The 56785-nt window shown below is 72.9% G+C and carries 40 protein-coding genes (1 of these 40 only partly in view); 20 read left to right on the forward strand and 20 right to left on the reverse strand.

Annotated features, from left to right (window positions below; translation table 11 throughout):
* From Mco01_RS23055 to Mco01_RS23075, 5 genes are all read left to right on the forward strand, one after another.
* Positions 1-1273, forward strand: partial view of an ABC transporter substrate-binding protein gene (locus Mco01_RS23055; RefSeq protein WP_204058977.1) — the 3' portion only. Its footprint begins 80 nt before the window's first position; only the last 1273 of its 1353 coding nucleotides appear in the window; its start codon lies beyond the left edge, outside the window; it ends in the stop codon at positions 1271-1273.
* Positions 1274-1360: 87 nt separating this feature from the next.
* Positions 1361-2335, forward strand: coding sequence for a carbohydrate ABC transporter permease (locus tag Mco01_RS23060; RefSeq protein ID WP_204058978.1), 975 nt, complete (start codon positions 1361-1363; stop codon positions 2333-2335).
* Entirely contained in the window at positions 2332-3225 is an 894-nt protein-coding gene (locus Mco01_RS23065; RefSeq protein ID WP_239103848.1) for a carbohydrate ABC transporter permease, read from the forward strand. Before Mco01_RS23060 ends, Mco01_RS23065 begins: the two co-directional genes overlap by 4 nt.
* 41 nt (positions 3226-3266) lie before the next feature.
* Entirely contained in the window at positions 3267-4658 is a 1392-nt protein-coding gene (locus Mco01_RS23070) for a GH1 family beta-glucosidase (RefSeq protein WP_204059023.1), read from the forward strand.
* A gap of 28 nt (positions 4659-4686) precedes the next feature.
* On the forward strand, positions 4687-5706 hold the full coding sequence (locus Mco01_RS23075; RefSeq protein WP_204058979.1) for a LacI family DNA-binding transcriptional regulator: 1020 nt from the start codon (positions 4687-4689) through the stop codon (positions 5704-5706).
* A 68-nt stretch (positions 5707-5774) separates the two neighbouring features.
* Here Mco01_RS23075 and Mco01_RS23080 read toward each other — a convergent pair whose 3' ends face one another.
* The 6 genes from Mco01_RS23080 to Mco01_RS23110 are packed head-to-tail and all read right to left on the reverse strand — an operon-like array spanning position 5775 to position 19686.
* Positions 5775-7076: a condensation domain-containing protein gene (locus Mco01_RS23080; protein ID WP_204058980.1), complete on the reverse strand. Its 1302-nt coding sequence runs from the start codon at positions 7074-7076 to the stop codon at positions 5775-5777.
* Positions 7073-7330, reverse strand: coding sequence for an acyl carrier protein (locus Mco01_RS23085; RefSeq protein ID WP_204058981.1), 258 nt, complete (start codon positions 7328-7330; stop codon positions 7073-7075). Before Mco01_RS23085 ends, Mco01_RS23080 begins: the two co-directional genes overlap by 4 nt.
* The gene (locus Mco01_RS23090) at positions 7330-7482 is read right to left on the reverse strand and encodes a hypothetical protein (RefSeq protein ID WP_204058982.1); all 153 of its coding nucleotides are present in this window, start codon (positions 7480-7482) and stop codon (positions 7330-7332) included. The genes Mco01_RS23085 and Mco01_RS23090 overlap by 1 nt, the downstream gene beginning before the upstream one ends.
* Positions 7479-7658 (reverse strand): MbtH family protein, encoded by a 180-nt coding sequence (locus Mco01_RS23095; RefSeq protein ID WP_036320099.1) that lies wholly within the window; start codon positions 7656-7658, stop codon positions 7479-7481. Before Mco01_RS23095 ends, Mco01_RS23090 begins: the two co-directional genes overlap by 4 nt.
* Positions 7655-13471 carry a non-ribosomal peptide synthetase/MFS transporter gene (locus Mco01_RS23105; RefSeq protein WP_239103849.1) on the reverse strand — a complete coding sequence of 1939 codons (5817 nt, stop codon included), beginning with the start codon at positions 13469-13471 and terminating at the stop codon, positions 7655-7657. Before Mco01_RS23105 ends, Mco01_RS23095 begins: the two co-directional genes overlap by 4 nt.
* Entirely contained in the window at positions 13468-19686 is a 6219-nt protein-coding gene (locus Mco01_RS23110; RefSeq protein ID WP_275410547.1) for a non-ribosomal peptide synthetase, read from the reverse strand. The genes Mco01_RS23105 and Mco01_RS23110 overlap by 4 nt, the downstream gene beginning before the upstream one ends.
* A gap of 351 nt (positions 19687-20037) precedes the next feature.
* Here Mco01_RS23110 and Mco01_RS23115 point away from each other — a divergent pair, with 351 nt between their 5' ends.
* The 4 genes from Mco01_RS23115 to Mco01_RS23130 all read left to right on the forward strand — a co-directional run bounded on the left by Mco01_RS23115 (position 20038) and on the right by Mco01_RS23130 (position 24505).
* Positions 20038-20451 carry a hypothetical protein gene (locus Mco01_RS23115; protein ID WP_204058984.1) on the forward strand — a complete coding sequence of 138 codons (414 nt, stop codon included), beginning with the start codon at positions 20038-20040 and terminating at the stop codon, positions 20449-20451.
* Positions 20448-21767: a GH1 family beta-glucosidase gene (locus Mco01_RS23120; protein WP_204058985.1), complete on the forward strand. Its 1320-nt coding sequence runs from the start codon at positions 20448-20450 to the stop codon at positions 21765-21767. Before Mco01_RS23115 ends, Mco01_RS23120 begins: the two co-directional genes overlap by 4 nt.
* 806 nt (positions 21768-22573) lie before the next feature.
* The gene (locus Mco01_RS23125; RefSeq protein WP_204058986.1) at positions 22574-23491 is read left to right on the forward strand and encodes an aldose 1-epimerase family protein; all 918 of its coding nucleotides are present in this window, start codon (positions 22574-22576) and stop codon (positions 23489-23491) included.
* Positions 23492-24505: a phosphotransferase family protein gene (locus Mco01_RS23130; protein WP_204058987.1), complete on the forward strand. Its 1014-nt coding sequence runs from the start codon at positions 23492-23494 to the stop codon at positions 24503-24505.
* A gap of 184 nt (positions 24506-24689) precedes the next feature.
* Here Mco01_RS23130 and Mco01_RS39860 read toward each other — a convergent pair whose 3' ends face one another.
* A complete protein-coding gene (locus Mco01_RS39860) occupies positions 24690-24824 on the reverse strand; it encodes a hypothetical protein (protein ID WP_269750536.1) in 135 nt (44 codons plus the stop codon).
* A 232-nt stretch (positions 24825-25056) separates the two neighbouring features.
* Between Mco01_RS39860 and Mco01_RS23135 the strand changes: the two genes are divergently transcribed.
* Entirely contained in the window at positions 25057-26283 is a 1227-nt protein-coding gene (locus Mco01_RS23135; RefSeq protein ID WP_239103850.1) for an FAD-dependent oxidoreductase, read from the forward strand.
* Positions 26284-26322: 39 nt separating this feature from the next.
* Entirely contained in the window at positions 26323-27657 is a 1335-nt protein-coding gene (locus Mco01_RS23140; protein ID WP_204058988.1) for a class II 3-deoxy-7-phosphoheptulonate synthase, read from the forward strand.
* Between the two features lie 120 nt (positions 27658-27777).
* Here Mco01_RS23140 and trxA read toward each other — a convergent pair whose 3' ends face one another.
* On the reverse strand, positions 27778-28143 hold the full coding sequence (trxA, locus tag Mco01_RS23145) for a thioredoxin (protein ID WP_204058989.1): 366 nt from the start codon (positions 28141-28143) through the stop codon (positions 27778-27780).
* Positions 28144-28262: 119 nt separating this feature from the next.
* On the opposite strand from trxA, the gene ctaD reads away from it, so the two are divergent.
* Positions 28263-29948 (forward strand): aa3-type cytochrome oxidase subunit I, encoded by a 1686-nt coding sequence (gene ctaD, locus Mco01_RS23150; RefSeq protein WP_204058990.1) that lies wholly within the window; start codon positions 28263-28265, stop codon positions 29946-29948.
* A 10-nt stretch (positions 29949-29958) separates the two neighbouring features.
* On the opposite strand, the gene Mco01_RS23155 is transcribed toward ctaD, so the two are convergent.
* On the reverse strand, positions 29959-30816 hold the full coding sequence (locus Mco01_RS23155) for a universal stress protein (RefSeq protein WP_204058991.1): 858 nt from the start codon (positions 30814-30816) through the stop codon (positions 29959-29961).
* Between the two features lie 107 nt (positions 30817-30923).
* Positions 30924-31397 (reverse strand): universal stress protein, encoded by a 474-nt coding sequence (locus Mco01_RS23160; RefSeq protein WP_051457694.1) that lies wholly within the window; start codon positions 31395-31397, stop codon positions 30924-30926.
* Positions 31398-31835: 438 nt separating this feature from the next.
* On the opposite strand from Mco01_RS23160, the gene Mco01_RS23165 reads away from it, so the two are divergent.
* Complete coding sequence (locus Mco01_RS23165) at positions 31836-32540, forward strand: permease prefix domain 1-containing protein (RefSeq protein WP_204058992.1); 705 nt, start codon at positions 31836-31838, stop codon at positions 32538-32540.
* Here the strand turns inward: Mco01_RS23165 and Mco01_RS23170 are convergent.
* On the reverse strand, positions 32500-32823 hold the full coding sequence (locus tag Mco01_RS23170) for a PadR family transcriptional regulator (RefSeq protein WP_204058993.1): 324 nt from the start codon (positions 32821-32823) through the stop codon (positions 32500-32502). The genes Mco01_RS23165 and Mco01_RS23170 overlap by 41 nt on opposite strands.
* 79 nt (positions 32824-32902) lie before the next feature.
* Between Mco01_RS23170 and Mco01_RS23175 the strand changes: the two genes are divergently transcribed.
* The 4 genes from Mco01_RS23175 to cydC are packed head-to-tail and all read left to right on the forward strand — an operon-like array spanning position 32903 to position 38260.
* The gene (locus Mco01_RS23175; RefSeq protein WP_204058994.1) at positions 32903-34084 is read left to right on the forward strand and encodes a cytochrome ubiquinol oxidase subunit I; all 1182 of its coding nucleotides are present in this window, start codon (positions 32903-32905) and stop codon (positions 34082-34084) included.
* 10 nt (positions 34085-34094) lie between these two features.
* Complete coding sequence (locus Mco01_RS23180) at positions 34095-34856, forward strand: cytochrome d ubiquinol oxidase subunit II (protein ID WP_204058995.1); 762 nt, start codon at positions 34095-34097, stop codon at positions 34854-34856.
* 12 nt (positions 34857-34868) lie between these two features.
* Positions 34869-36560, forward strand: coding sequence for a thiol reductant ABC exporter subunit CydD (cydD, locus tag Mco01_RS23185; protein ID WP_204058996.1), 1692 nt, complete (start codon positions 34869-34871; stop codon positions 36558-36560).
* Positions 36557-38260: a thiol reductant ABC exporter subunit CydC gene (gene cydC, locus Mco01_RS23190; protein WP_204058997.1), complete on the forward strand. Its 1704-nt coding sequence runs from the start codon at positions 36557-36559 to the stop codon at positions 38258-38260. The genes cydD and cydC overlap by 4 nt, the downstream gene beginning before the upstream one ends.
* A gap of 91 nt (positions 38261-38351) precedes the next feature.
* On the opposite strand, the gene Mco01_RS23195 is transcribed toward cydC, so the two are convergent.
* The 3 genes from Mco01_RS23195 to lon all read right to left on the reverse strand — a co-directional run bounded on the left by Mco01_RS23195 (position 38352) and on the right by lon (position 43852).
* The gene (locus tag Mco01_RS23195; RefSeq protein ID WP_204058998.1) at positions 38352-39671 is read right to left on the reverse strand and encodes a S1C family serine protease; all 1320 of its coding nucleotides are present in this window, start codon (positions 39669-39671) and stop codon (positions 38352-38354) included.
* 132 nt (positions 39672-39803) lie between these two features.
* A complete protein-coding gene (locus tag Mco01_RS23200; RefSeq protein WP_204058999.1) occupies positions 39804-41339 on the reverse strand; it encodes an AMP-binding protein in 1536 nt (511 codons plus the stop codon).
* 152 nt (positions 41340-41491) lie between these two features.
* The gene (gene lon, locus Mco01_RS23205) at positions 41492-43852 is read right to left on the reverse strand and encodes an endopeptidase La (protein WP_204059000.1); all 2361 of its coding nucleotides are present in this window, start codon (positions 43850-43852) and stop codon (positions 41492-41494) included.
* Positions 43853-44005: 153 nt separating this feature from the next.
* On the opposite strand from lon, the gene Mco01_RS23210 reads away from it, so the two are divergent.
* Positions 44006-45472 (forward strand): MFS transporter, encoded by a 1467-nt coding sequence (locus tag Mco01_RS23210; RefSeq protein WP_239103851.1) that lies wholly within the window; start codon positions 44006-44008, stop codon positions 45470-45472.
* 69 nt (positions 45473-45541) lie between these two features.
* Here Mco01_RS23210 and Mco01_RS23215 read toward each other — a convergent pair whose 3' ends face one another.
* Positions 45542-46927 carry a pectate lyase family protein gene (locus tag Mco01_RS23215; protein WP_204059002.1) on the reverse strand — a complete coding sequence of 462 codons (1386 nt, stop codon included), beginning with the start codon at positions 46925-46927 and terminating at the stop codon, positions 45542-45544.
* Positions 46928-47033: 106 nt separating this feature from the next.
* Complete coding sequence (locus tag Mco01_RS23220) at positions 47034-48500, reverse strand: pectinesterase family protein (protein WP_204059003.1); 1467 nt, start codon at positions 48498-48500, stop codon at positions 47034-47036.
* A gap of 276 nt (positions 48501-48776) precedes the next feature.
* Between Mco01_RS23220 and Mco01_RS23225 the strand changes: the two genes are divergently transcribed.
* Entirely contained in the window at positions 48777-50180 is a 1404-nt protein-coding gene (locus tag Mco01_RS23225; protein WP_204059004.1) for an FG-GAP-like repeat-containing protein, read from the forward strand.
* 84 nt (positions 50181-50264) lie between these two features.
* Here the strand turns inward: Mco01_RS23225 and Mco01_RS23230 are convergent, their stop codons facing one another.
* From Mco01_RS23230 to Mco01_RS23240, 3 genes are all read right to left on the reverse strand, one after another.
* Positions 50265-51827 carry an alkaline phosphatase D family protein gene (locus tag Mco01_RS23230; RefSeq protein ID WP_204059005.1) on the reverse strand — a complete coding sequence of 521 codons (1563 nt, stop codon included), beginning with the start codon at positions 51825-51827 and terminating at the stop codon, positions 50265-50267.
* Positions 51828-51986: 159 nt separating this feature from the next.
* A complete protein-coding gene (locus Mco01_RS23235) occupies positions 51987-52586 on the reverse strand; it encodes an HAD family hydrolase (RefSeq protein WP_204059006.1) in 600 nt (199 codons plus the stop codon).
* 29 nt (positions 52587-52615) lie between these two features.
* Positions 52616-53452, reverse strand: a complete 837-nt coding sequence (locus Mco01_RS23240; RefSeq protein WP_204059007.1) for a hypothetical protein — start codon at positions 53450-53452, stop codon at positions 52616-52618.
* A gap of 177 nt (positions 53453-53629) precedes the next feature.
* Between Mco01_RS23240 and arfB the strand changes: the two genes are divergently transcribed.
* A complete protein-coding gene (arfB, locus tag Mco01_RS23245; RefSeq protein WP_084369412.1) occupies positions 53630-54052 on the forward strand; it encodes an alternative ribosome rescue aminoacyl-tRNA hydrolase ArfB in 423 nt (140 codons plus the stop codon).
* Positions 54053-54113: 61 nt separating this feature from the next.
* On the opposite strand, the gene Mco01_RS23250 is transcribed toward arfB, so the two are convergent.
* Positions 54114-56785: glycoside hydrolase family 3 C-terminal domain-containing protein (locus Mco01_RS23250; protein ID WP_204059008.1), on the reverse strand; the 2672-nt coding region annotated here is incomplete at its 5' end.

A 56785-nucleotide genomic window follows, 5' to 3' on the forward strand; every position in this document is an offset into this window, starting at 1 on the left:
TAGCGGTTCGGGCGACAACGGCGGGACCTCTGCTTCGGGCGGGTCCTCGGCCGGCGCCGCCCCGATCACCATCACGGTGCAGACGTTCGGCGGCGGCAAGAACTTCGGCTACAAGGAGGCGGTCGACAAGTGGAACGCCTCCCACAACGACATCAAGATCAAGAATGACAACCTGACCGACCAGTTCGAGCAGGTCTACTGGCCGCAGATGATCCAGTGGCTGCAGTCCGGCGCGGGCGCCGGCGACGTCGTCGGCATCGACGAGGGCGGCATGGGCCTCGCCAAGGCACACCCCGAGTGGTGGGCCGACCTGAAGGAGTACGGCCTGGACAGCCGCAAGTCCACCTACGCGGACTGGAAGTGGCAGAACGGCATCACCGCCGACGGCAAGCTGTTCGGCCTGGGCACCGACATCGGCGGCATGAGCCTGTGCTACCGCCGCGACCTGTTCGAGAAGGCCGGGCTGCCCGGCGACCGCGACGAGGTCAGCAAGCTCTGGCCGACGTGGGACGACTTCATCAAGGTCGGCGAGAAGTTCCAGGCGAAGGTCAAGGACACCAAGTTCGTCGACGGCACCAACACGCTCTACAACGTGGTCCTGGTGCAGGAGGCCGCCAAGAACGGCAACGTCTCCTACTTCGACACGAACAACAACCTGATCGTCGACAAGAACCCCGCGGTCAAGTCGGCCTACGACTTCGCGGTGAAGATCAGCCAGGACGGCCTCACGGCCAAGCTGCGCAACTTCACCGACGAGTGGAAGACCGGCATGAAGAAGTCGCAGTTCGCGACCCTCGGCTGCCCGTCCTGGATGCTCGGCGTGGTGAGCGGTGACGACGCCGCCGGTCCCGAGCTCAAGGGCAAGTGGGACGTCGCGGCGGTTCCGGGCGGCGGCGGCAACTGGGGCGGCTCCTGGCTCGCCGTTCCCAAGCAGTCGAAGCACCCCAAGGAGGCCGCGCAGGTCCTCGACTACCTGACCGGCAAGGACGCGCAGGTCAGCGTCTTCAACTACAGCGGCAACATGCCGAGCAACACCGAGGCTCAGCAGGACCCGGCGGTCCAGGGCGCGAAGAACGAGTACTTCAACAACGCCCCGGTCGGCGACATCTTCGCCAAGTCGGCCTCCGCGCTCCAGCCGGTCTTCCTCGGCGTCAAGCACGCCCAGGTGAAGAACGCGGTCGAGTCGGTCATCTCGGCCCTCGACGACGGCTCGGTCCCCTACGCGCAGGCCTGGCAGAAGCTGGTCGACGACGCCGTGAAGGCTGCGGGCTGATCTCCACGCCCGACAGGTGAGCACCGGCCCGCCGCGGCGGCATCCCCGCCGGCGGGCCGGTCGCCTGCTTCCGCTGAAAGGTAACGCATGAGCCTGCACGTCGACGCGGGGCCGGCCGCCCGGACCCCCGCCCCTCCCCCGAGGAGGCACGGCCGCACGCGCCCGACCCGGTCCTTCCTGTCGTGGATCGACCTCAAGGCGGCGCCGTACCTCCTCATCTCGCCGTACTACCTGCTCTTCCTGCTGTTCGGCATCTTCCCCCTGGGCTTCACGCTCTACTACTCGCTCTACAAGTACGACCTCACGGGCACGACCAAGTGGACGGGGCTCGGCAACTACGCGGCCCTGCTGACCGACAGCGCGTTCTGGAACGCGGTCGTCAACACGCTCGGGATGTTCGTCATCGCCACCGTGCCGCAGATGCTGCTGGCGCTGCTGCTGGCGAACGCGCTGAACAAGCGCATCAGGGGCCGCTTGTTCGTCCGCCTGGGGGTGCTGCTCCCCCTCGTCACCTCGGTCGTCGCGGTCGCCGTGGTCTTCACCCAGCTGTACGGCCGCGACTGGGGCGTGATCAACTGGGTCCTCAGCTGGTTCGGGGTCGACCCGGTCAGCTGGAAGACCGAGCGCCTCCCCTCCTGGCTGGCGATCTCCACGATGATCGACTGGCGGTGGACGGGCTACAACGCGATCATCTTCCTCGCCGGCATGCAGACCATCCCCCGGGACCTGTACGAGGCGGCGTCCATCGACGGCGCGTCCCGCCGCCGGCAGTTCTGGCAGATCACGGTGCCGATGCTGCGGCCCACCATGATCTTCGTGATCCTGAACTCCACCATCGGCGGCCTCACGCTCTTCTCGGAGCCCACCACGTTCTACGGCGGCAACGTCCACGGCGGCACGAACAGCCAGTTCCAGACCGTGTCGATGTTCATCGTCGAGCAGGGCTTCCGGGAGTTCGACTACGGCTACGCGTCCGCGGCCGCGTGGCTGCTGTTCCTGATGATCCTCATCGGATCGTTCATCAACTTCATGCTCATCCGCCGGATCGGGGGCAACAAGTGACCACGCTCTCCGCGCCCGCAGACACCAGAAGGCGCCGCGCGAAGCCCTCGGGCGGGGTGACCAACCTCTGGACGGCGACGCCGCTGACCAAGATCGTGATCGCCGTCACGCTCATCGTGTCGGCGTTCCCGCTCTACTGGATGCTCGTCATCGCCTCCCGCACCAACCGCGAGGCCACCGACATCCCGCCGCCGTTCCTGCCGGGCGGCAACCTCGGGGCGAACATCCAGCGGGTGCTGTCCAACCCCGACGCGCACTACATGGCCGGCCTGACCAACTCGGTGCTCATCGCGTGCACGGTCACGCTCTCCGTCGTGCTGATCTCGACCTTCGCCGGGTTCGCGTTCGCGCGGCTGCGCTTCCGTGGCGGCCGGGTGCTCCTCCTGCTGGTCCTGGTCACCATGATGGTCCCGCTCCAGCAGATGGGCATCGTGCCGCTGTACCGCCTGATGGTCAGCCTGGAGTGGGTCGGCACGCTCAAGGCCGTCATCCTGCCGTACCTGCTGAACGGCTTCGGCGTCTTCCTCATGACGCAGTACACCGAGCAGGCCGTGCCGAACGAGCTCGTCGAGGCCGCGCGGGTCGACGGCGCCTCCACCCTGCGCATCTGGTGGAACGTCATCCTCCCGGCCGTCCGGCCGGGCATGGCGGTGCTGGGCATCAACACGTTCATGCTGACCTGGAACGACTTCCTGTGGCCGCTGATCGTGCTGACTCCGGACAACCCGACCGTCCAGGTCGCCATCAACTCTCTGAACGCCAAGTACGGCACGGACTACGTGCTGATCTTCAGCGGTACGGCGATGTCGATTCTCCCGCTCATCGTCGTTTTCGTCGTGTTCGGCCGACAGATCATCGGCGGACTCATGGAAGGTGCAGTCAAAGCGTGACAACGCACGGCACACGACCCGAGACAGAGATCCCGAGCCTGATGTTCCCCACGGGGTTCGTCTGGGGGGCCGCCACCTCCGCCTACCAGATCGAGGGCTCGATCACGGCGGACGGTCGGGGCACCTCCATCTGGGACTCCTTCTGCAGTCAGGCCGGCCGGATCGTCGAGGCGCACAACGCGGAGATCGCGATCGACCACTACAACCGGTACCGGGACGACGTGCGGCTGATGGCCGACCTCGGCCTGTCCGCCTACCGGTTCTCGGTCTCCTGGCCGCGGATCCAGCCGGACGGCTCGGGGTCGTACAACGCGAAGGGCCTCGACTTCTACAAGAGGCTCGTCGACGAGCTGCTCAGCTACGGCATCGACCCCTGGCTGACGCTGTACCACTGGGACCTGCCGCAGTCTCTGGAGGACGCGGGCGGGTGGCCCGCACGCGACACGTCGAAGCGCTTCGCCGACTTCGCCGCGACCGTTCACGCCGAGCTGGCCGACCGGGTCAGGAACTGGAGCACGGTCAACGAGCCGTGGTGCGCGGCGTTCCTCGGGTACGCGTCGGGTGAGCACGCCCCCGGGCGGCGCGAGCCGGAGGCGGCCCTGCGGGCGGCCCACCACCTGAACCTCGCGCACGGCCTCGCCGTCCAGGCGATGCGGGCGCAGAGCGCGGACTCGCAGATCGGCGGGTGCGTGAACCTCTACGCGATCTCCCCCGCCACCGGCAGCGAGGCCGACAGGGACGCGGCCCGGCGGATCGACGGCCTGCAGAACCGGTTCTTCCTCGACGCCCTGCTCAAGGGCGCCTACCCGGAGGACGTGCTGGAGGACCTGGGCCACATCTCGGACCTCGCGTTCATCCAGGACGGCGACCTGGCCACGATCGCCTCGCCGATCGACATGCTGCTCGTCAACTACTACAGCCGCTTCACGGTGTCCGGCGCGCCGGGGGGAGCGGCGTCGGCGGCGGCGGCGCCGACCGACTCGGGCTCGCCCTGGGTCGGCAGCGAGCACGTCGGCTTCGTCAACGGCGGCCGCCCGGTCACCGCGATGGGCTGGGAGATCGACGACGCCGGCCTGTTCGAGGTGCTGACGCGGCTGGTCGACGAGTACCCCCGGATCCCGCTCTACATCTCCGAGAACGGCGCGGCCTTCGACGACGCGCTCGGGGATGACGGCACGATCCACGACCCCCAGCGCCGGGACTACATCGAGGCGCACCTGCGCATCTGCCACGCGGCCATCGAGGCGGGCGTCCCGCTTCAGGGGTACTTCGCCTGGTCCCTGATGGACAACTTCGAATGGGCCTGGGGGTACGGCAAGCGGTTCGGCCTGGTCTACGTCGACTACGAGAGCCAGGTACGGACGCTGAAGTCGAGCGCTCTATGGTACGCCGACACCATCAGACACGGCGGGCTGCTGGGTCGGGCACAATAAGCGCAGACGCGATAAGGGGGCAGTATAGATGAACGGGGACCGCCGCTCCGGGGGACGACCGACCTTGGAGGCGGTCGCCGCCCGAGCCGGCGTCGGCCGCGGCACCGTCTCACGCGTGATCAACGGGTCGCCGAAGGTCAGCGACCGGGCCCGCGACGCGGTGCTGCTGGCCATCCAGGAACTGGGCTACGTGCCCAACCGGGCGGCTCGGACCCTCGTGACGAACCGGACCGACACCATCGCCCTGGTGGTCTCGGAGTCCGAGCAGCGCGTGTTCGACGAGCCGTACTTCGCGGGGCTGATCCGCGGCATCGGCTCCGCGCTGTCCGAGACCGGCCTCCAGCTCATCCTGACGATGGCGCAGAACCGGCTCGAGCACGAGCGCCTGGAGGAGTACCTGACCGGGCAGCACGTGGACGGGGTCCTGCTGACCTCGGTCCACGGCGCCGATCCCCTGCCCGGGCAGCTGGAGGAGATGGGCGTGCCGACCGTCCTCGGTGGCCGGCCCGTCGGGCTCAACCCGTACAGCTACGTCGACATGGACAACCGGGCCGGCGCCCGGCAGGCGGTCAAGTACCTGGTCTCCAAGGGCAGGACGCAGATCGCCACCATCGCCGGTCCGCAGGACATGGGCGTGGGTGTCGACCGTCTGGCGGGGTACCGCGACGCGCTGCTCGCCACCGGCATGACCGAGCTGGTCGCCTACGGGGACTTCTCCGAGGAGAGCGGCTCGGCGGCCATGCGCGAGCTGCTGCAGCGCCACCCCGGCCTGGACGCGGTGTTCACGGCCTCCGACCCGATGGCGGTCGGGGCGCTGCGCGTGCTCAAGGAGAGGGGCAAGGTCGTCCCCGACGACGTGGCCATCATCGGGTTCGAGGACTCGAAGGTGGCCCTGCACACCGACCCGCCGCTCACCAGCGTTCACCAGCCCACCGAGGCCATGGGCCGGCAGATGGTGCAGCTGCTGATCGCCCGCATCAACGGCGAGCCGCTGGAGCAGCCGGTCGTCATCCTCGACACGCACCTGGTGATCCGCGCCTCGGCCTGAGGCCCGCAGGTCCCGGAGGGCTCCCGCGCGTTCCCGCGCGGGAGCCCTCGCCGTCTCCCCAGGACGTGTCAGGCGAGCGCCCGCTCCACCACGGTCCGCTCCAGGGCGGGGAGGAACGCGTCGAGGTCGGCGGGGGCCACGTACCGGGTGTCCGCGGTGACCATCACCCGGAGCCGGTCCGGCTCGCCCGTCACGTGCACGCAGAAGCGGCAGTTGAGGTCGTCGAGCCCGTCCTCCGGCGCCTCCTCCGTCAGCGGCAGGGCCGCGCGGATCTCGCCGGCGTCCGGCGGCGGGCCGGCGGGCGTCACGCCCTCGGCGGGCCGCTGGTCGTTGAAGCAGCACAGCGGGTCGGCCCCGGCGAGCGTGCGGTTCAGCTCGGCCTGGTCGTAGTAGGCGTGGCGGTAGGCGCGCAGGGCCGCCGAGCGGGCCGCGTCCATCGGGTCGCCGTCGCCGGGCTCGTCGAGGACGAACAGGCCGAGCTGCGCGAGCGAGGTCACCAGGTCCCGGTCCTCGGCCCGGAACCGGTTGTTGACCAGCGGCGTCATCGCGGCGACCGGCCTGCCGGCGATCCGGCCCGCCCCGGCGCAGGCGGCGGCCAGCAGCACGGTCGAGGTGCTCACGCCGTACCGGCCGGCGAGCAGGCGGCTCGCCCGGTCGAGGGCCGGCGAGACGAGGACGGCCCGCCGGTAGCGCGGCGACCCGGCCTCCGCTCCCGTCCCCTCGCGAGGCCTGTCGAAGATCGGGCCGCCGAGCGCGTCGAGACGCTCCCGCCAGAACTCCAGGGCCCGGTCGCCGCGGGCCTTGTCGGCCGTGCCCTGCCGCGCCACCAGGTCCCGCAGCTGTCCCGGCGCACCGGACAGCGCGCCGCGCAGCAGCGCGAGCCGCAGGTCCCGCGCGACGACGTCGCCAGCGTACCCGTCGGCCGCGACATGGCAGAAGACCAGCACGACGTGCCGGACGGCGCCGTCGCGGACGGTCATGCCCGCGCGCAGCGGCCAGTCCGCGGCCGGGTCGAACCGGTCCGCGGCCAGCCGCTCGGCCAGTTCGGCCGGGGTCTCCACGGACTCGTCCGCCACCTCGACCGGTATGCCGCCGGTCCCGCCGATCACCTGGTTCGGCTCGCCGCCGCCGTCGGCCCGCACCCGCGTGCGCAGCGAGTCGTGCCGCTCGACCACCATGGCGACGGCCCGGGCCACCGTCTCGGGGGGCGGGGACCCCGCGCCCCTCGGCACCGGGACGACGCGGGTGAAGTTGAAGTAGTGGTCCCCGGCCGCCCCGACCAGGCGCATCGCGCCCCAGATCGACCGCTGCCCCCACGCGAGCGGCCCCGTCCACTCGGGGACGTCGGCGCGGAAGGGCACCGGGGTCACCGGTGGATCCGTTCGCCGACGTAGCGCGCCAGATCGTCCAGCCCCGCGAGGTGGTCGACGTACCCGGCGAGGTCGATCTCCACGCCGAACTCGTCCTCGATCGCGTCGATCAGCCGGAGCTGGGCCAGCGAGGTGACGCCGAGGGCGGCCAGCGAGCAGTCGGCCGCGGAGATCTCCGCCGCCGTGATCTCGCCGTCGCACGCCTCGGAGATCATGACCGCCAGCCGCGCGGAGAGATCGGCCTGTGTCGTCATCACGCCTCCTGGGGTTCGCCGGTCGTCCGGGCCACGCCGGCGACCGTCGGGGTGGTGGAGAACACGCCGATCGGCCGATCGACGCCGAAGTTCCTGCGGGTCCCGGCGGCCCGCGCCGCCGGGACGAACGGGTGCCGGCCCGGCGCGGTCATCCGCCCTGCCTGAGGCTGCGGGGGCGCATGTCCGTCCACACCTCCTCGATGTGGCCAAGGCACTGCTCCCGGGTGCCGTCGAACCCCTCCGGACGCCAGCCGTCGGGCACGGGCCGGTCGGCGGGCCAGAGGGAGTACTGGTCCTCGTCGTTCACCACGACGCGGTAGGTGCTCATGCTGTCTCCTTCTCGGGGGCGGGGACGGCGGCCGCCGCGACGGGGGTGCGGGCGCGGAGCGTCTCCACCCCCACGAGGTCGTCGGGCAGCGCGTCGGGCATCTCGTCGTCGAAGCGGGCGAGCACCGGGACGCGCATCGCGACCAGCGCGGTCGCGGCCATCCCGAGGGCGAGGCACACGTACAGGAAGCCGATCCCGCGGCCGGGGCCGGTGCCGATGACCAGGCCGACCGTGCCCGCCAGCGGACCGCCGCGCGCGAGCAGCGGCTCCAGCACCGCGGCGCCGTACGGCGCGACCAGGCCGAAGCCGATCGGCAGCGTCGACCAGGCGATCAGCGTGTTGAGCGCGATCACCCGGCCGTGGAACCGCTGGGGCACCTTGACCTGGATGATCGTCGCGTAGACGCCGTTCAGCAACGTCAGCCCCAGCGACATGCCGAACGAGCCGAACGCGACCAGCGCGAGGTTCGCCCGCAGGCCGGTGACGAGGCAGAACAGCGCCAGGACCAGCGTGCTCACCAGCACGCCGCGCAGACGGCGGCGCCGCGGGCCGCCCCACACCGTCATCGCGAGCCCGCCGAGGAAGACGCCGGCGCCGCCCGCGAAGGCGACCCGCCCGACGTCCGCCAGCGTCGCCTGGGCCAGGACGAGCGGGGACAGCATGAGGAAAAGCGGCGACAGGAAGACGTTCAGCACCGCGAAGTAGACGAGCATGCCGCGGAACGGCCGCCGGCCCCAGACGAGCCGGAACCCGCCCTTGATCTCGTCGAGGACCGTCTCCCTGCGCCGCCAGGCCATCGCCGCGGGGAAGCGGACCAGCAGCACGCTCAGGAACGCGACGGTGTAGCTGGCCACGTCGAAGGCGAGGATGCCCTGCAGCCCGATCGCCGCCATCAGCCCGACCGCGACGAGCGGCACCGCGAGCTGGGCGACGCCGAACGCCATCTGCACGACGCCGTTCGCGTGGCCGAGGTAGCGCTTGGGGACGAGCTGCGGGACGGCCGAGCCGTACGCGAGCCGCTGGAACGTGAGCGCGACCGACAGACAGGCGAGCAGCGGGTAGATGTGCCAGACCTGGAGGTTTCCGGTCCACAACAGCACGCCGAGCGCGAGCTGGGTGAGCCCGGCCGCGCCGTCGCCCGCGAGCATCACGCGCCGCCGGTCGTACCGGTCGACGATCGCCCCGGCCAGCGGGGACACCAGCATGCCGGGGACGAGGCCGATCACGGCGAACAGCGCGAAGTTCGCCAGCGAGCCGGTGGTGAGGTAGATCCAGACGGGCACGGCGAACTCGGTGAGCGCCGACCCGGTGATGGAGACGAGCTGGCCGGCCGCGACCAGGAGGAAGCGCCGCATGCTCGGCCGCGGCCCGCCCAGTCCCGCGCCGTCCAGGCCGCCCGGGACGGCGTGGTCCCTTTCGCCCGGCGCGGTGCGATCTCGCCCGGCCGACGTGGCGGGGTCCAGGCTGCCGAGCGCGTCGCGGGCACGTTCGCCCGATGCGGTGTGGTCCCCGTCGCCCGGCTCGGGGCGGTCCGGGCCCGGCGGTGTGTCCGGGGCTGATCCGGACCCGCTCTCCGGCACCCTGTCAGGCCCCGCCTGCGGCACCGCCTCCGGCCCGGCCGCGCCGCTCTCGGACGCGCCGTCCGGCTCCGGCCGGGAGACCGCCTGCGACGCCGGCCCCTCGGCGAGACCGAGGCGGGAGACGCCCTGGAGCCACCAGGTCGCGTCCTCGCGCCGTTCGAAACGCCCCGTGTCCCCCGACCGGATCGCGGGGTGGAGTTCGGTGACGATCCGGGCCAGCTCCTCCGCCCGATATTTCATGAAGAAGTGGCCAGCCTCGTCGAGCACGGCGGCGGCGGCCACGTCGGTGATGCGGTGCCACTCGCGGTAGCGCTCCTGGTAGAACTCCGTCGCCGGGTCGCGCTCGCCGGCGACCGCGATGACCGGGGCATTCAGCCGCTCGGCCCGCTCCTCGTACAGGCGCGTGAAGTACCGCTCGGCCTGCTTGGTGCCCTCCCGCCGGTTGCGGACGATCAGCTTCAGCTGCTCGGGGTCGAACTCGTCGGCGTCGAGCCCGGCGGCGGTGAGCGCGTTGACCATCGCCTGGTCGCCGCGGAGCCGGTCCATCCAGTCGGCCAGCCGGGCCATCCCTCCCCGGGGACGGGCGAAGGGGAAGATGCCGCCGAGGTACACGGCGTCCACCTCACGCCCGGCCGCCTCCAGCCGGCGGGCGATCTCGGCGGAGATCATCACGCCCAGCCCGCAGTGGCCGTACAGGACGAGCGGGCCGCGGACGTTCTCCAGGATCTCCCCGACGCAGCGCTCGGCCAGCTCCTCCAGCGGGATGGCCTCCTCCCCCAGCTCGTGACCGGGGACGGCGATCGAGTACAGCGCCCAGTCGTCCGGCAGCACGTCGGCCAGCGGCTTGTAGATGAGGGCGTTGCCCCCGCCGTACGGCGCGCAGACGACGGTGCCACTCGTGACGGCGCGGGCGGGGGTGAGGCGGTGCAGGAGGAAGGCGCCGCCCACGGGCTCCCCGGCCTCGAGGAGCTGGGCCAGCTCGCGGACGGTCCGGTGGCGGAACAGGTCCATGACCGTCACCGGCCGATCGGGCACCAGCTTCCGCAGCCGGGCGACGACGCGCATGGCGAGCAGGGAGTGCCCGCCGGAGTCGAAGAAGTCGTCGAGCGCCCCGACGCGCTCCACGTCCAGCACCTCGGCCCAGATCTCGGCGACCGCCCGTTCCAGGTCCGTCCCCGGCTCGGCGTAGTCCTCGGCGAAGGGGGCGGCGGCGCCGGGGTCGGGGAGCGCCGCCCGGTCGACCTTGCCGTGGGACTTCAGCGGCAGCCGGTCGAGCCGGACGAACCGGGCGGGGATCATGTACTCGGGCAGCCGTTCCCGCAGCAGGGAGCGGAGCTCCGCGTCGGCGGGCACGTCCCCGGTCAGGTACGCGACCAGCCGGTCTCCCCGCAGGACGGCCGCGGCCTGGGCGACCCCGGGCAGGTCGGCCAGGACGGCCTCGACCTCCCCGAGCTCCACCCGGTAGCCCCGGATCTTCACCTGCAGGTCCCGGCGGCCGAGGAACTGCAGCTCGCCGGACGGCAGCCATCGGGCGAGGTCGCCCGTGCGGTACATGCGGCCGCCCGGCTCGCCGTACGGGTCGGGGAGGAACCGGTCGGCCGTCAGCCCGGGGCGGCCGAGGTAGCCGCGGGCCAGCCGGTCCCCGCCCAGGTGGATCTCGCCGGGGACGCCGGGGGGCACCGGCCGCAGCGCCTCGTCCAGGACGTACACCCGGGCGCCGGGGAGCGGCCGGCCGATCGGCAGCGTCGCCCCGCGGACGTCCTCGTCCGGCGCGACGGGGTCGACGGCGAACGTGGTGACCCCCACGGTCGCCTCGGTCGGGCCGTAGTGGTTGGCCACCGCGCAGCCGCCGATGGCCGCGAGGTCGCGCGCCCACTCCCAGCCGGAGGCCTCGCCGCCGAGGAGCAGCAGACGGCGCGGCAGCAGGGCGCGCGGGTCCGACTCGGCGAGCAGCGCCGCGAGGTGCGACGGCGTGATCTTGAGGACGTCGACGTCGCGGAGCAGCGACGCGAGGTCGGGCGCGGAGGTCCGCGAGGGGACGAGGCGCAGCCGGCCGCCGGTCATCAGCGACAGGTAGAAGATCGTGACGCCGAAGTCGAACGCGAGCGACTGCAGCAGCGCGAAAGTGCCGCCGTCCGGCACCGCGAACCGCTCCCGGACGCCCGTCAGGTACGTCACGACCTCGCGGTGCTGGACGGCCACGCCCTTCGGCCGGCCGGTCGTGCCGGAGGTGTAGATGACGTAGGCGAGGTTCTCCGGCCGCACGCCGGGATCGCCGTACGTCCTGCCGCCCTCCTCTCCGGGCCCGACGACCGTCAGGTCCCGGGTGAACGGCAGTCCGGCGGCCAGGTCCGGCGTGGTCACCACCACGCGCGCGCCCGCGTCGGCCACCATGTACGCCAGCCGCTCCTCGGGCTGCTCGGGGTCGAGCGGCAGGTAGGCGGCGCCCGCCCGCAGCACGCCGAGCACGGCCTGGGCCAGCTCGGCCGACTGCTCCAGGCAGACGGCGACCCGGTCGTCCGGGCGGACGCCGAGGTCGCGCAGCCGCCCGGCCAGCGCGGCGGAGGCGGCGTCCAGCTCGCCGTACGTCATCGAGCGGTCGCCGCAGACGACGGCGACGTCGCCGGGCCGGGCCGCGGCCTGGACGGCGAGGACGTCGTGGAGCAGCGCGGGAGGAGGCGCGGCGCCCGCCCCGTCCGCGTCCGGAGCCGCGGCCGGAGGGACGGCGAGGGCCAGCGCCTCGCGCTCCTCCTCCGGCGACAGCAGGCGGAGCCGGGAGACCGGCGCGGCCGGGTCGGCGACGGCCGCGCGCAGCAGCCGTTCGAGGTGCCCCGCCATCCGGCCGACCGTCTCGGGGAGGAACAGCGCCGTGCGGTAGACGAACGCGCCGCGCAGCCCGTCCGGCGTCTCGGTGAGGTACAGCGCCAGGTCGAACCGGGTCACCGAGGTCGCGAAGGGGAACCCGGAGACCGAGGGGTCGCGCCTGCCGTCGTAGTTCTGCAGCGAGAACAGCACCTGGAAGACCGGGGAGCGGCTCACGTCCCGCTCGACCCCGAGCTCGTTGACGAGCTGGTCGAACGGCAGCTCCTGGTGGGCGTACGCGTCGAGCGCGCCGTCCCTGGTCCGGCCGAGCAGCTCGGCGAAGGACGGGTCGCCCGCGAGCCGGGCGCGCATCGGCAGCGTGTTGACGAACAGCCCGACCAGGTTCTCCAGCTCGGGGAACGCCCGGCCGCTGACCGGGGAGCCGACGGCGAAGTCGGTCTGCCCGCTGTAGCGGTGCAGCAGCGCCTGGAACGCCGCCAGCAGGACCATGTACGTCGTGGCGCCCTCGGACGCCGCGAGCGCCGCCACCGCGCGGCTGAGGTCCGCGTCGAGGTCGACCGCGAGGCCCGCGCCGGCGACGTCCTGCTCGGCGGGCCGCGGCCGGTCGCCCGGCAGCTCCAGCGGCTCGACCCCGGCGAGGGTTTCGCGCCAGTAGGCGACGTCGCGCTCGTACGCCGGGCCGGTGGCCCGCTCCCGGTGCCAGACCGCGTAGTCGCCGTACTGCACCGGCAGCTCGGGCAGCGCGACGGGCGCGCCCGACAGGTGCGCGTCGTGCAGGGTGAGCAGCTCCCTGAGCAGGATCTCGCACGACCAGCCGTCGACGACCGTGTGGTGCGCCGTGATCGCGAGCACGTGGTCGGCGTCGCCGAGCCGTACGGCGAGCACCCGGATCAGGGGGCCGGCGGCGAGGTCGAAGGGGCGGGCGATCTCGTCCTGGACGGCCTGCCGCGCCCACGCCTCCCGCCCCGCGGCGTCCGCGCCCTCCGCCTCCACGACGCGCAGCCCGAACGCCGGCTCGGGGTCCACGACGACCTCGGGCCGCCCGTCGTCCGTGGTGACGAAGCGCATCCGCAGGCTCTCGTGGCGGGCGACCACCCCCCGCAGCGCCTCCGTGAGCGCGCCGCCGTCGATCGGCCGGGTGACACGGACCGACAGCGGCACGACGTACGCGGCGGTGCCGGGCAGGTACTGCTCCAGGAACCACAGGCGCTCCTGCGCGTGCGACAGCGGCGGGACCACGCCCGCGGGCCGCGGCGTGACGGCGCTGACCGTGGTCCGGCGGCGCAGCCGCTGGGCCAGCAGCGCCCGCTTCGCCGACGACAGCGCCGGGGCCGCCTCCTGGGCTGTCCCCTGGGCTGTCTCCGGGGCGTCGTCCACCGTCTCCGGCGTCTCGGCACGGGTGCCGGTCATCGTTCCTCCATCCGCTCAAGCAGCAGCCGGGCGTCCTCGTCGCTGATCCCCTCAAGCTCCGCCACGAGCAGGTCCTCGACGGCGGCGCCGAGGTCGGCCACCGTGCGGCGGGCGAACAGCGTGCGGATCGGGATGTCCACCTCGGCCAGCGCCCGCAGCCGCGCGGCCACCCGGACGGCCAGCAACGAGTGGCCGCCGAGGTGGAAGAAGTCGTCGAACGCGCCGATGCGCCCGACTCCGAGCACCTCGGCCCACACGTCGGCGACCAGCGCCTCCGCGTCGGACCTCGGCGCGACGTACTCCCGCTCGCGCTCGGGCTCCGGCTTGGGCAGGGCGCGGCGGTCGACCTTGCCCCCGGCCGTCCGCGGCAGGGCGTCCAGCCGCACGAACACGTCCGGCACCATGTACGGCGGCAGGGCGACGGCCAGGTGCGCCCGCAGTTCCTCGGCCGTCGCGGAGCCGGCGACGTAGCCGGCCAGGATCTCGCCGGCCGCGGCGACGGCCGCCTCCGTCACGCCGGGATGGGCCAGCAGCCGGGCCTCGACCTCGCCGGGCTCGATCCGGTGACCCCGCACCTTGACCTGGTCGTCGAGCCGCCCCAGGAACTCCAGCCGGCCGTCGGCCCGCCAGCGGACCCGGTCGCCCGTGCGGTACAGCCGCCCGCCCGGCTCGCCGTACGGGTCGGGGACGAACCGGTCGGCCGTGAGCCCGGGCCGTCCGGCGTACCCGCGGGCCACCCCCGCACCGCCGATGTGCAGGTCGCCGGGGGCGCCCGGCGGCGCCGGCCGTCCGTACCGGTCGAGCACGTGGACCGAGGTGGCCGCGATCGGCCGCCCGATCGGGGGCCGTCCCCCGCCGTCGAGGTCGTCCAGGTCGTCGGCGGTGGCGATGACGGTCGTCTCGGTCGGGCCGTAGGTGTTGACGACCCGGACGCGGCCGCCGAACCGGGCCCGCCACCGGGCCAGCGGCTCGGCCGCGGCCTGCTCGCCGCCGATGACGACGAGCCGCAGCGCCTCGGGCCAGACGATCTCGCCGGCCAGGTCCGCGAGCCGCTGCCAGTACGCCGTGGGCAGGTCGAGCACGGTGACGCCCGCGTCCGCGGCCAGAAGGTCGGGCAGCGTGACGGCGCCGCCCGGCAGCAGGACCACGGTCGCCCCGGCCGCGAGGGCGGGGAAGATCTCCTCGGCGTGGGTGTCGAAGCTCGGCGAGGCGAACTGGACGATCCGGTCGCCCGGGCCCAGGCCGTACGCCTCGCGCATCCAGGCCACCCGGGCTCCGAGCCCGCCGTGCTCCACGACGACGCCCTTCGGCTCGCCGGTCGACCCGGAGGTGTGCATCACGTACGCGGCGTCCCGCGGCCGGGGTTCCTGTGGAGCCGGGGGCTCTCCGGGTCCGGGGTCCGCGGCCGGGTCGACGACCGGGATCGTCGCCGGCAGCGGCGCGTCCGGACCGGCCACGACCACGGTGGCGCCTCCGTCCGCGAGGAGCCGGGCCAGCCGCTCCGCCGGGTAGGCGGGGTCGAGCGGCAGGTACGCGGCCCCGGCGTGCCAGGCGGCCAGCATGGCGGCCACCCGGTCGGGGATCGGGCCGAGGCAGACGCCGACGACCCGGTGGCCCGTGAGCCGGGCGGCCAGCGCCCTGGCCCTGCGGTCCAGCTCGGCGTACGTCACGCGCTGGTCGCCGCACTCCACGGCGACGGCGCCGGGGGCGCGGGCGACGGTCCGCGCGACCATGGCGGGCACCGTCTGCCGTTCCGGCAGGGCGGGACCCCGCGACCAGGCGCGCAGCAGGGCCTCGTCGGCCTCGGTCAGCGCCGGGAGCGCGGAGATCGGCACGTCCGGCCGCAGCGACTCCAGCAGCAGGGCGAACCGGGCGGCCATCGACTCGACCGTCGCCGGGGCGAGCACGGCGGTGTCGTAGCCGAAGGTCAGGCTGATGCCGTCCGGATCCCGCCAGGCCTCCAGCATCAGGCCGAACTTCGCCTGGGCGAAGCCCGCCGGGAAGAAGTCGGCGTCGAGCCCGGCGAAGGACGGGCGCGGCCCGGCGTCCTGGCTGTGCAGCACGAACATCGTCTGGAACAACGGCGTCCTGCCGGTGTCGCGCTCGACGTCCAGCTCCGCCAGCAGCGCCTCGAACGGGATCTCCTGGTGCGCGAACGCGTCGAGCACCGACTCCCGCGTGCGGCGCAGCAGGTCGCGGACGGTGGGGTCGCCGTCGAGCTCGGCCCGCAGGACGAGCGTGCTGGTGAGGTAGCCGATGAGCGGATCGGTCTCGGGGATCTCCCGGCCGGCGGTGGGCGACCCGACCGCGAAGTCCGTCTGCCCGGAGTGGGCGGCGAGCAGGACCTGGTAGGCCGCGAGCAGCACCATGAAGAGCGTGGCGCCCTCCTCGCGGCCCACGGCCTCCAGGCGGTCGGCGAGGTCCGCCGGCAGCCGCAGGCCGTGGAAGGCGCCCCCCTCCGCCGCCCCGGCTCCGGCGTCCGCGGGAAGCTCGAGCGGGGGCACCCCCGCCAGCCTCTCCCGCCAGTACGCCAGGGCCTCGTCCGCCGGGGCCGAGCGCTGCCACAGCGCCACGTCGCCGTACTGCACGGGCAGCGGCGCGAGGCCGGGCTCCCCGGCGTACAGGGCGGCGAGGTCGTCGAACAGGACGTTGAGCGACCAGCCGTCCCCCGCGATGTGGTGCAGCACGACGCACAGGACGTGGTCGCCGGGGCCGAGCCGCACGACCGCGGCCCGCAGCGGCAGGGCGGCGGCCAGGTCGAACGGCGCGTTCACCCGCTCGGCGACGAGCCGCTCGGCCTCCGCCTCCGATCCCGCCTCCAGCCACTCGACGTCGCAGGACGCGGAGGCGGGCTCCACGACGGCCAGCGGACGGCCCTGGTCGTCCGGGTACCGGGTGCGCAGGACCTCGTGCCGGTCCGTCAGCGCGGCCAGCGCCCGCGCGAGCGCGTCGCGGTCGAGCGGACCGCGGAGGCGGCGGACCATGAACATGTTGTACGACGCGTCCCGGGGGTCGAGCCGGTGGAGGAACCACAGCCGTTCCTGCGCCGCCGACAGCGGGGGCGCGGTCCCCTCGGGCCGGCGCGGGACGGCGACCGGCGCGGCGCCGCCCGGCCCGTCGCCGGAGCCCAGGTGCGCCTCAAGCACGCGGGCGAGGCCCGCGACGTCCGGGTGGGCGAACAGCTCGCGCACCGGCACCCGCCCGCCGAGCCGGGCGACGACCCGGGTCGCGAGCAGCGAGTGGCCGCCGAGCGCGAAGAAGTCGTCCTCGGCGGAGACCTCGGAGACCGCGCCCAGGCCGAGGACCTCGGCGAACACCTCCGCCACGCGGCGCTCGGCCGCCGTCGCGGGGGGACGGCCCTCCCGCGTGAGCCGACGCTCGGGCGCGGGCAGCGCCCTGCGGTCCACCTTGCCGTTAGGGGTGAGCGGCAGGGCGTCCATCGGCACGAACACCGCGGGCACCATCGAGGCGGGCAGGCGCGCGGCCAGGTCGTCGCGGTCCGCCTCCCCCACCACGTACGCCACCAGCCGCTCGTCGTGCACGGCCACGACGGCCTGCCGTACCGACGGCTGCGCCTCCAGGGCCGCCTCGATCTCGCCGGGTTCGATGCGGTGGCCGCGCAGCTTGACCTGGTTGTCGGCCCGTCCGAGGTAGTCGAGCGTGCCGTCGGGCCGCGCCCTGACGACGTCGCCGGTGCGGTAGAGCCGGCCGCCCGGCGCGCCGTACGGGTCGGGGACGAACCGCTCGGCCGTGAGGGCCGGACGCCCGAGGTAGCCGGTGGCCACGCCGAGCCCGCCGATCACCAGTTCCCCTGGCACGCCGAGCGGGACCAGCTCGAGGGACTCGTCGACCACGTAGACCTGGGTGTTGCCGATCGGCCGCCCGATCGAGACGCCCCGCGGCTCAGCGGGCACCTCCCAGGCGGTGGACCAGATGGTGGTCTCGGTCGGGCCGTACATGTTGAGCAGGCGGGCGACGCGGGCGCGCAGGTCGCGGGCGAGGGCCGGCGGGAGCGCCTCGCCGCCGACCAGCGCGGTGACGCTGCGCGGCGCCGCCCCCGTGCCGGGCGCGTGGTCCGCGGCGGCCGCGTCGAGGAGCACCCGCCAGCCGGACGGGGTGGCCTGGACGTGGGTGACCCCGCTGCGCGCGATCAGCCGGGCCAGCGCGTCGCCGTCGCGTGCGGCCTCCCGGTCCGCGACGACGATCCGCCCGCCCGTCGTCAGCGGCAGGTAGAGCTCCAGCCCGGAGATGTCGAACGACAACGAGGTCAGCGACAGCCACACGTCGTCCGGGCCCGCGCCGAGCAGGCTCTCCATCGCGGTCAGGAAGTTCAGCAGCGCCCGGTGGGGCACCACCACGCCCTTCGGCCGGCCGGTGGACCCCGAGGTGTAGAGGACGTACGCCGGGTCGTCGGGGCCGGGGGCGGCGAGCGGCACGGCGGGATGGTCGCCGGGACGGTCGAGGGAGATCACCCGCACGTCGTGGGGCACCTCGCCGAGCACCTCGGCCAGCACGGCGGGCGGCACCGCGGGGTCCACGAGCAGGTGGCGGGCGCCGGAGTCGGCGAGCAGCAGCGACAGCCGGGCCCGGGGGTAGCCGGGGTCGAGCGGCAGGTAGGCGGCCCCGGAGCACATGACGCCGAGCAGGCCGGCCACGGTCGCGGGTGAGCGCTCGGCCAGCACCGCCACCACCGACCCCGGCCCGGCGCCCTCCGCCGCGAGCCGGCGGGCGATCCGGGCCGACGCCTCGCCGAGCTCCGCGTAGGTGAACCGGCCGGGGGCCGTCCCCTCCTGGACCGCCACGGCCTGCGGCGCCCGGAGCGCCCACCCGTCGACCAGGTCGAGCAGGGTGGCCGCTGCGGGCAGTGGGAGGGCGGTGTCGTTCCGCTCCCGGACCAGCAGGTCGCGCTCGGCGCCGTCCACCGGCAGCAGCCGCGACAACGGGGTGAGCGGGTCGGCGACCGCCGCCTCCAGCACGCGCAGCAGGGCGCGGCCGTACCCGGCGACCGTCTCGGCCTCGAACAGATCGGTGTTGTAGGTCAGCACGAGGCGACGCTCGTCGCCCTCGCCGAAGACGCCGAGCATGAGGTCGGTCTGCACCTGGCGGTACTCGGCGTCGACGAGCTCCACCTCCACCTCGGGCAGGGGGATCAGCGGCTCGCCCATCTCGTTCAGGACGAACAGCGTCTGGAACAGCGGCGTCCTGCTGAGGTCGCGGTCGACCTCGACCTCGGTCAGGATCCGTTCGAACGGCACATGCCTGTGCTGGTAGGCGCGGAGGGTGGCCGAGCGGGCCCGGCGGAGCATCTCCCGGAAGGAGGGGTCGCCGGACAGGTCGCCGCGCAGCACCAGCGTGCCGGCGAACAGGCCGATGAGCCGCTCGTGCTCCACCTGGTCGCGGCCGGCGGTGGCGGCGCCGACGCACAGGTCGTCCTGGCCGGAGTAGCGGGCCAGCACGGCCTGGTACGCCGCGAGGAACACCATGAACAGCGTGCACCGCTCGCGACCGGCGAAGCTCCGCAGCTCGGCCATGAGATCCGGGGGCAGCGGGAGCGTGTGGTCGTCGCCCGCGGTGGTGCGGACGGCCGGGCGTGGCCGGTCGGCCGGGAGTTCGAGCACGGGAGCGCCCGACAGATTGGCGCGCCAGTAGTCCAGCGAGGCCGGGTCGGGCTCGGCCCGCTCGGCGGCGATGTCGAGGAAGCGCGCGGCCAGCGGCGGAAGCGGCGACGGCTTGCCCTCCGTGTGGGCCGTGTAGAGGGCTCCCACCTCGTCGAGGAACACCTTCAGCGACCAGCCGTCGCAGACGATGTGGTGGAAGACGAGGCAGAGAACATGCTCGCGGGGGCCGAGGCGGATCAGCGCGGCCCGCAGCAGCGGCCCCTCGGCCAGGTCGAACGGCCGGTTCGTCCGCTCCTCGATCAGCCGGGGGACGTCCTCGGCCGCGGCGGTGAGATGCTCCACGCGGAACCGCCCGGGCGGCTCGACGACCTGGACCGGCCGCCCCCCGTGCCCCGCCTGCCCGGGAAAGCGCGCCCGCAGGGGCTCGTGCCGGTCGACCACGTCCCGTACGGCCCGGTCGAAGGCGGCCGCGTCGAGCGGGCCGGTCAGCCGCGAGGTGTTGAAGACGTGACTCGACGGATCGCCGGGCCGGAGCCGGTCCAGGAACCACATGCGCTCCTGTGCCGCGGAAAGAGGACGTGCGTCGTACTGCCCCATGCGTCGGTACCCCTGTCAGGCAGGTGGATCTCGCGTCAGCAGATGTTCAGCAATTAATCATGGTGCGGCTGAGGCCTGAGCGCGACCCATGGCCGGGCGGGAGAGAGGGTGAGCCGGTCACAATCGTGAGGCGTGTGGGAACGCTCCCACCGCGCGATCAGGCTAAGGATTACGAACGGTTCACGTCAAGATGTCACACGCGTTTCCCGCTTTATAGCCCTTGACGTGCTTTTATGTGCATTTATCCATTCACGCGACACTCGCGCCATAAGGGTGGGTGTTGACAGGATCGGGGGCGGTTCCTACGCTCTTGGGAGCGCTCCCACAGGCGCGTCCCGCCTGGAGGCCATCGTGACCGAGATCCGGGTGCCCGAACTCACCGACGGCGTGAGCCGGCGCCTCGTGGCGTGGCTCGCCGAGGCCGGCGACGCGAGCGAGAGCCACCCCCGCCCCGTGCCGGAGACGTGCGCGGCCACCCCTCTGGTCACCTTCCGTGACGTGAGCGCTGACGGCGCGCGACGCACCGTCCCCGCCGGCGTCTCCCCCACCGGAAACCGGGCAGGCATCCGGACGGTCCCGGCGGCGTTCGCCGCGCCGCCGCGGGAGGCGGCCGCGACGGACGGCGGCCTCGCCGTGCACCGCGTCGTCCGCCTCGCGCCCGCCCACGCCAACCGCATGATCAACGGCCGCGTGGCCGCACACTTCCTCGGCGCCGCCGGACGCGCGCCCGAGGCATCACCGATCCCCACCCAAGGAGACTCATGAACGCCCTGCGGTTCCCGGACGACTTCGTGTGGGGTGCGGCGACATCCGCCTACCAGGTGGAAGGCGCCACAGGCGAGGACGGCCGGGGGCCGTCCGTCTGGGACACCTTCGCCGCCGTGCCCGGCAACGTCAAGGACGGCGACACCGGGGACCCGGGCGCGGACCAGTATCACCGGTACGGCGAGGACATCGAGCTCATGGCCGACCTGGGCCTCGACAGCTACCGGTTCTCCGTCGCCTGGCCGCGGGTCCAGCCCACCGGCACCGGCAAGCCCAACCAGAAGGGGCTCGACTACTACCGGCGGCTGGTCGACGGCCTCGCCGAGCGCGGCATCCGTCCGATGGCCACGCTGTTCCACTGGGACCTCCCCCAGGAGCTCCAGGACCGGGGCGGCTGGGAGAACCGGGACACTGCGGCCCGCTTCGCCGACTACGCCGAGATCGTGTTCGACGCGCTGCCCATCCGGGACTGGCTGACGATCAACGAGCCCAAGACGGTCGTCGAGTGCGGGTACCGCTTCGGCAGCCACGCCCCCGGCTTCACGGACGACGGGCGCGCCTTCGTCGCGCTCCACCACCTGCTGCTCGCCCACGGGCTCGCCTCCCAGGTCCTGCACGAGCAGCACCGGGGACGCCGTATCGGCCCGGCGCTGAACCTCCACCCCACCTACCCGTCGGACGACACCCCGGAGGCGCTGGAGGCGGCCCGGCACCAGGACGGCCTGGAGAACCGGGTCTACCTCGACCCGATCTTCAAGGGCTTCTACCCGGAGGACACGCTGCGCTGGATCTCCGAGCGCAGCCCGATGCGCGAGCACATCCTCGAGGGCGACCTCGTCACGATCAGCGAGCCCATCGACATCCTGGGCGTGCAGTACTACACCCCGGTCTTCGTGGACGGCTCCGGGGAGCGGGTGTTCCTGCACGAGAAGGCGCAGGCCGACTGGCTGGAGATCTACCCCGAGGGCATGTACGACATCCTGGCGCGGCTCACGCGGGACTACCCGTCCGTCCCGATCGTCATCACGGAGAACGGCCTGCCCACGCTCGACGTCCCGGGCCCGGACGGCCATGTCCGCGACGAGGGCCGGATCTCCTACCTCCGCGACCACCTGACCGCCATGCACCGCGCCATCGGGGAGGGCGCCCGGGTCGAGGGCTACCACGTCTGGTCGCTGCTCGACAATTTCGAGTGGGCCGAGGGATACAGCCAGCGGTTCGGCATCGTGTACGTCGATTACGAGAACCAGCGGCGCATTCCGAAGGACAGCGCCCTGTGGTTCCGTGAGGTCGTGAAGAGCGGCGAGTTGCGCTGACGCTTTTCCGGGGTTTTTCCCGGCCGTATTCCTGATCACGTTCCGGCGGGGCCTCGCCGGCGGTCCGCCGCCGGCGAGGCCCCGCCGTCCCACTCGTGCCCCGGCCCTCCCGGCGCCCCGGCCCTCCAGGCGCCCGGGGAGGCCCCGCGACCGCACGCCGCCGGCCCGTCCGACGGCCTGCCCACCGGCGGTCTACCCTGCGGCGGTCTGCCCGCCGGCGGCCGGGCCGCCGGCCGCTTCCGCGTGCCCTCGTGCTGGTGTGCCGTCGTGCCGACCAGGACGGGGCGAGGCTCGGGGTGGCCGTGGGAGGCGGGGCCTGCCTTCTGCCAACGGGACGTCGCGGCGAGCGGGCGGGGCGTCCGCGGGAAACGTTTCGGCCTACCGCCGAGGCGACGTCGCGGCGAGGGGCGGGGTGGCCGCGGGACCGGTCTTCTGCCGACGGGGCGTTGCGGCGAGGGGTAGGGCGGCGGTGGACGGGATGCGCGGCCGACGGGGGTGTGCGGCGCGGGGCGCCGGGCGGGCCTGCCGTAGAAGGGGAATGGTCGTGCCGCCGCCCGTTTTGAAAGTTTCACCCCGCGGAGCGCGTCCGGCCCGCCCTGACGGTAATTCGCATTTCCGCTCGGCCGCGAATCGAGTGGAGATGGACCGCTCCCGGAAACAATTCCGGGAATTGGTTGACGCCCCGGCCGGAAAGGCTTAACTTAGCCCGCTATGGGAGCGCTCCCACACTCCGAGGACCCGGCGTGGATCAAGGCCGGTGAGCTGGGATAAAGTCCCTGCCGTACCGCGAAATGTCCCGTTTTCCGATGTCGCGTCAGCGAGAGGACTCCCCCGTGCCCGACTACACACTTCTCGGCGGCGGCTATCAGGCCGTGGTCAGCGAGCTGGGCGGGGCCCTGCGCGCGCTGCGCCACGGCGACCGCGACCTGGTGGCGAGCTGGCCGGAGGGCGGCCCGATCCCCTACTACAGCGGGACGATGCTCGCCCCCTGGCCCAACCGCGTGGTGGGCGGCACGTACGCCTTCGGGGACGGGCGGCACCGCCTGCCGGTGAACGAGCCCGAGCGCGGGCACGCCCTGCACGGGCTGGTCGCCGGCGTCCGGTGGGAGTGCGCCGAGGTGCTCTCGGTCGAGGACGAGCACGGCCACGTGCGACTGACCCGGACGATCGAGCCCGTCGAGGGATACCCGTTCCGGATCGCCCTCGAGGTCCGCCACGCGCTGTCCCCCGCCGGCCTGACGACGACGCTGACCGCGCAGAACGTCGGCGACTCCCCCGCGCCGTACGGCTGCGGGCCGCACCCCTGGCTGCTCGCCGGGCCGGACGTCCGCGAGTACGAGCTCGACCTGCCGGCCTCCCGGGTGCTGCTGACCGACGAGACCCTCGCCCCGACGGAGTCGGCCGGCGTGGCGGACACGCCGTACGACTTCCGCCGGGCGCGGCTCATCGGGGAGACGGCGGTCGACCACGCGTTCACGGAGATCGCGACCGGCCGGGTGACGGTGCGGGGACCGGCGGGCGAGGTCGAGATGACGTGGGACGCGACGGCGCTGCCGTGGGTCCAGATATGCACGGGAACGGGCCTCGGCCACGAGGGGCTGGCCGTGGAGCCGATGACGTGCCCGCCGGACGCGTTCAACTCGGGCGTCGACCTCATCGTCCTGCAGCCCGGGGACAAGCACGAGGCCACCTGGACCATCTCCGTCCCGGGCCGGGACGCCTGAATGGACAGCAGGACGAAGCGGCGGATGTCGGCCGCCGAGCTGGACGCGCTCGCCCTGGAGGCCCTGGGCAGCGGGGTGGTGTCGTCGCAGGAGCTGGCCGACGGGTTCGCCAACGCGGTCTGGCGGCTGGAGCTGGAGGACGGCAGGGCCGTCGTGCTCAAGGCCGGGCCGCCGCCGGGGCTGCGGCTGCTCACCTACGAGCGCAACCTGCTGCGGACCGAGGCGATGGTCTACCACCTGGCGGAGCCGGCCGGGCTGCCGATGCCGCGGCTGATCCACGTCGCCTTCGACGACCCCCGGCTCGACGGCGACTACCTGATCCTGTCGGCCCTGGACGGCGTCCCGTGGAACCGGGCCTCGCTGACCCCCGCCGAGGAGGGGGAGCTGCGGTTCGAGCTGGGACGCCACCTGGCCGCCCTCCACGCGATCCCCGGCTCCGACGTGTACGGCTACCCCTACGCGGGGCTGACCGGGCCGACCTGGCGCGAGGCCTTCCTCGTGATGATCGGCGCCATGCTGGACGACGCCGTCCACTACGGCACCCCCCTGCCCGCGTCGATCGTGGAGATCGCGGGGCTCGTGCACACGAACGCGGCCGCGCTCGACGAGGTGACCGTGCCGGCGCTGGTCCACTTCGACGTCTGGCCCGGCAACGTGTTCCTCACCCCCGACAAGCGGATCCAGGCGCTCATCGACCACGAGAGGGCCTTCTGGGGCGACCCGCTGGCCGACTTCGTGACGCCGACGATCTTCGGGGAGCTCCGCGAGGACGACCCGCTGGTGACCGGCTACCGGTCGGCCGGGGCGCTCCTGGACCTGACGGGCGGAGCCGTGACCAGGATGGCCCTCTACCGGGTCTACCTGTACCTCATCCTGCTGGTGGAGAACGGCCCGCGGCAGTATCCGGAGGAGTCGTACGCCCGCATCCGGGACCTCGCCACGCAGGCGCTCGCCCGCTCGCTCGACGTGCTGCGCTCCCGCCGCCCCCAGCCGGGCCCGGGCCTGCGCGTCTGACGTCCCGCCCGCTCGTTCCCCGCTCGCCCTCGGCCCGTACGGCCGGGGGCGCGGCCTTCCGGACCCCGGACGGCTCGGGCGACGCGCATGGGCACGGGGGAACCCTGAAGGTCCTGGGGCCTACCGGAGGTGGACGCCCGGTCGGGACCCACGTTCCCGGCGGCCTGAGGGCCGGAGAACGCGGTCAGGCGTCGAGCGTGAGGGAGCCGCCGCAGCCGTTGTTCGTGTGCGGCTCGGAGTCGCCGGTCGCCGCGACAGCGGCGGGAGCCCCGACCGTCAGGGCGGCCGCCAGGGACATGGCCATCACGGCCGCCGTCACGCGCAGCGCTCCGCGAGCCGAGACGTCACCACGCACGGGAACCCCCACAGTCGGACGACAGAGATCACCACGCTAGCGCCCGGGGCACGAGCCCGCCAGGCCCAAAAGCGCGGCCGGACGGGGCACGAGCCCGCCAGGCCCAAAGCGCGGCCGGATCGGACCCCGGCTCACCCCGGGGGTCGTCTGGCACCCCGGGCCGCCGGCGTGAGATGATTTCAGCGGGTGATGAATTATGCGGACCACATGTGTGATCGCGGGCGGCGGGCCCGCGGGAGCCGTACTCGGGCTGCTCCTCGCCCGGGCCGGGGTCGACGTGACGCTGCTGGAGAAGCACGCGGACTTCCTGCGCGACTTCCGCGGGGACACGATCCACCCCTCGACGCTGCAGGTGCTGGACGAGCTGGGGCTGGCCGACGACTTCCACCGGCTGCCGCACCGCAAGGCGTACACGATGAGCCTGGAGACCGACGACGGCCGCGTCATGCGCGTCGCGGACCTGCGCGAGCTGCACGGGAAGTACCGGTACATCGCCTTCGTCCCCCAGTGGGACTTCCTCGACCTCGTCACGGCGCGGGCGAGCAAGTACCCCAACTTCCGGCTGGTGATGAACGCCGAGGTCGTCGACCTGCTGCGGCGGAACGGCGCGGTCAGGGGCGTCCGCTACCGCGACGAGAGCGGCGCCGAGCACGAGATCGAGGCGGTCCTCACCGTGGGGGCCGACGGGCGGGGGTCCGACGTCCGGCGCGCGGCGGGGCTGGCGCCGCGGGAGTTCGGCGCGCCGATGGACGTCGTGTGGTTCCGGCTGCCGCGGGAGCCGGACGACCCCGACCAGCCGTTCCTCCGGGCCTCCAGCGGCCACCTCATGGTCGCGATCAACAGGGAGACCTACTGGCAGCTCGCCTACGTCATTCCCAAGGGCGGCTTCGACCGGCTCAAGGAGCGGGGCGTGGACGACCTGCGCCGGACGGCCGTCCGGCTGATGCCGTTCCTGGACGGGCGGGTCGCCGAGCTGCGCGACTTCGAGGGGGTCGGCTTCCTCCGCGTCGCCGTGAACCGGCTCGGCCGCTGGCACCTGCCGGGCCTGCTGCTGATCGGGGACGCCGCGCACGCCATGTCGCCGATCTTCGGCGTGGGCATCAACCTCGCCGTGCAGGACGCGGTCGCGACCGCCAACATCGTCGGCCCCGCCCTGCTGCGGGGGGAGGCGCCCGAGGCCCTGCTGGCCCGGGTCGAACGGCGCCGGACGCCGCCGACGGCGGTCACCCAGGCCGCCCAGCGGATCGTGCAGCGCGTGCTGATCCGCCGGGCGCTGGAGTCCCGGCCGCTGCGGCTGCCCACGGCCCTTCCCCGGCTGCCCCTCGTCCGCCAGGCGGCCCGGCGGTTCCTCGCGTACGGGGTGCTCCCCGAGCACGTACGTCTGCCGTCATCTCAAAATGGATCTCAGCAAATGGACACGTGAGGGGTGAGAAGGGCACCCCGTGCAATAACCTTGGGAGTCGTGAGCACAACCAACCTCGACACGTGGCGTGACCTGCCCGCCGCCCAGCAGCCGGAGTGGCCGGACCGCGGCGAGCTGGACGGGGTCGTCGCCGAGCTGCAGGGCCTGCCTCCGCTGGTCTTCGCCGGGGAGTGCGACCAGCTCAAGGCGAGCCTGGCGGCCGTCAGCCGCGGCGAGGCGTTCGTGCTGCAGGGCGGCGACTGCGCGGAGACCTTCGCCGGCGCCACCGCGGAGAACGTGCGCAACAAGCTCAAGACGCTGCTGCAGATGGCGATCGTGCTCACCTACGCCGGCCGCGTCCCCGTGGTGAAGATCGGCCGGCTGGCCGGGCAGTTCGCCAAGCCCCGGTCGAAGCCGATGGAGGTCCGCGACGGCGTGGAGCTGCCGGCCTACCGGGGCGACATGGTCAACGGCTTCGACTTCACGCCGGAGTCCCGCCGGCCCGACCCGGCCCGGCTGCTGCGCGCCTACCACTCGTCGGCGGTGACGCTCAACCTGGCCCGGGCCTTCACCAAGGGCGGGTACGCCGACCTGCGCCAGGTCCACGCCTGGAACCAGGACTTCGTCGCCGAGTCGCCCGCGGGCCGCCGCTACGAGCAGCTCGCCCGCGAGATCGACCAGGCGCTGGCGTTCATGCGGGCCTGCGGCGCCGAGCCGGAGGAGTTCCACACGGTGGAGTTCTACTCCTCGCACGAGGCGCTCATCCTCGACTACGACCGGGCGCTCACCCGGATCGACTCCCGCACCGGCCTGCCGTACGACGTGTCCGCGCACATGGTCTGGATCGGCGAGCGCACCCGCCAGCTCGACGGCGCTCACGTGGAGTTCTTCAGCCGCATCCGCAACCCCATCGGGGTGAAGCTGGGCCCGACCACGACGCCGGAAGAGGCGATCGCGCTCATCGAGAAGCTCAACCCCGACAACGAGCCGGGCCGCCTGACCTTCATCAGCCGCATGGGCGCGGGCAAGGTGCGCGACGCCCTGCCGACCCTGGTGGAGAAGGTCCAGGCGAGCGGCGCGGCGGTGGCCTGGATCTGCGACCCGATGCACGGCAACACGTTCGAGGCCCCGAGCGGGCACAAGACCCGCCGCCTCGACGACGTCCTCGACGAGGTGGCCGGCTTCTTCGAGGTCCACCACGCGCTCGGCACCCACCCGGGCGGGATCCACATCGAGTTCACCGGCGACGACGTCACCGAGTGCGTCGGCGGGGGCCACGCGATCGTGGAGGAGGACCTGGCGCTGCGCTACGAGACGGCCTGCGACCCGCGTCTCAACCGCGGCCAGTCGCTCGACCTCGCCTTCCGCGTCGCCGAGCTCTACCGCAACACCTGATCCCGCACACCTGGTCCGCGGGATCCTTCGTCCGCGGGATCCTTCGGGAGGCCCTCGGCCCGGCCGGACGGCCGGGCCGGGCGCGGGGGCACCGCGCCCGAGGGCGCCCGTGACGCGAGCCTAGTTGTTCTTGCTCTCGGCCTCGATCTGGGCGCGCACGGAGTCCATGTCGAGCGCGCGCAGCTGCTTGATCAGATCCTCAAGCGCCGGAGCCGGGAGGGCGCCAGGCTGGGCGAACACCACGATGCCGTCACGGATGGCCATGATCGTGGGAATCGCGGTGATCTCGAAGCCCTCGGAGAGCGCCGGCTGCGCCTCCGTGTCGACCTTGCCGAACGTGATGTCCGAGTGGGACTCGGACGCCTTTTCGAAAATCGGGGCGAACGCCCGGCAGGGGCCGCACCAGGCAGCCCAGAAGTCGAGCAGTACGATGCCTTTGTCGGCGATGTCGTTGAAGTTCTTCTCGGTTACCTCGATGGTCGCCACGGGCGACTCCTTTCGTCCGGTCTTCAGCGGGCATAACCAGCGGCACAATCCCAGCATTCCGCGTGCGGTGATCCTCATGTATTCGGGCAGGGGACCTCCTTCCGGAAAGGAGCCGCCGTATGACCACCCAGGCCGTACGTCCCACCCCTGTTCGGACGCGGCGGGTGGGCGCGCTCATCGCATCCTGGATGTCCAGCACCGACCACAAGGTGATCGGGCACATGTACCTGATCTCCTCGTTCGTCTTCTTCCTCGTCGCGGGCGTGGCAGCCATGGTCATCCGGGCCGAGCTCGCCGAACCGGGGATGCAGTTCGTCACGTTGCAGCAGTACAACGCGATGTTCACCATGCACGGCACGATCATGCTGCTGCTGTTCGCGACGCCACTGTTCGCCGGGTTCGCCAACGAGGTCATGCCGCTGCAGATCGGCGCGCCCGACGTGGCGTTCCCGCGGCTGAACATGGTGAGCTTCTGGCTGTTCCTGTTCGGCGGGATCATGGTGCTCAGCGGCTTCGTGCTCGGCGGCGCGCCGACGTTCGGCTGGACGGCCTACACCCCGCTGTCCCGCTCGGCCTTCACGCCGACCCTGGGCGGCGACCTGTGGATCATGGGCCTGGCGCTGTCGGGCCTCGGCACGATCCTCGGCGCGGTCAACTTCATCACCACGATCATCACGATGCGGGCGCCCGGCATGCACATGTTCCGCATGCCGATCTTCACGTGGAACGTCTTCTTCACGTCGATCCTCGTGCTGCTGGCGTTCCCGGTCCTCGCCGCCGCGCTGCTCGCGCTGGAGGCCGACCGCAAGCTCGGGGCGCACGTCTACGACCCCCAGACCGGCGGCCCGCTGCTGTGGCAGCACCTGTTCTGGTTCTTCGGGCATCCCGAGGTCTACATCGTGGCGCTGCCGTTCTTCGGCATCGTGACCGAGGTCATCCCGGTCTTCAGCCGCAAGCCGCTGTTCGGGTACGTCGGCATGGTGGGCGCCACGATCGCCATCACGGCGCTGTCGGTGACCGTGTGGGCCCACCACATGTTCGCCACCGGGCGGGTCCTGCTGCCGTTCTTCTCGCTGATGACGTTCCTGATCGCGGTGCCCACGGGGGTGAAGTTCTTCAACTGGACCGGCACGATGTGGCGGGGCCATCTCACGTTCGAGTCGCCGATGCTGTTCGCCGTGGGGTTCCTGGTGACGTTCCTGCTCGGCGGTCTCACCGGCGTCATCCTCGCGTCGCCGCCGCTGGACTTCCACGTGACCGACAGCTACTTCGTGGTGGCCCACTTCCACTACGTGCTGTTCGGCACCGTGGTGTTCGCCATGTTCTCCGGGTTCTACTTCTGGTGGCCCAAGTTCACGGGGAAGATGCTGAACGACACGCTGGGCAAGATCCACTTCTGGATGGTCTTCATCGGCTTCCACATGACGTTCCTGGTCCAGCACTGGCTGGGCGTGATCGGCATGCCCCGCCGGTACGGCGACTACTCGCCCCACGACGGCTTCACGGGCCTCAACCAGATCTCCAGCGCGGGGGCCTTCCTGCTGGGCCTGTCGACGCTGCCGTTCCTCTACAACATCTGGTGGACCGCGCGGCGCGGTGAGCGGGTCACGGTCGACGACCCGTGGGGCAGCGGGAACTCGCTGGAGTGGGTCACCTCGTGCCCGCCTCCGCGGCACAACTTCCTGTCGATCCCGCCGATCCGCTCCGAGCGGCCGGCGTTCGACCTCCGCTACCCGCGGGCCGGCGGCAAGCCGGGCGAGCCGCCCGAGCACCAGCGGGACTTCATCGATCCGTTGAGCGGCTGAGCCGCCGGGGTCAGGGGTGCACGACGGCGACCGGGCACAGGGCGGAGCCGAGCACGGGCCGGGTGACGGACCCCAGCCGGCCCAGCAGCCCCGGGGACCGGGTCGCGCCGACGACCAGCAGGGTCGCCCCCGCCGCCGCGCGGACGAGGACGTCGCGGGCCGGGCCCTCGACCAGGTCGAGCCTGACCTCGACCTGGGGGAAGCGCCGCCGGCAGGGCTCGACGGCCGCCTCCAGCGCGCCGGTCGCCTCGGCACCGGGCGCCTCCGACATGACGAGGGGCGCCATGCCGGCACCCCACACGGCGGTGGGCAGGGACCAGGCCTGGACGGCGACGAGCGGCAGCGCCCGGACGGCGGCCTCACGGAAGGCGAACTCGATCACGTGCGGGTCTCCCCCGCCCACCCCGACGACGACCGGTCCGGGGCTCGCCCGGTGCGGCAGGGCCCCCGCGCCGCGGACCACGATGACCGGGCAGACGGCGTGCGCCACGACGTGCCCGGCGACCGAGCCGAGGACCCTGCGGGCCAGACCGGCCGGCGCGCGGGTGCCCACGACGACGAGGTCCGCGCCCGCGGACAGCTCGACCAGCCGTTCCCCGGCCGGGCCCTCGTACAGGTCCTCACGCACCCCGACGCCGCTGGTGCACTGGCGGACGCACTCGGCGCCGTGCCACAGCACGTGCTCGGCGGCGTGGCGCAGCGACGCGCGCGCCTCCTCCTCGCCCTCGCCGTAGGGGGAGCTCCACGCGTGGCAGACGGTGATCGGCACGCCCCGGAACTCGGCCTCGTCCATGGCCCAGTCGAGCGCCTGCATCGCGAAGTCGGAGCCGTCGTACCCGGCGACGATGCCCGGCCCGTTGGGTTCCATGCCTTCATGCTGCGCCGCCGCGGCGAGGTCCGGCAGGGCGGCAAGTCCCAAAAGGCGATGACGTCAGCCCCAAGAGGGCCGGTCACGCCACCCGCAGCAGGGACGGGTCAGGCGCGGCTGCCGGCCAGCACGCCCGCCGGCGGGTGGCCGTGGGTCACGCCGGGAAGCACGACGACGACCGGGCACCGCGCCCGCAGCAGGCAGGCGGAGACGACGGGGTTGATCACCGGGTACGGCTCGGACTCGGCCTCGTGGGCCCCCAGCACGAGCAGGTCGGCGTCGGCCGTCGAACGGAGCAGCACCTGGGCCGGCGGACCCTCCACGACGACCGGGGTCACGTGGTGCTCCCCCAGCTCGCGGACGGCCTGGGTGGCGACGTCGAGCGCGGCCTGGCGCTCGTCCTCGCGGGAGGTCCGGTTCGACAGTGGGGCGTAGTGGGCGTGCAGACCGCCCGACCACTCCCATGCGTACACGGCCTCGACCCGCGCGTCGCGCAGAAGGCCCTCGGCGGCGGCCCACCGCAACGCGGCCTGCGACGCCATCGACCCGTTGATGCCCACAACGATCTTCGGCTGGTTCACGTCCCGCCTCGCTCTCCGCTTCAAGTGTCGCCTACCTGGGTTAACAGGGTGTTGCCAGGGCGAAACGTCCTCAGAAAACCCGGCTCTCAGCCCACCCTGTACCCAGAAAGAACAGCAGTTCCCGCGGCCTCAGGGACCACAGCGGGAACACGCGGGGGGCCTCCTCACTCAAGGGTATCCACGCCGGTGAGATGATCTGGACCGGGGCCTCCTTTCGCGGACGTCTCCACCGTTTCAGGACATCTCACGAGGGCCGCGCCCGCCAGTGCCGTACGGCCCGGAAGGCCGGCGCGGAGGTCCCCGGGGAGCGGGTGGCGGAGGTCCTGCCGGCCCGTGCCCCCTGTCGTGGCCCTGAGTTTCCCCGCCCCGGGGTCAGGGATCACCCTGATGCGGGCTCCGGCGGGCCGGCCCTAGGCTTGCGTCGGCAGGAGGGGGACGATGGCGAACGCGGGTCCGATCGACGACTACGTTGCCGCGCTGCGCCGGGGGCTGCACGGCCCGGCCGCGGCCAAGCGCGACCTGGTGACCGAGGCGCGCGACAGCCTGGTGGACGCGGCAGAGGCGTACGAGTGCGAGGGCCTCCCCCGGGAGCAGGCGGAGCGCCTCGCGGTCGAGGACTTCGGCCCGCTCGGCGACATCACGCCGGGCTACCAACAGGAGCTCGTCGTCGGACAGGGCCGCAGGACGGCGGCGCTGCTGTTCGTGAGCGTGCCGCTGACCGCCCTCATGTGGAGCGTGATCTGGAAGATCTTCCCCGACATGCCGGCGGGCACCGTGAAGCCCGTCTGGTTCACTCCCGTCGCCCGAACGGTGGACTGCACCCAGGTCCTCACGGGCGTGGTCGGCGGTCTCGCCCTCCTGGCGCTCGGCCGCGGGGCCCGGCGCTTCGACAGCCCGGCACGGGTCACGCGCTGGCTGGGCCTGCTGGTGTGGGGGCAGATGCCCGTCATGGTGGCGATGTGCATGGCCATGAGCGTGGCGCACGGCCCGCTCGACATGGCCCAGGCCCCGGCCACGGTCGTCACGGCCCTCAGCTACGGGTTCTGGACCTGGCAGCTCCACAGCGCCGCCCGCTGCCTGCTCTACACGAGCCGGCCCGCGCTCACCGCAGCGGGTCGAGCACGCTTCCGATCACGTTCGTGAACGACCGCCAGGCCGACCTCTCCCCCGCCAGCGCCGCGCGCCCGTCGCCGGTGAGGCGGTAGGTCCTGCGCCTGCGCCCGCCGGTGACCGCCCACTCACTCGCCAGGTAGCCGGCCCGCTCCAGCCGCCGGAGCGCGGGATAGACCGTGCCCGTCGGCACGTCGAGGGCGCCCCCGCTGCGCTCGCGCAGCGCCTCGATGATCGCGTACCCGTGCAGCGGCTCGCGTTCGAGGACGGCGAGCAGCAGGGCGTCCATGTGGCCCCGGAGCGCGTCGGCGTTCACGCCCGCAGCCTATCCCTGTTCGTCACGCCCTGATTCTATATGTAGGCTGTCTATATGTAGACAGACACAAGGAGAATCGATGGACGTCGTCGGCCTCGCCCGGCTGCAGTTCGCGGTGACCGGAAGCCTCCACTTCCTGTTCGTCGTGCTCACGCTGGGACTGGCCCCACTCGTGGCGATCATGAACACCCGCCACGTGCTGAGCGGAAAGCCCCTGCACGAGCGGATGACCCGCTTCTGGGGACAGATCTACGTGATCAACTACGCGCTCGGGATCTTCACCGGGCTCGTCATGGAGTTCCAGTTCGGGCTCAGCTGGAGCGGCCTGTCGCACTACGCGGGCGACGTGTTCGGGGCGCCCCTCGCGATGGAGACGCTGCTCGCCTTCTTCCTGGAGTCCACGTTCCTCGGGCTGTGGATCTTCGGATGGCACCGGCTGCCCCGCGGCCTCCACCTGGCCTGCATCTGGCTGGTGACGCTGACGGCCTACGCCTCGGCGCTGTTCGTCCTGGCGGCCAACGCGTTCCTGCAGCACCCGGCCGGGTCGGTCGAACGGGGCGGGCGCCTGGTGCTGGTCGACGCGGCCGCCCTGTTCACCAACCCCACCCTCGTCTTCGCGCTCCCCCACGTGATCAGCGCCGGTCTGTGGGCCGGCGGCTTCGTCCTCATGGGCGCCAGCGCCTACCAGCTGTTCCGGCGCACCGCCGACCGGGAGTTCTTCACCCGGTCGCTGCGGACGGGGGTGGTCACCGCCTTCGTCGGGTCGCTGTTCACAGTCGGGTTCGGGTACGCGCAGTTCGGGCCGGTCGGCGAGCTCCAGCCGGGCAAGTTCGACGGGCCGGTGGCGGGCCCGGCGCTCGGGCTGATGATCACGGTCGGACAGCTCGGGCAGCTGCTCGTGATGTTCGTGCTGCTGCCGCTGCTGTACTGGCTGCCCCGTTGGCGCTGGCCCCAGCCGTTCCTCATGGCGCTGACGCCTCTGCCGTTCGTCGCGGCGATCGCCGGCTGGCTGGTCCGCGAGGGCGGCCGCCAGCCCTGGCTCGTGTACGGCAGGCTCACCGTGGCCGACGCCCTCACCCCCGGGTTGTCGAAGGCCGCGATCACCGCGTCGTTCGCCGGGTTCGCCGGCGTGCTCGGGCTGCTCGCGCTGGTCGACTACGCGCTGATCGCCCGAGCCGTGCGGCGGGGGCCGGGGCAGGTCGCCCTCGGCGCGCCCGACCGCCCGGCCGGCCCGCTCCCCTCACCCGTCCACTCGCTCTGAGGACCCACCCATGGACATCTTCTGGTTCGCGGCCTTCGCCGTGCTGCTGGCCGGCTACTTCGCCCTGGAGGGGTTCGACATCGGCCTCGGCGTGCTGCTGCCCGTCCTCGGGCGATCCCCGGCCGCGCGGGACCGGCTGGTCGCGGCGATGGCGCCCTTCGTGCTCGCCAACGAGGTGTGGCTGGTCGCGCTGGCCGGGCTGCTGTTCGGCGCGTTCCCCTTGCTGGAGGGCCGCGTGCTGAGCGGCCTCTACCCCGTGGTGGTGGCCCTGCTGCTGTCGTGGATCCTGCGGGACGCCGGGCTGTGGTTCCGCCGCCGCGCCGACGGCGCCGCCTGGCGGGCGTTCTGGGACGGCACGCTCTGGCTGGGCTCGGCCGGGCTGGCGCTGTCGTGGGGCGCGGCCCTCGCCGCGATCGCCCGGGGGCTGCCGGGGTCGCCGCTCGACCTGCCCGGCCTCGTGGCGGGCCTCGTGGTCCTCGCGCTGTTCGCCGTGCACGGCCGGACGTTCGCGGCCTGGCGGCTCCCCGGGGACCCGGCGGTGCGCGGCGCCCGGCGCGACGGGCGGGCCCTGCTGCTGTCCGCGTGCCTCGCGGCGACGCCCGCCGTGGCCGGGGCGGCCGTCTTCGCCTCGGCCATGCTGGAGAACGCCGCCCCGGACGGGACACTGACGGTCCTCGGTGTCATGGTGGTGCCGTTCGCCCCCCTCCTGGTGGGCGCGCAAGTATGGGTGTGGCGCACCTTCTCGAGGGGCGCCCTGCCGTCGTTCTTCTGAGGGGACCGTCGTTTGCACAAGGATCTCCTGAGGCTGGCGCGGGCCGAGGCGGCCGTCCGCCTCCACCTGGCAGCCTGCCTCGGCGCGGCGGTGGCGGCCGGCCTGCTCGTCATCGTCCAGGCGGAACTGCTGGCCGGGGTGCTCTCGGGCGCGTTCGCCGTCGCCGCGCTGTTCCCCCTGGCCCTGGTGGTCGCGGCGCGCGGACTGCTCGGCTTCGGCCAGGGCGTCTTCGCCGGCCGCACGGCGACCGCGCTCAAGTCCGTGCTGCGCCGGCGGCTGCTGTCCCGGTTCCAGGAGCTGGGCCCGGCCTCGTACCGGTCGGGCGAGCTGGTCACCCTGGCCGGGCGCGGCCTCGACGCGCTCGACCCGTACCTGACCGGCTACCTGCCGGCCGTCGCGGTGGCCGGGGTGGTGCCGGTCGCCGTCCTGGTCCGGCTGTTCGCGGCCGATCTGCAGACGGCGGTCATCGTGCTGCTCACGCTGCCGCTGATCCCGGTCTTCGGGGCCCTCGTCGGGTGGACCACGAAGGCCGTGACCGAACGGCAGTGGCGGGCGCTGGCCCGGCTCGGCGGCCACTTCCTGGACGTGGTGCGCGGCCTGCCGACCCTGCGGGCGTTCGGGCGGGCGCGCTACCAGGCGTCGGTCATCCGGGAGGTCGCCGAGGCCCACCGGGCGGCGACGATGCGGACGCTCCGGGTGGCGTTCCTGTCGTCGCTCGTGCTCGAACTGGTGGCGTCGCTGTCCCTCGCCCTGGTCGCCGTGCCGGTGGGCCTGCGGCTGCTGTCGGGGTCCCTCGACCTCCACACCGCGCTGCTCGTCCTGCTCCTCGCCCCCGAGGCGTACCTGCCGCTGCGGGTCATGGGCACGAGGTTCCACGCCGCGATGGAGGGCGTGGCGGCCGCGGACGAGGCGTTCGCCGTCATCGGCGACGGCCGGGAGCCGTCGCCCGGTCCAGCGCCGTCTCCCCGTGGGGAGACGGCCGGGGAGGCTGCGCCCTCCCCGCCGGAGATCCGGCTGGAGGGGGTGACCGTGCGCTACCCCGGCCGGGAGGACGCCGCGCTGCGGGACGTCTCGCTCGTCATCGCGCCGGGCGAGCGGGTCGCCGTCGTCGGCCCCAGCGGCGCCGGGAAGAGCACGCTGCTGCACCTGCTGATGGGGTTCGTCGCGCCGTCGGAGGGCCGCGTGCTGGTCGGCGGCGCCGACCTGGCCTCGCTCGACCTCGACGCGTGGCGGCGCCGGCTCGCGTTCGTGCCGCAGCGGCCGCACCTGTTCGCGTCGTCGGTCGCCGACAACATCGCGCTCGGCTCCGGCGCCGACGCCGGGCGGGTGCGAGCCGCGGCCGCGGCCGCGCAGGCCGCGGAGTTCGTCGACGGCCTGCCCGAGGGGTACGACACGGTCCTCGGAGAGCGGGGGGCCGACCTGTCGGCCGGGCAGCGGCAGCGGGTGGCGCTCGCCCGCGCGTTCTGCCGCCCCTCCGCCGAGGTGCTGCTCCTGGACGAGCCGACCGCCCGGCTCGACGGCCGGAGCGAGGCGGCCGTCATCGAGGCCACCAGGCGGCTGGCCGAGGGCCGTACGGCGATCATCGTCGCCCACCGGCCCGCCATGATCGACCTGGCCGACCGCGTCGTCCGCGTCGAGGGCGGCCGGCTCGTCGCGCCCGCGGGCGCCGGATCCGCCCACGCCAACGAGGGGACGACGACGTGACCGCGCACCTCGGACCCGTACGGGCGGCGGGAACGACCCGCAGACTGGTCCTCGCCGCGCTCGCGGGAGCCGCCGCCGACCTCGCGGGGGTGGCGCTGATCGCGTCGGCCGCGTGGCTCATCACGAGGGCCGCCGAGCAGCCGCCGCTGGCCGCCCTGTCCGTGGCGATCGTGGCCGTGCGGGCGTTCGCGACCACGCGGGGCGTCTTCCGGTACGGCGAGCGCCTGGCCGGGCACGACGTGGCGCTGCGCGCCCAGGCCGGGACGCGGGAGGGGCTCTACGAGGCCCTGATCCCGGCGGGGCCGCTGCCGCAGCGGGGCGCCGACCTGCTCAGCCGGATGGTGGACGACACCGACGCCGTCCAGGACCTGCTCGTCCGGTGCCTGCTCCCGGCCGCCGCCGCCCTCGTGACCGGCGTCGCCGCCGTGATCCTCGCCGGGTTCCTGCTGCCCGCCGCGGCGCTCGTGCTGGCCGCCGGCCTGCTCGTCGCGGGGCTCCTGCTGCCCGCCGCCACGGCGGCCGCCGCCCGGCGCCGGTCGGCGACGATCGCCCCGGCCCGCGCCGAGCTGGCCGCCCGGGTGGCCGACCTGGTGCACGGCGCCGCCGACCTCGCGGCGTACGGCGCCGGGGGCCGGGCCCTGTCTGCGGCGATGGCGGCGGACGGGCGGCTCGGACGGCTGGAGCGGGGGCAGGCCTGGATCAACGCCGTCGCGCTCGGGATCGGGATGCTGGCGCAGGGGCTGACCGTCGTCGGCGTGGTGCTGGCGGCCCAGGCCGCCGGGCTGGCACGCGTCCCGGCCGCCGTGCTCGCGCTGGCGGCGCTGGTGTCGTTCGAGCCGGTGCTGCCGCTGGCGGCCGCGGGCGAGCGGTTCTCCGGCGTCCTGGCGGCGCTGCGCCGGCTGCGGGAGATCCGCGCGACGCCGCCCGCGGTGACCGAGCCCGCCGACCCCGCTCCCCCGCCGGAGCCGCCGCTGACCGTGGAGGTCCGCGACCTGGTGGTGCGGCACGGCGGCCGCGAGCCCGCGCTCGACGGGGTGAGCCTCACGCTCACCCCCGGCAGGCGGGTCGCCGTGGTCGGGCCCAGCGGCGCGGGCAAGAGCACGCTGCTGTCGGCGTTGATGCGCACCGTGGAGATCGAGTCGGGCGAGGTCCTCGTCAACGGGGTCGACGTCCGGCGGTACCGGTCCGACGACGTGCGGGCGAGGATCACCGGCCTCACCCAGGACCCGTACGTCTTCCAGGCGTCCGTCCGGGACAACCTGCGCCTGGCCGGCCCGGAGGCCACCGCCGAGGAGCTGTCCGAGGCCGTGCGGCGGGCCCGGCTGGAGGCGTGGGCCGAGCGGACCGGCTGGGACACGGTCCTCGGCGAGGACGGCCGCACGGTGTCGGGGGGCCAGCTTCAGCGGCTCGCGCTGGCCCGGGCGCTGCTGTTCGACCCGTCCGTCCTGCTGCTGGACGAGCCCGCCGAGGCGCTGGACGAGGAGACGGCCGACCTGCTCATGGCCGATCTGCTCGACGCCACCCGCGGCCGCACGACGCTGCTGGTCACCCACCGGCTGCGCGGCCTGGAGCAGGTGGACGAGATCGTCGTGCTGGAGGCCGGCCGGGTCGTCCAGCGCGGCCCCCACGCGGACCTGGTGACCGCACCCGGCTACTACCGGGACCTGTGGGAGTCGGAGGCGATGACCCGCCAACGCTGACGCCGGATCACACCGCCCTGCGCGTGCCGGAAAACGGCGTCGCCGGTGAGCCTCCCGCGACGGGGGCTCACCGGCGACGGACGCCGGGCCGTCAGCCGGCCGACTGCTCCGCCAGCGTGGCGGTGACGGTCGAGCTCCTGCCGTCCCGGGTGTAGACGATCGTGACCTTGTCGCCGGGCCGGGCGCTGCGGATCGCGCCGACCAGGGCCTCCGCGCCGTCCACCTGGGTGTCGTTGATCTTCGTGACCAGGTCGCCCTCCTTCAGGCCGGCCTTGTCGGCCGGGCTGCCGGCGGTGATCGAGCTGATCACGGCGCCCGAGGTGTCGCCGGTCGCGTCGGCCACGCTCACGCCAAGGAACGCGTGGCTGACCTTGCCGGTCTTGATGAGCTGCTGGGCGACCAGCTTCGCGGTGTTGATGGGGATCGCGAAGCCGACGCCGATGTTGCCCGAGCTGGAGCCCGAGGTGGCGATGGCGGTGTTGACGCCGACCACCTGGCCCGCCGCGTTGACGAGCGCGCCACCCGAGTTGCCGGGGTTGATGGCCGCGTCGGTCTGGATCATGCCGCCGATCGTGGTGCCCTGCTGTTGCTGCTGCTGCGGCTGCTCCAGGCCCCACGGGAACTGCGGCTGCTGCTGCTGTTCCGGGCCCTCGGTGAGGGTCCGGTCCAGGGCGCTGATGATGCCCGAGGTGACCGAGCCCTCCAGGCCCAGCGGGCTGCCGATCGCCAGGACGGCGTCGCCCACCTGGAGCTTGTCGCTGTCGCCGAGGGAGGCGGGGGTCAGGCCGGAGACGCTCTGCGCCTGGATGACCGCGAGGTCGGTCGTCGGGTCGGTGCCCTTGACGACGGCCGAGGCCGTCTTGCCGTCGCTGAACTTCACCGTCACCGTGCCGCCCTGCGCGTCGGCGACGACGTGGTTGTTGGTCAGGATCAGCCCGTCGGCCGACAGGATGACCCCCGACCCCTCACCCCCGCCGTTCTGCGTCGTCACCTTGATCGACACGACGGACGGCATGATCGCCTTGGCGACCGCCGCGATCGTGTTGGCCGAGGTGTTCGAGGCGGGGCTCACGACGGGGCTGGAGATGACCGTCTGGCCGCCGTTGGTGGCGTTCGCGACGAGGGCCCCCGTCGCCCCGCCGCCCAGGGCCACCGCGACGAGGGCGAGGCCGGCTCCGGCCTTCTGCCTGCCGGTCAGCCTCGCCTTCTGCGGTGCGCCAGGCCCCGGCAGCGCCGCCGTGTCGAAGGGCCCCTGCGGGCCGTACCCGCCGTATCCGCCATAGCCGCCCCCGTACGACTGCTGGCCACCGTACTGCCCGTGCTGCGGCGGAGTCCTGCCGAACTGGCTCCAGCCGTGACCGGGGAGTACGTCGGTGTTCTCGTTGCCGGGAACGTGCTCTTGTGAGCTCATCGCCATCCCCCTCAATGGATCTGCCGGTAATCCCGGCTCTCCGCCGGTACACGACTACTTTCGCAAACCCGCGATAAGGCCGCGCTAAGCGATCAGTCGCACGCTCCCACCAGGCCGTACGCGCTCCTTATATCAGGACGTCGGGGGCCAGTACTCGTCCTTGAGAAGGCGCTTGTAAAGCTTTCCTGTCGGATGGCGGGGAAGCTCGTCGCGGAAGTCGACGGACCTCGGGCACTTGTAGTGGGCGAGGCGGGCCCGGCAGTACTCGATCAGCTCGGCCTCCAGGTCCGGGCCGGCCTCCTCCGGAGAGGCCGGCTGGACGACGGCCTTCACCTGCTCGCCCATCTCCGGGTCTGGTACGCCGAAGACGGCGACGTCGGCGACCTTGGGATGCAGCGCGAGGACGTTCTCCGCCTCCTGCGGGTAGATGTTCACCCCGCCAGAGATGATCATGTACGAGCGCCGGTCGGTGAGGTAGAGGAAGCCCTCCTCGTCGACGTACCCGATGTCGCCCAGGGTGGTCCAGCCCCGGCCCCGCGGGTCCTGGGCCGCCCGGGTCTTGCCGGGGTCGCCGTGGTAGACGAACCGCGGCCCGTCGGAGAAGTACACCGTGCCGTGCTCACCCGGCGGCAGCTCGTCGCCCTGCTCGTCGCACACGTGCACGGCCCCGAGCAGCGGGCGGCCCACCGTGCCCTTGTGCTTGAGCCAGTCCTCCGGGCCGACGTAGAGGAAGCCGTTGCCCTCGGTGCCGGCGTAGTACTCGTGGACGACCGGCCCCCACCACTCGAGCATCCGCTCCTTGACCTCGACGGGACAGGGCGCGGCCGCGTGGATGGCGCACGTCAGCGACGACAGGTCGTACCGGCCGCGCGCCTCCTCGGGAAGCTTGAGCATCTTGACGAACATCGTCGGCACCCACTGGGAGTGGGTGACGCGGTGGCGCTCGATCAGCTCCAGGGCCTTCTCCGGGTCGAATTTCTCCATCACGACGACGGTCGCCCCGAGCCGCTGGAACGTCATGCAGTACCGCAGCGGCGCGGCGTGGTAGAGCGGGGCGGGCGACAGGTACACGCTGCCGGATGACGGCGCGAACAGGAACTGCACGAGCCGCACCAGCGGCCCGGCGAAGTCCATGTCCGCCTTGCTCAGCGTCGGCTTGACCCCCTTGGGCCGTCCGGTGGTGCCGGAGGAGTAGAGCATGTCCACGCCCTGGCACTCGTCCTCGATCGGCGTCGCGGGCTGCCCCGCCGTCGCCTCCTCGTACGAGCGGAAGCCGGGGGCAACGCCGTCGATCATGAGCCGCAGCTCCACGCGCGGGGTGGCCTCGGTGATCGAGGTCGCGACCTCGGCCAGCGCCGCCGAGGAGATGAAGATCCTCGCCTCGCAGTTGTCGACGATGTACGCCAGCTCCTCGGACTGCAGCCGCGTGCTGATCGCCGTGTAGTAGAGCCCCGACCGGTGGGCGGCCCACGCGACGACGAGGAAGAGCGGGTGGTTCTCCAGCATGAACGCGACGTGGTCGCCCGGCCGGAGACCCGCGGCGCGGAACAGGTGCGCCAGGCGGTTGGACTCCTCGTCGAGCTCCCTGAACGTGATCACGCGGCCCGAGCCGGCCATGATCACCGCGGGCTTGTCCGGCGTCACCGCCGCGATCGCTCCAGGGTGCATGACCGAACGTTACTCGGTTTGCCGGGGCGGCGGTAGGAGCCACACCCGTGGCCCCGCGACGCGGAACGGCCCGCGGCCCGTGGCCCCGCGACCTCGCGACGCGGAACGGCCCGCGCCCCGGGAACGAGGCGCGGGCCGTGCGTTGAGCGCGGTCAGGCGGCGGCGTGCTGCCCGACGGTCGCGGGGGCGAGGGCGAGGCCGAGGACCTCGCGGACGTCGCTCACCGCGTGGACGGTGAGGTCGGCCAGCACCTCGGCCGGGACGTCGTCCAGGTCGGGCTCGTTGCGCGCCGGGATGAGCACCGTGGTGATCCCGGCCCGGTGGGCGGCGAGCAGCTTCTGCTTGACGCCCCCGATCGGCAGGACCCGCCCGGTGAGGGAGACCTCGCCCGTCATCGCGACGTCGCCGCGCACCGGCCGTCCCGACAGCAGCGACGCGAGGGCGGTCGTCATGGTGACGCCGGCCGACGGGCCGTCCTTCGGCACCGCGCCCGCGGGCACGTGGATGTGCACGGACCGGTCCTTGAGCGAGCCGACCGGCAGTTCGAGCTCCACCCCGCGCGAGCGGAGGTAGGACAGCGCGATCTGCGCCGACTCCTTCATCACGTCGCCCAGCTGGCCCGTCAGGGTCACGCCGGTCGAGCCCGTCTCCGGGTCGGCCAGCGACGCCTCGACGTACAGGACGTCGCCGCCCGCGCCGGTGACGGCCAGGCCGGTCGCCACGCCGGGCACCGAGGTGCGCTGCCGCGCCTCGGGCAGGGACGACTCCGGCACGAACCGGGGCCGGCCCAGGTAGTCGACCAGGTTGTCCGCCGCGACCGCGACCGGCAGCGCCGTCTGGTCCAGGGCGACCTTCGCGGTCACCTTGCGCAGGATCCGGGCGAGCGAGCGCTCCAGCGAGCGGACGCCCGCCTCGCGGGTGTACTCGCCGGCCAGGCGGCGCAGCGCGCCCTCGTCGATCGACACGTCCTCGACGGTGAGGCCGGCCTTCTCCAGCTGACGCGGGAGCAGGTGGTCGCGCGCGATGGCGACCTTCTCGTCCTCGGTGTAGCCGTCGAGCGTGACGATCTCCATGCGGTCCAGCAGCGGCCCGGGGATCTGCTCCAGGACGTTGGCCGTGGCCAGGAACAGCACGTCGCTGAGGTCGAGCTCGACCTCCAGGTAGTGGTCGCGGAACGTGTGGTTCTGCGCCGGGTCGAGGACCTCCAGGAGGGCGGCCGTCGGGTCGCCCCGGTAGTCGGCGCCGACCTTGTCGATCTCGTCGAGCAGCACGACCGGGTTCATCGAGCCGGCCTCGCGGATCGCGCGGACGACGCGGCCCGGCAGCGCGCCGACGTAGGTGCGCCGGTGGCCGCGGATCTCCGCCTCGTCGCGCACGCCGCCGAGGGCGACGCGGACGAACTTCCGGCCCATGGCCCGGGCGACCGACTCGCCGAGCGAGGTCTTGCCGACTCCGGGAGGACCGGCCAGCGCGAGCACGGCGCCGCTGCGGCGCCCGCCGACGACGCCCAGACCCTGGTCGGCCCGGCGCTTGCGGACCGCGAGGTACTCCACGATGCGGTCCTTCACGTCGTCGAGCCCGGTGTGGTCGGCGTCCAGCACCGCCCGGGCGCCGGCGATGTCGTACTCGTCGGTCGTGTGCACGTTCCACGGGATGTCGAGCAGCGTGTCGAGCCAGGTGCGGATCCAGCCGGTCTCGGGCGACTGGTCGGACGTCCGCTCCAGCTTGTCGACCTCCTTGAGCGCGGCCGTGCGCACCTTCTCGGGAAGGTCGGCCGCCTCGATGCGGGACCGGTAGTCCTCCTCCTCGTCGGAGGGGTCGCCGTTCAGCTCGGCCAGCTCCTTGCGGACGGCCGCGAGCTGCTGACGGAGCAGGAACTCGCGCTGCTGCTTCTCCATGCCCTCCTGGACGTCCTTGCGGATGGTCTCCGCGACGTCCAGCTCGGCCAGGTGGTCGCGCGCCCAGCCGACGAGCTTGTCGAGCCGCTCGGCCGGGTCGAGGGTCTCCAGCAGCAGGAGCTTCTGCGGCGTGGACAGCCACGGAGCGTAGCCCGCGCTGTCGGCCAGCACCGCCGGGTCCTCCATCTGGTTGACCGCGTCGACGACCTGCCACGCCCCGCGCTTCTGCAGGATCGTGGTCGTCAGGGCCTTGTACTCCTTGACCAGGTCCTCGGCCCGGGAGCCGGCGGGAACCTGGTCCAGCACCGAGGCCTCCACCCAGAGCGCCGCGCCCGGGCCGGTGGTGCCGGTGCCGACCCGCATGCGGTCGACGCCGCGGACCACGGCGGCCGGCTCGCCGCCGGGCAGCCGCCCGACCTGCTCGACGACGGCGGCGACGCCGATGGCGCCGTACCGGCCGTCCACGCGGGGCACGAGGAGCACCCGGCTCTCGCCGCTGGCCCGCGCGGCCTCGATGGCGGCCCGGACCTCGGAGGCCGACAGATCAAGAGGAACCACCATGCCGGGCAGGACGACCTCGTCGTCCAGCGGAAGGACGGGAAGGATCTGTGACATGCGAACTCCAAAGGTTGAGTTATGCCGACTCAACTAACAGGAGTGCGATCGTGTTCCCTAGTTTGCGCCCGTTCGCTGTGAGCGATCGTAATTGTGTAATCACCGCCAGTCGATGGGCGGGAGCACCCTCGCGGATGCCGCAGGATGACCCATATGGATACCGGACATATCCGACTCGCGTCGGGCACCGGCCGGTGGGTGCTGCTCACCACGGTCCTCGGGTCGGGCATCGCCACCCTCGACGGCACCGTCGTCAACGTCGCCCTCCCCGCGCTCGGCCGCGATCTCCACGCCGGGATGTCCGGCCTCCAGTGGACCGTCAACGCCTACACCCTCACGATGGCGTCCCTGATCCTGCTCGGCGGGTCGCTCGGCGACCGGCTCGGCCGGCGGAAGATCTTCGTGGTGGGCGTGGCCTGGTTCGCGCTCGCCTCCGCGCTGTGCGGGCTCGCGCCCAACATCACGGTGCTCGTGCTCGCCCGGGCGCTCCAGGGAGTCGGCGGCGCGCTGCTGATCCCCGGCTCGCTCGCGATCATCCAGGCCAGCTTCGTCCCGGACGACCGGCCCCGCGCCGTCGGCGCCTGGTCCGGGCTCGGCGGCGTCGCCGCGGCCGTCGGGCCGCTGCTCGGCGGCTGGCTGGTCGAGACCGCCGGCTGGCGATGGGTGTTCCTGCTCAACCTGCCGCTCGCGGCCGTCGTGGTCGGCGTGGCCGCCCGCCACGTGCCCGAGACCCGCGACGCCGGGCCGCACGGCCGCTTCGACGTGCTCGGGACCGTCCTCGCCGCGCCCGCGCTCGCCGGGCTGACCTACGGCCTGATCCTCGCGGGCGACGGACTGCTGCCGCTCGCCGCGGGGCTCGTCCTGGCCGCCTGCTTCGTGGTCGTGGAGACCCGGCGCTCGCCCGACGCGCTGGTCCCCGTGGGGGTCTTCGCCTCGCGCGTCTTCACCGCGGTCAACATCGTGACCCTCGTCATGTACGCGGCGATGGGCCTGGTGTTCTTCCTGCTGGTCGTCCAGCTCCAGGTGTCGGCCGGCTTCTCCCCGATCGCCGCCGGGTCGGCGATGCTCCCGGTCACGATCCTGATGCTGCTGCTGTCGGCCCGCGCCGGCGAGCTGGCCCGGCGGGTGGGGCCGCGCCTGCCCATGACGATCGGCATCCTCCTGTGCGCCGCCGGGCTGCTGCTGATGAGCCGGATCGGGCCGGGCTCGTCGTACCTGGCGGACGTGGTGCCCGCGGCGGTCGTGTTCGGGCTCGGCCTGTCCGCCGCCGTCGCCCCGCTCACCGCCACCGTGCTCGCCACGGCCCAGGAGCGGTACGCCGGCGTGGCCAGCGGCGTCAACAACGCCCTGGCCAGAACGGGGGGCCTCCTCGCCGTCGCCGCCGTCCCGCCGCTCGTGGGCCTGACCGGCGAGGCGTACGACTCCCCCGTGGCCTTCACCCGCGGCTTCCACACCTCGATGCTGGTGAGCGCCGCCATGATGGCCGTCGCCGCGGCGGTCACATTCGTCACCATCAGGACGAACGTGCTCACCGCCACCCCTCCGCCCGCGTCCAGGAGCCACTGCTCCGTGGACGGTCCCCCGCTGGAGCGCCGCCCTCCCACCGCGTCTCGCGGCTAGTCCGGCCGCCGGATCGGCGACGAGCGCCGCCGTGCCGGAGGCCGGCACGGCGGCGGGGATGGCCGGCGGTCAGTGCGCGCCGGCCCCGCTCCTCACGATGGACTTGACACTCGACGGGCTGTCCAGCGTGTAGGAGTAGGGGATGGAGGCGACGCCGCCGCCGGTGTCGCCGGCTCCCGAGTTCACCTTGTAGTTGTCGCGCGCGACGAGGTTGCCGCCGGGAGAGGACCCCTCACCGCGGTGATAGGGGTCGGCGACGTTCTCGAAGTAGTTGCCCTCGACCAGCACGCCGGCCTCCACGGTCGAGGCCACGCCGTACCCGCTGTTGTCGTAGTAGTAGTTGTTGAACACGTGCACGGGGTTGCCGAAGCGCACCCGGGGATGGCGCTGGACGGTGCCGTCGAACCAGTTGTGGTGGTAGGTCACCCGCAGGTGGCCGCGGTCCTCCGCCCCGTTGTCGTCGCTGTGGCCGAGCAGCATCGTCTTGTCGTGGTCGAAGACGTGGTTCCACGAGACGGTCACGTAGTCGCTGGCCCGCTTGATGTCGATCGCGCCGTCGTATCCGTGGGAGAGCGTGTTGTGGTCGATCCACACGTTCGTCGAGTGCTGGACGTTGACGGCGTCGTCGCTCCAGTCGCGGAAGACCAGATTCTTGATGATCACGTTCTTCGCACCGGACACGTTCAGGCCGCAACCGGCGATGGTGGCCCCGGACGCGCCGACGATCGTCTTGTTCGACCCGACCGTGAGCATGCCCGAGCACGAGATCGTCCCGGTCACCCTCACCACCGAGGCGGAGGACCCCGAGATCGCGCCCGACAGCGCCGAGGCGCTGGACACCGTGACCGTCACGGCGGCGCCACCGCCCGTGGTGCCGCCGTTCATCGCGGCCCAGCCGATCGGACTCGAACCGCCGCCCGTGGGAGTGGGAGTCGGGGTCGGCGTGGGGGTGGGAGTGGGGGTCGGTGTGCGGGTGGGGGTCGGCGTGGCGGTCGGAGTGGGGGTGGGTGTCGGGGTGCCGGTGGCGCCGGTGCAGGTGACGCCGTTGAGGGTGAAGGAGGCGGGTTTGGGGTTGGAGCCCGACCAGGTGCCGTTGAAGCCGACCGACACCGACCCGCCGGTGGGGATGGAGGCGTTCCAGTCGAGGTTCCTGGCCGTGACGTTCTGCCCGCTCTGCGTCCAGGTGGCCGCCCAGCCGTCGGTCACCTTCTGACCCGAGGTGGGAAAGGCGAAGCCCAAAGTCCACCCCCCGACCGCGTCACCGAGGTTCTGGATCGTGACCGCCGCGGTGAAACCACCCGACCAGTCGTTGGTCGCATAGGTCACGGCGCAACCCGCGGCCGCCGAGGCCTGGGTGGCGGGCACCGCGAGGGCGAGGGCCGGCGCGGCCAGGGAGACCGCCGCCGCGACGGCGGCCAGGCGGCCCGCCGGGGACCGGAGGATGGCCAGAGGCATGAGTTCTCCTGCGCTGAGTGGGGCTCGGACGGAGGGCCGGCGTGAGTCCTGACCGGCCGAACGGTCTGGGGGCCTCGCGCGGGTGTCCTCCGCGCGAGGCGGGGAGTCATCCGATCGGGTTCCAGCCGTCGGATCCGGCCAGGTACTTCTGCGGGGTGTAGGCGGCGGCCTGGGAGTCGCTCATCTGCGGGCGATTGGAGTTGACCCCGGCGCCCGCACCGGTGTTCCGGTACTCGAAGAAGCGAGCGTTCTTCCAAGAGTTGCCGGACATGTCGGTCCAGGGCTGGGACGTCTTGATCGTCGAGCTGAGGGTGGACTCCCGGTAGAGCACCTGGGCGTTCGGACCCCAGGGGCGGCCCAGTTGGGTGGTCCCCGCCGTGGCGCCGGAGATTCGCGACCTGTAGATCAGGAAGCCGTAGGTCTTGGCGATGTCGGTCCTCGCGGCGGTGATCGGCGCGCCGGTGCTGCGCTTCTCGTAGACGTCACTGTTGTCGATCACGATGGTGCCGTCGCCGAAGACGAAGTCGACGGTGCCCTCGACGTAAGAGCCGCTCATGTAGGCGCGGGCGGACGCGTTCACCAGGAAGGTGTCCTGGTCGCCGAGCAGCCGCACGTTCGACAGGACCGACCGGTCGGCGTTGAGGTTCAGCGCGACGGCCTGCTGTCCGCTGGTGGACGAGCTCTCCTGGTAGTCGTTGGAGATCGTCAGGTTGGTGAGGGCGGCGTCGTGACCGTTGACGAACGCGGTGGCGCTGTCGAAGGTGCCGTACGAGGCGGCGGAGTGGTTGTTCACGATCACGACGTCCCTGGCCGACGACCCCAGGCCCTGCAGCGTGATGAAGGGCTTGTCCTTGGGAATCGTGACGATCTCCCGGTAGGTGCCGGGCTTGATCGTGATGACCTTCCGGCTGGAGTTGCCCGCCGGCACGGCGTCGATCGCGGCCTGCACCGTCCGGTACTTCCCGGTCCCGTCGGCGGCCACCGTGGGAGTCCCGCCCGTGGGTGTCGGCGTGGGAGTCGGGGTCGGCGTGGGAGTCGGGGTCGGCGTGGGAGTGGGGGTGGGAGTGGGGGTCGGCGTGGGAGTGGGGGTGGGTGTCGGGGTGCCGGTGGCGCCGGTGCAGGTGACGCCGTTGAGGGTGAAGGAGGCGGGTTTGGGGTTGGAGCCCGACCAGGTGCCGTTGAAGCCGACCGACACCGACCCGCCGGTGGGGATGGAGGCGTTCCAGTCGAGGTTCCTGGCCGTGACGTTCTGCCCGCTCTGCGTCCAGGTGGCCGCCCAGCCGTCGGTCACCTTCTGACCCGAGGTGGGAAAGGCGAAGCCCAAAGTCCACCCCCCGACCGCGTCACCGAGGTTCTGGATCGTGACCGCCGCGGTGAAACCACCCGACCAGTCGTTGGTCGCATAGGTCACGGCGCAACCCGCGGCCGCCGAGGCCTGTGCGGCGGGCACCGCGGCGACCACGCACCCCGTGACGAGCGCGGCCGCCACGGCAGCCGTACGGCGTGCCGGAGGGGTGCTCCGGCGACCTCGGCGCGCCGCCGTCGGCAGGCGTGTCCTGTCCGATGGGTGCATGAGGGATCCCTTCGATCTCGCCATCTCGGCTCGAATCATCGGGTCAATCGCGTGCGGGGAAAAGGATCCCGCCCGACGGCGTCCACGTTTCCGCAGGTGGACGGCGCCGGACGGGCGAACACCGCTGATACGTTCAGACAGGCGCGGAGAATTTCGCGGGCACGCCCCCCGATGGGGGGAGCCCCTCGCGATTCGACGGGACGAGTTCAGGCGGCGGTCGTGGGAGGTTCACGTACCCGTGGGCGGGGTGTCCTGATCTGCGGGGACGATCCGGCCATGAGCGTCTCACGCGCATCCGCCCTGCTGGCGGCGGCCCTCACCCTGCCCTCGCTCGTCGCGGCCGCCCCGGCGGCCGCCCGGTCCTGCCCTTCCTTCCTCGCCGTGGCCTCGCCGTACGCGACGGTGGCGGGGCGGTCGCACGCCGGGTCGGTCACCCTGTTCGCCGAGCAGGGCGGCGGGCTGAAGAAGACGAAGGTGCTCCACCAGGGCGCGGACGGCATCGGGGACGAACCCGAGCTCAACGACGCCTTCGGCTCCGCCCTCGCGCAGGGCGACTTCGACGGCGACGGCTGCGCCGACCTGGCCATCGGGGCGTCGGAGGAGTTCTTCGGGCCGCCGGTGGCGGACGCCGACGGGCACGGCGTCGTCCACGTGCTGTACGGCTCGCCGGACGGGCTGGGCCGGGCGCGGACGATCGACGTCACCCACCTCGGCCGCGACCACGGCACCGACCGCTTCGGGGCCGCCCTCGCCGCCGGGGACCTCGACGGGGACGGCGACGACGAGCTGGTCGTGGGCGCGCCCGGGCTGGCGGGCGGCGGGGGCGTCGGCGTCTTCGGCCTCGGCCACGCCTCGCCGTACGGGAAGGGCACGCTCATCACGGAATCGACCGGCTGGGTGGGCCAGGACCCCGGGCAGACGGACCTGTTCGGCGCGGCGCTCGCCACCGGCGACTTCAACGGCGACGGCCGCGACGAGCTGGCGGTCGGCGCGCCGGGCGGCGGCGGGCTGCGGTACGGGGCGGGCGTCGTCACCATCCTCGACGTGCGCAGGCGATACGCCGGGGTCTACACGCAGGAGAGCCCCAACGTGAAGGGGTACGGCGAGAAGTGGGACGCCTTCGGCGCCTCGCTCGCCTCGGGCGACTTCGACGCCGACGGCCGGGACGACCTCGCGATCGGCGTCCCCGGTGAGGACCTGTCGCTGCTGCAGCGCGGCATGGACTACGGCGACGGCGCGGTCAACGTGCTGTACGGCACGTCGCGCGGCCTCAGCGCGATCGGCAGCGAGATCTGGTCGCAGACGATCCTGAAGGGCACCCCGCGCTACTACGACCGGTTCGGCACCTCCCTGGCCGCCGGGGACCTGAACGGCGACGGCGACGACGAGCTCGTCGTCGGGGTGCCGGGCGAGGACGCGGTCCAGGTCATCGCCGGGACCAGGACAGGCGGCCTCACCCGCAACCACAACGCCCTGGTCACCGGGCGCAGGGACAGCGACTTCGGCTCCTCGGTCACGGTCGTGGGCGGCCGGCTGCTGGTGGCGGCCCCCGGCTCGGGCGAGCTGACCCTGGTCGGGACGAGCAAGAAGAAGGGGTCGTACCCGGGGGTCGTCCCCGGCTCGGCGACGGTCGTCGACCGGGGCGGCGAGTCGGACCTGTTCGGGTACGCCCTGAGCTGAGCCTCGCGACGCGCGCGACCCGGCGCCACGACCGGACGCCCGTGCCGTACCGGATCATCCGGTACGGCACGGGCGTGGCGGCGGTCAGGCGTTGAGCTGGGCGTGCCCGGTGGGGACGGTGAACCGGGCGGAGACCTTGGCGGGAGCGCCCCGCCGGCTGATGTAGTCGAGCGTGCGGAACTCGGCCCGCATCTCCTCCTCCGACAGCCGGCAGACGATGAACCCGCGCCGCTGGTCGATGTACGAGATGTGCGGGTTCTCCCGCAGCAGCTCGGCCACCCGCGCCTGGTCGCGGTAGCCGTCCCCGTCGCTGGAGATGGACGAGGTGACGAGCTCGACGGCCACCTTGGGCGAGTCGGGGTCGTCGAAGTCGGGCTTCAGGTCGGCCGCGTGGTGCATGTGGGCATCACCGGTGAGGACGACCGGGTTGGCGGCGCCCGAGCCGCGGATTCCCTCGAGGAGGCGGGCCCGCTCGGCGGGGTAGCCGTCCCAGCTGTCCATGTTCAGCTCGGTGCCGGGGCCGGACCTGTAGTCCCGCTGCGCCATGAGGACCTGCTGACCGATGAGGTTCCATCGGGCCTGCGAGGCGGTGAGGCCGTCGAGGAGCCAGCGGTGCTGGGCCGCCCCCAGGATCGTCCGTCCCGAGTCGAGCCGCTCGTCGCAGCCCGAGCGGTCGCCGTCCTCGCAGGCCTGGTCGTCCCGGAACTGCCGGGTGTCGAGCAGGTGGAACTCGGCCATCGGCCCCCACTGCACCCGGCGGTTGATGCGGATCGACGCCCCGTCCGGGACGCTGGCCCGGCGCAGCGGCATGTTCTCGTAGTACGCCTGGAAGGCGTAGGCCCGCCGCTCCTGGAAGCCGGGGGCGTCGGTGCTGGAGACCGGCCCGGCCCAGTTGTTCTCGATCTCGTGGTCGTCGAACGCCACCAGCCACGGCGCGGCGAGGTGGGCGGCCTGGAGGTCGCGGTCGGTCTTGTACTGCGCGTGCCTGACCCGGTAGTCGGCCAGCGTCTGGCACTTGTTGCCCGCGTGCTCGCGCACCGCGCCGCCGAGCGCCGTGTAGCCCTGGGGCTGGTACTCGTAGATGTAGTCGCCCAGGTGCACGACGAGCTCCGGCTCCTGCTCCGCGATGCGGCGGTAGGCCGTGTAGTAGCCGTGTTCCCAGTGGGCGCAGGCGGCGACCACGAAACGCAGCGGCGACATCGCCGTGGGGGCCGTGCGGGTGCGGCCGGTGTCCGACAGGTGCCCGTCGGCGCGGAAGCGGTAGAAGTACTCCCTGCCGGGCCCCAGGCCGTCCACCTCGACGTGCACGCTGTGCGCGGACGAGGGCCGCGCGGTGACGGTCCCGGACTTCACGACGGAGGAGAACCCCTCGTCGGCCGCCACCTGCCACTGCAGGTCGACGGGCCGCGACGGCATCCCTCCGAGCCCGTCCGGGGACGTCGGGTCGAGCGCCAGCCGGGTCCACAGCACGACGCCGTCCGGCGTGGGGTCGCCGGACGCGATCCCGAGCGCGAACGGGTCCTGGCGGAGCGCGCGGGAGGGAAGCCCCTGGGGCAACTGGGGCAGCGCGGAGCCGCCGAGGACCAGGCCGCCGGTTCCGGCCGCGAGAGCGGACAGAAAGGCTCTTCGTGATGCATTCGTCTGCACGCCACCAGTGGACGCGCCCCGGTCGACGGCCGTCCTTTACCGCCGTTACCCGGCCGGAAACCGCCGGTGAACAGTGATTCTGACTACCCGTCCTTGCTGAACGGAGCCTGACGCGCCGGGCTCGGCTCCGTTAACGCCGCCCGCTGCCGCGGTCCCCGCTCACCGGACGGGCCGGTGCAGCACCGCCTTGAGGTCGTCCCGCAGCGTCGAGGCGTCCCGGAAGTGGATGCCGGACAGCCCGGCCTCCTCGGCTCCCGCGATGTTCTCCAGCCGGTCGTCCACGAACACGACGTCCTCGGCCCGTACGCCGAGCGTCTCGACCACCCGGCGGTAGATCAGCGGGTCGGGCTTCACCAGGCCCATCCGCCCGCTGTAGAAGCGGGGGCCGATCGGCGCCATGAACGCCAGCGTGTCGACGCCGTCGGCCACGCAGATCGGGGCGTTCGACAGCAGGGCCATCGGCACGCCGGCCGCCGAGAGCTCGCCGACGACGGCCGTGGTGTCCTCGTTCGGCCGCGACCAGCTCTCCACGTCGGCCGCCACGATCCGGTCCAGCTCGTCGCCGCTCACCGGCCTGCCGCAGACGCGCGACCAGTACTCCCCCGGATCCAGCGCGGCCCGGTCGAAGTCGAGCCGGAACTCCCAGTAGCGCTCCTCGAAGCCGGGGACCTCGCCGGCCATTCGCACCAGGCGGGCCACGTCGTCGCGGTCCTGGGGCAGGGAGATGACGTTGCCGTAGTCAAAGAGAACAAGAGTCATGATTGAACGATCATACCCGGTGTTCGCTTTCAGGCCACATACGGCTTGAGGAAGACGTTGGCCGCCGCGCAGCCCAGATAGTTGCGCACCGTGTGGAAGTCGAGCCAGTCGATGTTGCAGGACACGTCGCGCTCGACCCCCTCGAAGCAGGGGCGCAGCGCGTCCGGGATGGCGGCGATGTCGTCCTTGTCGGCGATGTTGATCCAGCGGCGCACCCCCGGCGGCCGGGCGCCGCGGCCCTTGACGGGGACGGGGACCAGCCGCTCGAAGACCACATTGCGCATGCCGAGCGGGCTGCCCAGCGTGATGAGCAGGTCGGCCGACAGGTCCGGATGGGCCCAGAATGCCTCGTAGGCCACCACGCTGCCGAGCGAGTGGGCCACCACCACCTCCGGCCCCCGCCGGCGGATCGTGTCGGCCACGGCGTCGCGCGCCCGGGTGCGGGGATCGCCGCCGCCCAGGTACGTGGCCACCTCGGGGCAGAAGTCCCGGGCGAACCGGACGGCCTCGGGACCGAACCGGGTCACCAGCCACTCGGCCAGCCGGTGGGCCAGCCCGGTGAGCGACTCCCCCGCCACGCCCCGAACGCGTCCGTCGAGTTGCCCCGCCCAGTCGGCGAACACCAGCTTGGCCGGCGGGTCCATCTGGCGGGGCGGCTTCACCGGCCCCGTGTGCAGGTGATGGGCGTAGTAGGCCACCTCGGCGAAGTAGTCGGGCGCCTTGCCCGCCGTCTGCCCGGTCAGGCCCTTGTGAAGGTAGCCGTTCCACTTCAGCCGCATCGTCTCGGCCGCGCCGCCCGCCGACCCCCCGGCGTCCTCGTAGTAGTGGTACTTCCCGATGCCGTGCACTCCGACGATCGTGGTCATGCTCCCGCCCAGTCGCAGCCGTACCCCGGCACACTGTGCACGAGGCCGTGGACCGTGACAACCCGAAGCCCGATTTACGGCGATAAATTAGATGATCCGGCGCGACCGAGGCTGCACACTGGGCATGCCCGGAGGAGCACGGCCATACGAGCCGGGGAAGCACACGAGGAGGAGACGATGCCAGGCCCGTTGCACGTCCGCGGTTCGGTGGTGATACCGGAGGCGGAGCTCGGGTGGCGTTTCTCCCGCTCGTCCGGGCCCGGCGGCCAGGGGGTCAACACCACCGACAGCCGCGTCGAGCTGAGCTTCGACGTCGCCGCGACCACCGCCCTCGGCCCGGCCCTCAAGGCCCGGGCGCTCGAACGGCTCGCGCCGCGACTGGTCGACGGCGTCATCACGGTGACGGCGTCGGAGTTCCGCTCGCAGCTGCGCAACCGGGAGGCCGCCGAGCTGCGGCTGGCCGGGATCCTCCGCGACGCCGTCGCCCCGCCGCCGAAGAAGCGCCGCCCCACCAAGCCCTCGCGCGGGTCGGTCGAGCGGCGCCTGGCGGCGAAGCGGCAGCGCTCGGAGGTCAAGCGCCTGCGTCGCGGCGACGACTGACGATCCGCGAGGCCGGAGAGCGCTCTCCACCCGTTCACGGGGTGGAGAGCGCTCGGGGGACCTACTGCCAGCCCTGCAGACCGGCGCCGTACGGGTAGAGCGGGTTCCCGTACGTCGTCGGGACCGTCTGCCCGGCGTCGATGTGCGCCCGGATGTCCGCCCGCTCGGCGGCCGTGGCGCCCAGGTCGTACGGGATGTTCCAGTCCTCGACGGCGTCGGCCTGGGTGTCCGTGCCGCCCGGCTTGAGGACCTGGTCGACGCTGCGCGGCAGCTGCCAGGGCAGCCTGCCCCGGGGGGTGTAGTCGCCGAACAGCAGGCTCGCCGTGGCGGGCCCGACCTCCTCGCCGCCCCGGTACGTCATCACGATGGCGTCGGCGATGCCGTTCCAGTCGGCGATGACGGTCGGCCGCGGCAGGTCCATCACCACGACCACCGGGATCCCCTGGTTGTGGAAGCTCTGGATGACGGCGAGCTGGTCGGCCGGCAGGTACGGCTGCTCCTTCACCCAGGCCGTCGCGTGGGTGTACGTCGGCTCACCGACGGCCACCACGGCCAGCTTGGGCGAGGGCCCGGTGTCCTGGTAGACGTTCACCCCGGCCGCGGACGCCCGCGCCCTGATGGCGTCGAGCAGCGTGAGCGAGCCGTACTCCTGGTGGAAGTAGCTCGTCCAGATGCAGCACGCCGTGCCGTCGGTGGCCCGCGGACCCGCCACGACGATGTTGTCGCCGGCCTTCAGCTTGAGGGGCAGGACGCCGTTGTTCTTCAGCAGCGTGATCGACTCGCGGGCGGCCTGGTTGGCCAGGGCGACGTACGACGGCTGGTGGAACCGGTAGGGCCCGTTCACCGGGTCGCCGTACGGGTGGTCGAAGATCCCGAGCTGGAACTTCAGCCGCAGGATCCGCGTCACCGCGTCGTTGATCCGCGCGATCGGCACGCTGGAGACGAACGTCGCCATCGAGAACCCGGCCGTGCCCGGGTCGGCGCCGCCCATGACGTCGGACCCGGCGTTCGCCGCGTTCACCCAGGCGCTGTACGGCAGCCAGTCGGTGGTGATCAGGCCGGTGTACCCGAGGTTGGTGCGCAGGTAGTCGAGGATCGGCTTGCTGTCGCCGGCCCCCGGCCCGCCCGGGTCGAGGTAGGAGCTGCCGGCGTAGCCCGGCATGATGTTCACCGCGCCGGCCTCGATCGCGGCCCGGAACGGGATCATGTGGTACTTGATCGTCACGCCGTCGTAGGTGATGCCGGCCTCGCCTCCTGCGCCCTCGCCCGGCCAGTGCTTCACGGTCGCGAGGACCGAGCCGGGGTTGAGCTCAGGACCGCCCTGCAGGCCCGCGACCAGCGCCCTGACCTGCGCCGCCGCCACGTCGGCGTTCTCGCCGTTGCCCTCCTGGATGCGGGGGTAGAGCACCTTGGTGCCGACCTCCGCGAGGGGCCCGAGCACGCCGCGGGCGCCGACCTCCAACTCCTCCCGCCGCTGCATGTCGCCGAGCCTGTAGTCGAGGGCGTAGTCCTTGCCCGCGGCCAGGGCGCTCTGCAGGGGGTAGGTGGTCTGGTATCCGGCGATGGTGTCGCCCGCGGAGACCGGCGGGATGCCGAGCCGCGTGCCCGCCGCCCCGAGCAGGACCTTGTGCAGGTCGGCCGGGAGCGCCGGGCCGAAGTGCCAGCCCGACTGCGGGTACGTCTGGGCGACGTAGAACATCTGGTACGCCTTCTCCTCCGTGGTCATCCTGCCGAGGAGGTCGCTCACCCGGGTCTCGACCGGCTGCCGCCAGTCCTCGTACGGCTCGATGGTCCCGTCCTTGTTCAGGTCCCGGGCGCCGTTGACCACGTTCACGCCGTCGTCGACGGCCTCGATGTCCGGGATGTAGAGGCTGAACGTCCGGATGTTCGAGGTGGTCGTCGTGCCCGACCCGCTCACCGCGACCACGAACCACTTGTACGTCCACCGGTCGGAGACGTCCCACGTGGGCGTGTAGCTGGTGCCGGTGGGCTCGGCGACCTTCGTGTAGAGGTCGATGAGCCTGCCCGAGGCGGTGAAGTCGTAGTCGGTGCGGCTGATGTTGATCCACACCTCGTAGTGCGCCGCCCCCGGCACCGCCGCCCACGACAGGACGGGCCGCCGGGTGGTGGTGACCATCGCGTGGTCGGCGGGCGCCGACAGGGCGAACTGGCCGGTCGTCGCGGGCGCCTTCGCCGGCCGGGACAGCAGGGGCGCCGTCGAGGCCGAGGTGTCGATCGTGCCGAAGACCTGGAACTCCCACAGGGAGTAGCCGTAGCCGGTGGCCCGGGCCGTGCCGACGAACCGCACGTACCGGCCCTTGCCGGAGACCGTCAGGTTCTCCACGCCGCCCTTGCCCGTGGTGGTCGTGTAGACGGGCGTCCAGCTCGTGCCGTTGTCGGACACGTCGACGTGGTAGCCGGTGGCGTAGGCGGACTCCCAGTTCAGCGTGAGGCCGGTGATCGTGGCGGCGCCGCCGAGGTCGACCTGGAGCCACTGGTTGTCGGTGTAGAGGCTCGACCAGCGGGTGGTGGTCCGCCCGTCGAGGGCCGCGGCGGGCGCGTTGCCGCCCTCGTACGAGGACGCCGTCACCTGCTTGTACGCCGAGATCGGGGTCGTCCCCGGAGGCGGCGGGCTGGTCGAGGGGGACGGCGTCGGCGTGGGCGAGGGGGTGCCGGTGACGTCGGTGGTGAAGACGGCGAACTCCCACAGGGAGTAGCCGTAGCCGGTGCCCC

The organism is Microbispora corallina, from assembly GCF_016863035.1.
GTDB lineage: Bacteria > Actinomycetota > Actinomycetes > Streptosporangiales > Streptosporangiaceae > Microbispora > Microbispora corallina.

Bases quoted from the DNA above. Each gene is read 5' to 3' on its own strand.
- Mco01_RS23070 (WP_204059023.1), top strand. From the start codon at position 3,267: ATGTTCCCCACGGGGTTCGTCTGGGGGGCCGCCACCTCCGCCTACCAG.
- Mco01_RS23095 (WP_036320099.1), bottom strand. From the start codon at position 7,658: ATGAGCACCTACCGCGTCGTGGTGAACGACGAGGACCAGTACTCCCTC.
- Mco01_RS23120 (WP_204058985.1), top strand. From the start codon at position 20,448: ATGAACGCCCTGCGGTTCCCGGACGACTTCGTGTGGGGTGCGGCGACA.
- Mco01_RS23155 (WP_204058991.1), bottom strand. From the start codon at position 30,816: ATGGAACCCAACGGGCCGGGCATCGTCGCCGGGTACGACGGCTCCGAC.
- Mco01_RS23220 (WP_204059003.1), bottom strand. From the start codon at position 48,500: ATGCACCCATCGGACAGGACACGCCTGCCGACGGCGGCGCGCCGAGGT.
- Mco01_RS23175 (WP_204058994.1), top strand. From the start codon at position 32,903: ATGGACGTCGTCGGCCTCGCCCGGCTGCAGTTCGCGGTGACCGGAAGC.
- Mco01_RS23195 (WP_204058998.1), bottom strand. From the start codon at position 39,671: ATGAGCTCACAAGAGCACGTTCCCGGCAACGAGAACACCGACGTACTC.
- Mco01_RS23240 (WP_204059007.1), bottom strand. From the start codon at position 53,452: ATGACCACGATCGTCGGAGTGCACGGCATCGGGAAGTACCACTACTAC.
- Mco01_RS23085 (WP_204058981.1), bottom strand. From the start codon at position 7,330: ATGACGACACAGGCCGATCTCTCCGCGCGGCTGGCGGTCATGATCTCC.
- Mco01_RS23235 (WP_204059006.1), bottom strand. From the start codon at position 52,586: ATGACTCTTGTTCTCTTTGACTACGGCAACGTCATCTCCCTGCCCCAG.
- Mco01_RS23090 (WP_204058982.1), bottom strand. From the start codon at position 7,482: ATGACCGCGCCGGGCCGGCACCCGTTCGTCCCGGCGGCGCGGGCCGCC.
- Mco01_RS23180 (WP_204058995.1), top strand. From the start codon at position 34,095: ATGGACATCTTCTGGTTCGCGGCCTTCGCCGTGCTGCTGGCCGGCTAC.
- Mco01_RS23165 (WP_204058992.1), top strand. From the start codon at position 31,836: ATGGCGAACGCGGGTCCGATCGACGACTACGTTGCCGCGCTGCGCCGG.
- Mco01_RS23225 (WP_204059004.1), top strand. From the start codon at position 48,777: ATGAGCGTCTCACGCGCATCCGCCCTGCTGGCGGCGGCCCTCACCCTG.
- Mco01_RS23060 (WP_204058978.1), top strand. From the start codon at position 1,361: ATGAGCCTGCACGTCGACGCGGGGCCGGCCGCCCGGACCCCCGCCCCT.
- Mco01_RS23210 (WP_239103851.1), top strand. From the start codon at position 44,006: ATGGATACCGGACATATCCGACTCGCGTCGGGCACCGGCCGGTGGGTG.
- Mco01_RS23125 (WP_204058986.1), top strand. From the start codon at position 22,574: ATGTCGCGTCAGCGAGAGGACTCCCCCGTGCCCGACTACACACTTCTC.
- Mco01_RS23215 (WP_204059002.1), bottom strand. From the start codon at position 46,927: ATGCCTCTGGCCATCCTCCGGTCCCCGGCGGGCCGCCTGGCCGCCGTC.
- Mco01_RS23135 (WP_239103850.1), top strand. From the start codon at position 25,057: ATGCGGACCACATGTGTGATCGCGGGCGGCGGGCCCGCGGGAGCCGTA.
- Mco01_RS23200 (WP_204058999.1), bottom strand. From the start codon at position 41,339: ATGCACCCTGGAGCGATCGCGGCGGTGACGCCGGACAAGCCCGCGGTG.
- Mco01_RS23075 (WP_204058979.1), top strand. From the start codon at position 4,687: ATGAACGGGGACCGCCGCTCCGGGGGACGACCGACCTTGGAGGCGGTC.
- ctaD (WP_204058990.1), top strand. From the start codon at position 28,263: ATGACCACCCAGGCCGTACGTCCCACCCCTGTTCGGACGCGGCGGGTG.
- lon (WP_204059000.1), bottom strand. From the start codon at position 43,852: ATGTCACAGATCCTTCCCGTCCTTCCGCTGGACGACGAGGTCGTCCTG.
- Mco01_RS23130 (WP_204058987.1), top strand. From the start codon at position 23,492: ATGGACAGCAGGACGAAGCGGCGGATGTCGGCCGCCGAGCTGGACGCG.
- Mco01_RS23110 (WP_275410547.1), bottom strand. From the start codon at position 19,686: ATGGGGCAGTACGACGCACGTCCTCTTTCCGCGGCACAGGAGCGCATG.
- Mco01_RS23105 (WP_239103849.1), bottom strand. From the start codon at position 13,471: ATGACCGGCACCCGTGCCGAGACGCCGGAGACGGTGGACGACGCCCCG.
- arfB (WP_084369412.1), top strand. From the start codon at position 53,630: ATGCCAGGCCCGTTGCACGTCCGCGGTTCGGTGGTGATACCGGAGGCG.